At 64.1% G+C, this 55,952-nt stretch carries 51 protein-coding genes, 1 tRNA gene and 2 pseudogenes (2 of these 54 running past the window's edge); 28 read left to right on the forward strand and 26 right to left on the reverse strand.

The genetic code is table 11. The annotated features are described in order from the left end of the window. From ABDJ40_RS06180 to ABDJ40_RS06190, 3 genes are all read left to right on the forward strand, one after another. Window positions 1-438, forward strand: partial view of a TonB-dependent receptor gene (locus ABDJ40_RS06180; RefSeq protein WP_347607583.1) — the end only. Its footprint begins 2,133 nt before the window's first position; 438 of the gene's 2,571 nt are visible here — the last part of the coding sequence; the start codon falls outside the window, past its left edge; it ends in the stop codon at window positions 436-438. Window positions 439-453: 15 nt separating this feature from the next. Beyond that, window positions 454-912 carry a hypothetical protein gene (locus ABDJ40_RS06185; protein WP_347607586.1) on the forward strand — a complete coding sequence of 153 codons (459 nt, stop codon included), beginning with the start codon at window positions 454-456 and terminating at the stop codon, window positions 910-912. Between the two features lie 208 nt (window positions 913-1,120). Next, entirely contained in the window at window positions 1,121-1,471 is a 351-nt protein-coding gene (locus ABDJ40_RS06190; protein WP_347607589.1) for a PspC domain-containing protein, read from the forward strand. Window positions 1,472-1,520: 49 nt separating this feature from the next. Here ABDJ40_RS06190 and ABDJ40_RS06195 read toward each other — a convergent pair whose 3' ends face one another. Both ABDJ40_RS06195 and ABDJ40_RS06200 read right to left on the reverse strand, forming a co-directional pair. Continuing rightward, window positions 1,521-2,432 carry a DMT family transporter gene (locus tag ABDJ40_RS06195; protein ID WP_347607592.1) on the reverse strand — a complete coding sequence of 304 codons (912 nt, stop codon included), beginning with the start codon at window positions 2,430-2,432 and terminating at the stop codon, window positions 1,521-1,523. A gap of 102 nt (window positions 2,433-2,534) precedes the next feature. Next, a complete protein-coding gene (locus ABDJ40_RS06200; protein ID WP_347607595.1) occupies window positions 2,535-3,170 on the reverse strand; it encodes a LysE family transporter in 636 nt (211 codons plus the stop codon). A 164-nt stretch (window positions 3,171-3,334) separates the two neighbouring features. Between ABDJ40_RS06200 and radA the strand changes: the two genes are divergently transcribed. After that, window positions 3,335-4,696 (forward strand): DNA repair protein RadA, encoded by a 1,362-nt coding sequence (radA, locus tag ABDJ40_RS06205; RefSeq protein ID WP_347607598.1) that lies wholly within the window; start codon window positions 3,335-3,337, stop codon window positions 4,694-4,696. A gap of 73 nt (window positions 4,697-4,769) precedes the next feature. Continuing rightward, the gene (locus tag ABDJ40_RS06210) at window positions 4,770-5,210 is read left to right on the forward strand and encodes a hypothetical protein (protein WP_347607601.1); all 441 of its coding nucleotides are present in this window, start codon (window positions 4,770-4,772) and stop codon (window positions 5,208-5,210) included. A gap of 12 nt (window positions 5,211-5,222) precedes the next feature. Here ABDJ40_RS06210 and ABDJ40_RS06215 read toward each other — a convergent pair whose 3' ends face one another. Further along, window positions 5,223-7,124: a diguanylate cyclase domain-containing protein gene (locus ABDJ40_RS06215; RefSeq protein ID WP_347607604.1), complete on the reverse strand. Its 1,902-nt coding sequence runs from the start codon at window positions 7,122-7,124 to the stop codon at window positions 5,223-5,225. 210 nt (window positions 7,125-7,334) lie between these two features. Here ABDJ40_RS06215 and ABDJ40_RS06220 point away from each other — a divergent pair, with 210 nt between their 5' ends. Further along, window positions 7,335-7,739 (forward strand): antibiotic biosynthesis monooxygenase family protein, encoded by a 405-nt coding sequence (locus ABDJ40_RS06220; protein WP_269632497.1) that lies wholly within the window; start codon window positions 7,335-7,337, stop codon window positions 7,737-7,739. Between the two features lie 103 nt (window positions 7,740-7,842). Here the strand turns inward: ABDJ40_RS06220 and ABDJ40_RS06225 are convergent, their stop codons facing one another. Beyond that, entirely contained in the window at window positions 7,843-8,469 is a 627-nt protein-coding gene (locus ABDJ40_RS06225) for a hypothetical protein (protein WP_347607608.1), read from the reverse strand. Further along, a complete protein-coding gene (locus tag ABDJ40_RS06230; protein WP_347607611.1) occupies window positions 8,456-8,998 on the reverse strand; it encodes a hypothetical protein in 543 nt (180 codons plus the stop codon). Before ABDJ40_RS06230 ends, ABDJ40_RS06225 begins: the two co-directional genes overlap by 14 nt. Window positions 8,999-9,151: 153 nt before the next feature. Between ABDJ40_RS06230 and ABDJ40_RS06235 the strand changes: the two genes are divergently transcribed. The 9 genes from ABDJ40_RS06235 to ABDJ40_RS06275 all read left to right on the forward strand — a co-directional run bounded on the left by ABDJ40_RS06235 (window position 9,152) and on the right by ABDJ40_RS06275 (window position 15,608). Continuing rightward, entirely contained in the window at window positions 9,152-9,568 is a 417-nt protein-coding gene (locus ABDJ40_RS06235; protein WP_347607614.1) for a hypothetical protein, read from the forward strand. Window positions 9,569-9,612: 44 nt separating this feature from the next. Beyond that, the gene (locus ABDJ40_RS06240; RefSeq protein ID WP_347607617.1) at window positions 9,613-10,548 is read left to right on the forward strand and encodes a branched-chain amino acid transaminase; all 936 of its coding nucleotides are present in this window, start codon (window positions 9,613-9,615) and stop codon (window positions 10,546-10,548) included. 49 nt (window positions 10,549-10,597) lie between these two features. Then, entirely contained in the window at window positions 10,598-10,804 is a 207-nt protein-coding gene (locus ABDJ40_RS06245) for a zinc-finger domain-containing protein (RefSeq protein WP_347607620.1), read from the forward strand. Window positions 10,805-10,814: 10 nt separating this feature from the next. Beyond that, the gene (locus ABDJ40_RS06250) at window positions 10,815-11,264 is read left to right on the forward strand and encodes a YybH family protein (protein WP_269632503.1); all 450 of its coding nucleotides are present in this window, start codon (window positions 10,815-10,817) and stop codon (window positions 11,262-11,264) included. Then, window positions 11,264-12,277, forward strand: a complete 1,014-nt coding sequence (locus tag ABDJ40_RS06255) for a YheT family hydrolase (protein ID WP_347607623.1) — start codon at window positions 11,264-11,266, stop codon at window positions 12,275-12,277. Before ABDJ40_RS06250 ends, ABDJ40_RS06255 begins: the two co-directional genes overlap by 1 nt. Before the next feature lie 128 nt (window positions 12,278-12,405). Further along, window positions 12,406-13,401: an ABC transporter ATP-binding protein gene (locus ABDJ40_RS06260; protein WP_347607626.1), complete on the forward strand. Its 996-nt coding sequence runs from the start codon at window positions 12,406-12,408 to the stop codon at window positions 13,399-13,401. Beyond that, entirely contained in the window at window positions 13,398-14,159 is a 762-nt protein-coding gene (locus ABDJ40_RS06265) for a hypothetical protein (RefSeq protein WP_347607629.1), read from the forward strand. Before ABDJ40_RS06260 ends, ABDJ40_RS06265 begins: the two co-directional genes overlap by 4 nt. A 49-nt stretch (window positions 14,160-14,208) precedes the next feature. Further along, window positions 14,209-14,757, forward strand: coding sequence for a DUF2946 family protein (locus tag ABDJ40_RS06270; RefSeq protein WP_347607632.1), 549 nt, complete (start codon window positions 14,209-14,211; stop codon window positions 14,755-14,757). Window positions 14,758-14,825: 68 nt separating this feature from the next. Beyond that, the gene (locus ABDJ40_RS06275; RefSeq protein WP_347607635.1) at window positions 14,826-15,608 is read left to right on the forward strand and encodes a hypothetical protein; all 783 of its coding nucleotides are present in this window, start codon (window positions 14,826-14,828) and stop codon (window positions 15,606-15,608) included. Window positions 15,609-15,657: 49 nt separating this feature from the next. On the opposite strand, the gene ABDJ40_RS06280 is transcribed toward ABDJ40_RS06275, so the two are convergent. Next, entirely contained in the window at window positions 15,658-16,203 is a 546-nt protein-coding gene (locus ABDJ40_RS06280; RefSeq protein ID WP_347607638.1) for a c-type cytochrome, read from the reverse strand. A 185-nt stretch (window positions 16,204-16,388) separates the two neighbouring features. On the opposite strand from ABDJ40_RS06280, the gene ABDJ40_RS06285 reads away from it, so the two are divergent. From ABDJ40_RS06285 to ABDJ40_RS06295, 3 genes are all read left to right on the forward strand, one after another. Continuing rightward, window positions 16,389-17,966 (forward strand): DUF1800 domain-containing protein, encoded by a 1,578-nt coding sequence (locus ABDJ40_RS06285; RefSeq protein ID WP_347607641.1) that lies wholly within the window; start codon window positions 16,389-16,391, stop codon window positions 17,964-17,966. Window positions 17,967-17,975: 9 nt separating this feature from the next. Beyond that, a complete protein-coding gene (locus ABDJ40_RS06290) occupies window positions 17,976-19,277 on the forward strand; it encodes a DUF1501 domain-containing protein (RefSeq protein ID WP_347607644.1) in 1,302 nt (433 codons plus the stop codon). Window positions 19,278-19,333: 56 nt separating this feature from the next. Beyond that, window positions 19,334-19,408, forward strand: a tRNA-Arg gene (locus ABDJ40_RS06295). Between the two features lie 274 nt (window positions 19,409-19,682). Here the strand turns inward: ABDJ40_RS06295 and ABDJ40_RS06300 are convergent. Beyond that, on the reverse strand, window positions 19,683-20,708 hold the full coding sequence (locus tag ABDJ40_RS06300; protein WP_347607647.1) for a hypothetical protein: 1,026 nt from the start codon (window positions 20,706-20,708) through the stop codon (window positions 19,683-19,685). Between the two features lie 65 nt (window positions 20,709-20,773). Then, window positions 20,774-27,121: an ATP-binding protein gene (locus ABDJ40_RS06305; RefSeq protein ID WP_347607650.1), complete on the reverse strand. Its 6,348-nt coding sequence runs from the start codon at window positions 27,119-27,121 to the stop codon at window positions 20,774-20,776. 218 nt (window positions 27,122-27,339) lie between these two features. Between ABDJ40_RS06305 and ABDJ40_RS06310 the strand changes: the two genes are divergently transcribed. After that, a protein-coding gene (locus ABDJ40_RS06310; protein ID WP_347607653.1) for an IS3 family transposase occupies window positions 27,340-28,493 on the forward strand; the annotation gives its coding sequence in 2 pieces (ribosomal slippage) (window positions 27,340-27,580 and window positions 27,580-28,493; 1,155 coding nt in all). A 147-nt stretch (window positions 28,494-28,640) separates the two neighbouring features. Here ABDJ40_RS06310 and ABDJ40_RS06315 read toward each other — a convergent pair. Continuing rightward, window positions 28,641-29,590, reverse strand: a pseudogene (locus ABDJ40_RS06315) (IS481 family transposase). Between the two features lie 101 nt (window positions 29,591-29,691). Between ABDJ40_RS06315 and ABDJ40_RS06320 the strand changes: the two are divergent. Together ABDJ40_RS06320 and ABDJ40_RS24735 are read left to right on the forward strand one after the other, a co-directional pair. After that, window positions 29,692-29,955: pseudogene (locus ABDJ40_RS06320) on the forward strand (integrase core domain-containing protein); the annotation flags it as partial. 157 nt (window positions 29,956-30,112) lie between these two features. Then, window positions 30,113-30,319 carry an integrase core domain-containing protein gene (locus tag ABDJ40_RS24735; RefSeq protein ID WP_430765610.1) on the forward strand — a complete coding sequence of 69 codons (207 nt, stop codon included), beginning with the start codon at window positions 30,113-30,115 and terminating at the stop codon, window positions 30,317-30,319. Between the two features lie 65 nt (window positions 30,320-30,384). On the opposite strand, the gene ABDJ40_RS06325 is transcribed toward ABDJ40_RS24735, so the two are convergent. The 7 genes from ABDJ40_RS06325 to ABDJ40_RS06350 all read right to left on the reverse strand — a co-directional run bounded on the left by ABDJ40_RS06325 (window position 30,385) and on the right by ABDJ40_RS06350 (window position 38,043). Then, window positions 30,385-30,801, reverse strand: coding sequence for a hypothetical protein (locus ABDJ40_RS06325; protein ID WP_347607656.1), 417 nt, complete (start codon window positions 30,799-30,801; stop codon window positions 30,385-30,387). 68 nt (window positions 30,802-30,869) lie between these two features. Then, window positions 30,870-31,142, reverse strand: coding sequence for a hypothetical protein (locus ABDJ40_RS06330; protein WP_347607659.1), 273 nt, complete (start codon window positions 31,140-31,142; stop codon window positions 30,870-30,872). A 2-nt stretch (window positions 31,143-31,144) separates the two neighbouring features. After that, window positions 31,145-31,726 (reverse strand): hypothetical protein, encoded by a 582-nt coding sequence (locus ABDJ40_RS06335; protein ID WP_347607662.1) that lies wholly within the window; start codon window positions 31,724-31,726, stop codon window positions 31,145-31,147. An 817-nt stretch (window positions 31,727-32,543) separates the two neighbouring features. Then, window positions 32,544-33,479 carry a TniQ family protein gene (locus tag ABDJ40_RS24740; RefSeq protein ID WP_430765604.1) on the reverse strand — a complete coding sequence of 312 codons (936 nt, stop codon included), beginning with the start codon at window positions 33,477-33,479 and terminating at the stop codon, window positions 32,544-32,546. Further along, on the reverse strand, window positions 33,472-34,674 hold the full coding sequence (locus ABDJ40_RS06340; RefSeq protein ID WP_347607665.1) for an AAA family ATPase: 1,203 nt from the start codon (window positions 34,672-34,674) through the stop codon (window positions 33,472-33,474). Before ABDJ40_RS06340 ends, ABDJ40_RS24740 begins: the two co-directional genes overlap by 8 nt. Then, window positions 34,674-37,421, reverse strand: a complete 2,748-nt coding sequence (locus tag ABDJ40_RS06345) for a Mu transposase C-terminal domain-containing protein (RefSeq protein ID WP_347607668.1) — start codon at window positions 37,419-37,421, stop codon at window positions 34,674-34,676. The genes ABDJ40_RS06340 and ABDJ40_RS06345 overlap by 1 nt, the downstream gene beginning before the upstream one ends. 319 nt (window positions 37,422-37,740) lie before the next feature. Next, window positions 37,741-38,043, reverse strand: a complete 303-nt coding sequence (locus ABDJ40_RS06350) for a hypothetical protein (protein WP_347607671.1) — start codon at window positions 38,041-38,043, stop codon at window positions 37,741-37,743. A gap of 288 nt (window positions 38,044-38,331) precedes the next feature. Between ABDJ40_RS06350 and ABDJ40_RS06355 the strand changes: the two genes are divergently transcribed. Beyond that, entirely contained in the window at window positions 38,332-38,808 is a 477-nt protein-coding gene (locus ABDJ40_RS06355; protein WP_347607674.1) for a hypothetical protein, read from the forward strand. 183 nt (window positions 38,809-38,991) lie between these two features. Then, entirely contained in the window at window positions 38,992-39,174 is a 183-nt protein-coding gene (locus ABDJ40_RS06360; protein ID WP_347608493.1) for a hypothetical protein, read from the forward strand. A gap of 56 nt (window positions 39,175-39,230) precedes the next feature. Here the strand turns inward: ABDJ40_RS06360 and ABDJ40_RS06365 are convergent, their stop codons facing one another. From ABDJ40_RS06365 to ABDJ40_RS06375, 3 genes are all read right to left on the reverse strand, one after another. After that, complete coding sequence (locus tag ABDJ40_RS06365) at window positions 39,231-40,511, reverse strand: three-Cys-motif partner protein TcmP (protein WP_347607677.1); 1,281 nt, start codon at window positions 40,509-40,511, stop codon at window positions 39,231-39,233. A 106-nt stretch (window positions 40,512-40,617) separates the two neighbouring features. Further along, complete coding sequence (locus tag ABDJ40_RS06370; protein ID WP_347607680.1) at window positions 40,618-41,370, reverse strand: DUF5131 family protein; 753 nt, start codon at window positions 41,368-41,370, stop codon at window positions 40,618-40,620. Further along, window positions 41,367-42,002: a LexA family protein gene (locus tag ABDJ40_RS06375; RefSeq protein ID WP_347607683.1), complete on the reverse strand. Its 636-nt coding sequence runs from the start codon at window positions 42,000-42,002 to the stop codon at window positions 41,367-41,369. The genes ABDJ40_RS06370 and ABDJ40_RS06375 overlap by 4 nt, the downstream gene beginning before the upstream one ends. A 225-nt stretch (window positions 42,003-42,227) precedes the next feature. Between ABDJ40_RS06375 and ABDJ40_RS06380 the strand changes: the two genes are divergently transcribed. Continuing rightward, window positions 42,228-42,908: a hypothetical protein gene (locus ABDJ40_RS06380; RefSeq protein ID WP_347607686.1), complete on the forward strand. Its 681-nt coding sequence runs from the start codon at window positions 42,228-42,230 to the stop codon at window positions 42,906-42,908. A 96-nt stretch (window positions 42,909-43,004) separates the two neighbouring features. On the opposite strand, the gene tcmP (ABDJ40_RS06385) is transcribed toward ABDJ40_RS06380, so the two are convergent. From tcmP (ABDJ40_RS06385) to tcmP (ABDJ40_RS06395), 3 genes are all read right to left on the reverse strand, one after another. After that, window positions 43,005-44,201, reverse strand: a complete 1,197-nt coding sequence (tcmP, locus tag ABDJ40_RS06385) for a three-Cys-motif partner protein TcmP (RefSeq protein WP_347607689.1) — start codon at window positions 44,199-44,201, stop codon at window positions 43,005-43,007. A gap of 118 nt (window positions 44,202-44,319) precedes the next feature. Beyond that, window positions 44,320-45,327 (reverse strand): DUF4238 domain-containing protein, encoded by a 1,008-nt coding sequence (locus ABDJ40_RS06390; protein ID WP_347607692.1) that lies wholly within the window; start codon window positions 45,325-45,327, stop codon window positions 44,320-44,322. Window positions 45,328-45,469: 142 nt separating this feature from the next. Next, a complete protein-coding gene (gene tcmP / locus ABDJ40_RS06395; RefSeq protein WP_347607695.1) occupies window positions 45,470-46,387 on the reverse strand; it encodes a three-Cys-motif partner protein TcmP in 918 nt (305 codons plus the stop codon). Between the two features lie 997 nt (window positions 46,388-47,384). Here tcmP (ABDJ40_RS06395) and ABDJ40_RS06400 point away from each other — a divergent pair. Then, window positions 47,385-47,744, forward strand: coding sequence for a helix-turn-helix domain-containing protein (locus ABDJ40_RS06400; protein ID WP_347607698.1), 360 nt, complete (start codon window positions 47,385-47,387; stop codon window positions 47,742-47,744). Window positions 47,745-49,122: 1,378 nt separating this feature from the next. Here the strand turns inward: ABDJ40_RS06400 and ABDJ40_RS06405 are convergent. Continuing rightward, window positions 49,123-49,341, reverse strand: coding sequence for a helix-turn-helix domain-containing protein (locus tag ABDJ40_RS06405; RefSeq protein WP_347607702.1), 219 nt, complete (start codon window positions 49,339-49,341; stop codon window positions 49,123-49,125). Window positions 49,342-49,509: 168 nt separating this feature from the next. Here ABDJ40_RS06405 and ABDJ40_RS06410 point away from each other — a divergent pair, with 168 nt between their 5' ends. Both ABDJ40_RS06410 and ABDJ40_RS06415 read left to right on the forward strand, forming a co-directional pair. Continuing rightward, entirely contained in the window at window positions 49,510-50,163 is a 654-nt protein-coding gene (locus tag ABDJ40_RS06410; RefSeq protein WP_347607705.1) for a hypothetical protein, read from the forward strand. Between the two features lie 17 nt (window positions 50,164-50,180). Next, window positions 50,181-50,423: a hypothetical protein gene (locus tag ABDJ40_RS06415; protein WP_347607708.1), complete on the forward strand. Its 243-nt coding sequence runs from the start codon at window positions 50,181-50,183 to the stop codon at window positions 50,421-50,423. A gap of 143 nt (window positions 50,424-50,566) precedes the next feature. Here the strand turns inward: ABDJ40_RS06415 and ABDJ40_RS06420 are convergent, their stop codons facing one another. Next, window positions 50,567-50,821, reverse strand: coding sequence for a hypothetical protein (locus ABDJ40_RS06420; protein ID WP_347607711.1), 255 nt, complete (start codon window positions 50,819-50,821; stop codon window positions 50,567-50,569). On the opposite strand from ABDJ40_RS06420, the gene ABDJ40_RS06425 reads away from it, so the two are divergent. Beyond that, window positions 50,820-51,446 carry a hypothetical protein gene (locus ABDJ40_RS06425; RefSeq protein WP_347607713.1) on the forward strand — a complete coding sequence of 209 codons (627 nt, stop codon included), beginning with the start codon at window positions 50,820-50,822 and terminating at the stop codon, window positions 51,444-51,446. The genes ABDJ40_RS06420 and ABDJ40_RS06425 overlap by 2 nt on opposite strands. Before the next feature lie 83 nt (window positions 51,447-51,529). Here the strand turns inward: ABDJ40_RS06425 and ABDJ40_RS06430 are convergent, their stop codons facing one another. After that, entirely contained in the window at window positions 51,530-51,817 is a 288-nt protein-coding gene (locus tag ABDJ40_RS06430) for a hypothetical protein (protein ID WP_269632534.1), read from the reverse strand. Between the two features lie 104 nt (window positions 51,818-51,921). Further along, window positions 51,922-55,952, reverse strand: the 3' portion of a protein-coding gene (locus ABDJ40_RS06435) for an RHS repeat-associated core domain-containing protein (protein WP_347607716.1). 811 nt of this gene lie beyond the right edge of the window; only the last 4,031 of its 4,842 coding nucleotides appear in the window; its start codon lies off the right edge, out of view; the stop codon is at window positions 51,922-51,924.

Genomic DNA, 55,952 nt, shown 5'->3' on the forward strand with positions numbered 1-55,952 from the left:
ACCCTGACCGAGCGCCTGAACGTCGGGGCGAAGCTGACCTATCGCAAGATGATCTCGACCATCGATGATTACTGCGACCAGACGCCCTTCAACAAGTACGCCGAGGACCACGGCATCGACGCCAGCCACTGGGGCGGCTTCACCTGCGCGTCCATCAACCCGGGCCGCAGCAACACCTTCCTGGTGAACTACTCGGGCGACGGCAAGACCTTCGTGCCGGTGACCCTCTCGGCCGCCGACATGGGCTTCGCCGACAACCCCGGCCAGCACAAGGCGCCCAGCCGCAGCTACCTCGCCCTGGACTTCTTCGCCGAGCACCCCTTCCGTGACGGCTGGTACGGCAAGATCAACTACACCCTGTCCTACAACAAGGGCAATACCGAAGGCCAGACCCTGTCCGACGTGGGCCAGACCGATGTGTCCGCCACCCAGACCTAGGACCACTCCGGCATCATGGAGCACGCCTACGGCTACCTGCCCAATGACCGTCGCCACCAGATCAAGGCCTTCGGCTTCGTGGAGCTGAATGACCAGTGGCAGGTGGGCGGTAACGTGCTGCTGGCGGCCGGTCGTCCGACCAACTGCCTGGGCGCCTATGCCGGCAGCAATCCGACGGGTGACCAGGGCTACGGCTCGTCCTACCACTACTGCGACGGCAAGCCCTCGCCGCGCGGCACCTTCGGCCGCCTGTCCTGGGACACCCGCTTCGACATGAACGTGGTCTACCGCCCGGCGACCGTCAAGGGCCTGACCCTGCGCATGGACGTGTTCAACCTCCTGAACCGCCAGGTCGCCCAGAACGTGGACGAGACCTACCTGGACGGCGATGCCGTGTCGCCCACCTTCGGTCGCACGCTGAGCTACACCGCCCCCCGTTCGGTGAAGTTCACGCTGTCCTACGACTTCAAGTAAGTCCGGCGCGGGGCCTGCGCCCCGCCGCATGCGACCCCGCGCAGCCCCGCTGCCCGGGGTCTTTTTTTGCCCCGGTCCTGGCCCCTGTCGGCTGCCCCTGCAGTCCAGGGCCGGCGGGCTGCAGACCGTCCAAGAAGGCTTGGCCTGGCGCGCGGAGGGTTTAGGCTAGCGCCTGAGAACACCGGGTTCTCGATCACAAGGAGCACACATGAGCAGCATGAGCAGTGAGCTGGAACGCCTGGCGGAGCTGCATCGCCAGGGTCATCTGAGCGACGAGGAATTCGCGCGCGCCAAGGCCCGCATCCTGCAGGGCGAGGACGCCACCGCACAAGGCGGCGCACCTGGCACCGGCGCCCCCCCCTTCGGCAGCCCGGCCTCCGGCCAGGTCCTGCGGCGCAGCCTCAACGACCGCTGGCTGGGCGGCGTCTGCGGCGGCCTGGGCCGCATGACGAATGTGGAGTCCTGGATCTGGCGCCTGCTCTTCGTGCTGACCAGCCTGTGCGTCGGCGGCGGCCTGGTGGTCTACCTGCTGCTGTGGATCTTCGTGCCGGAAGAATGAGGCGGCGCCAGGAGCGCGGGCGAGGCCAGGCGGCCTCCCCTGCGCTCTCTCACTGCGGCCGCGTGGCCACGTAGATGCTGCCCAGGCACAGGCCCATGCCGGCCAGGGACAGGGCCGTGGGCACCCAGCCCTCCAGCAGGGCGGAGATGGCCAGGGCGATCACCGGGATGACCACGCCCGTCAACGCCGCCCGAGCGGCCCCCTGGCGCTGCGCCAGCTTGAAATACATCACGAAGGCCGCCACCGAGCCGGCCACGGCCAGGTACAGCAGGCTCAGCAGGTAGCTGGGCTGCCAGCTGAAATGCCAGCCGCTGCCATTGATCAGGGAAAGACTGGCCAGGAAGGCAGCGCCATAGCCCATGCTCCAGGCCAGCACCGGCACCAGGGCGAGGCCGCGCCGCGTGAGGGTGAGCGTCAGCACATTGCCCACGCAGGCGCACAGCACGGCCAGCAGTCCCAGGCCCAGGCCCAGGGCGGCGGTGGGCCGGGCGCCCGTCGCCGCGATCTCGGGCCAGAAGATCATCACCACGCCGGCCACGCCACCGCTGGCCGCCAGCAGGAAGCGGCGGCTGACGGTCTGCGCAAAGAAGAGGCGCCCGGAGAAGGCATTGCCGAAGACCATCAGGCAGAAGAGCACGGCCACCAGGCCACTGGGGATGTGGCGCTCGGCCTCATAGACGGACACATAGTTGCCGCTGTACTGCACGATGCCCGTGGCCAGCGTCAGGCCGTGGGCCCCCAGGGGCAGGCGCAGGCTCTCGCCACGCCAGCGGGCCAGGCCGGCCAGCATCAGCGCGGCCAGCGCGAAGCGCCAGGCCACGGAGTTGAGCACCGGCACGCCGCTGTCCAGCTGGTAGAGGATCACATGCCAGGTGCTGGCCCAGATCAGCGTGGGGCCCCAGAAGAGCCAGCGGGAGGACAGGCCCGGGGAGGCCGGGGCCAGGGCGGCGGTGGTGCTCATCGAGGTTCCAGGAAAAAAAAGGACGCGCCGGGCATGGCGCGTCTTCCGGATTTCACGCTGGGTGCGCCCGCAGGGGCGACCCGCTTCTTGCGTCGCCCGGGCTCAGGCGGCGCGCTTGAAGGTGGCCAGCAGGGTGCCGGCCGCAATGAAGAGGCTGCCGAAGACACGGTTCAGCGTCTTGATGTGCTCGGCGCTGCGCAGGGCGGACAGCACCTTGGCCGCCAGGGCCGTGTAGCCCGCCATCACCACCAGGTCGGTGAAGCACAGGGTGGCACCGATCACGGTGTACTGGGCGCTCAGGCTCTGGTGCATGTCCAGGAACTGCGGCACCACGGCAAGCAGGAAGACGGTGCCCTTGGGGTTGACCGCGTTGATGGCCCAGCCGCGCAGCACCAGCTGGCGCAGGCTCACGGCGCGGGCCTCGGAGGGCTCGGTGGCCGCCACCAGGGGCTTGGCAGGCGCGCGCCATTGCTGGACACCCAGGTAGACCAGATAGGCCACGCCCAGCCACTTGACGAGGGCAAAGCCGAAGGACGAGGCCGCGATCAGCGCGCCCAGGCCCGCGCCCACCAGCACGATCTGGGTCAGGATGCCCAGCACCAGGCCGAAAGTGGTGAAGTAGCCGCGGCGGAAGCCATGATTGAGGCCGGAGCTCATGGCGGCGATGGCGCCGGCGCCCGGCGAAAGGCTGATGGCCCAGGAAGCGGCAAAAAAGGCCAGCCAGGTCGAGAATTCCATGTCAAAAGCTCCGGCTTGAGCCGCGCCCTTGAAACAGCGGTGGGCAGCGGCGAACCGTGGTTGTAGCACTTTGTCCGGGTTTTTGCTGAGGGCGAGGGACGCACGGCGGCAAGAAGCCCGCAAAGCGCCGGGAAGCGGGTCCCAGCCACGCCACAATCCCGGCCATGGCCAAGGAAAAAACCGTCTACAGCTGCAGCGAATGCGGCGGCAGCAGCCCCAAGTGGCTGGGCAAGTGCCCGCACTGCGGCGCCTGGAACACCCTGATCGAGACCGTCGCCGAGCCCACGGGCGGCAAGAACCGCTTCCAGGCCCTGGCGCGCAGCCAGCCCGTGGCCACGCTGTCCGAGATCGAGGCCAGCGACTACGAACGCACCCCCACCGGCCAGGAGGAACTGGACCGGGTGCTGGGCGGCGGCATCGTGGCAGGCGGCGTGGTGCTGATCGGCGGGGACCCCGGCATCGGCAAGTCCACCCTGCTGCTGCAGGCGGTGGATGCCCTGAGCCAGCAATGCAAGGTGCTCTACGTGACCGGCGAGGAATCCGGCGCCCAGGTTGCGATGCGGTCAAGGCGTCTGGGGCTTTCGGGCGCCCAGGTGCGGGTGCTGGCCGAGATCAACCTGGAGAAGATCCTGGCCACCCTCGAGACCGAGGCGCCGGCCTTCTGCGTGATCGACTCCATCCAGACGCTCTACTCCGACCAGCTCTCCTCCGCCCCCGGCTCGGTGGCCCAGGTGCGTGAGTGCGCCGCGCAGCTGACCCGCACCGCCAAGGCCGGTGGCTGTGCCATGGTGCTGGTGGGCCACGTCACCAAGGAAGGCGCGCTGGCCGGCCCGCGGGTGCTGGAGCACATCGTGGACACGGTGCTCTATTTCGAGGGAGACACCCACAGCAGCTTCCGCCTGGTGCGGGCCATCAAGAACCGCTTCGGCGCGGTCAACGAGATCGGCGTCTTCGCGATGACCGACAAGGGCCTCAAGGGCGTGGCCAATCCCAGCGCCATCTTCCTCTCCACCCATGGCGAGCCGGTGCCGGGCTCCTGCGTGCTGGTCACGCTGGAGGGCACGCGGCCGCTGCTGGTGGAGCTGCAGGCCCTGGTCGACAGCGGCGGCCCCAGCCCGCGCCGGCTCTCGGTGGGCCTGGACCGCGACCGCCTGGCCATGCTGCTGGCCGTGCTGCACCGGCATGCCGGCGTCTCCACGGGCGACCAGGACGTCTTCGTGAACGCGGTGGGCGGCGTGCGCATCAGCGAGCCCGCGGCTGACCTGGCCGTGCTGCTGGCCATCCAGAGCAGCCTGCGCGGCCGTGCGCTGCCGCGCGGCTTCATCGCCTTCGGCGAGGTGGGGCTGGCCGGCGAGGTGCGGCCGGCGCCGCGCGGGCAGGAGCGTCTCAAGGAGGCGGCCAAGCTGGGCTTCAGCGTCGCTGTGGTACCCAAGGCCAATGCGCCCAAGAAGGACATCGAGGGCCTGACGGTGCACGCAGTGGACCGCATCGAGGACGCCATCGCCGTGCTGCGCGGCCTGGATTGAAACCCGCTGGTCCTCGAGCCCAAGTCTGCTTACGATGCACCGCACGGCCAAGCCGGCCAGCAAGGAGCCCCTCATGACCGACTCTGCCTCCGAGCAGCGCCAGCACACGCGCTTCGACCTGCCCGCCGCCCAGCAGGACGTCGCCACGCTGCCGGGCTGGATCTTCAAGCCCGTGCAGTTCACCCGCGGCCCGGCCGGCCTGGTGCTCAACATCAGCAATGGCGGCCTGCAGGTGCTCACCAGTGCCACCGAGATGCTGGACCACGGCCCCTACGAGGTCGTGCTGCTGCTGGGCCAGCCCGATGCCCATGCGGGCGAGGACGAGCAGGTGTCCTGGTTCAACGGCGTGCTGGAGCGCGCCTGGACCCGGCCCCTGCCCGGCATGGGCCATCTGCATGGCATGCGCTTCCTCTCGGCCAACTCCACCGCCGAGAAGTTCCTGGCCGGGCACCGCGAGGATCTGGCCGCCGGGCACTGGGTGCGCTGCGTGCTGCTGCAGGCCAAGGCGGGCTAGGCACAAGGCGGCTCAGCCGCCGGTGGTGCCCAGCAGCAGGCGGCCTGCGCGCTTGCTGGCATACATGGCGTCGTCAGCGGCCTTCTTGAGGCTGTGCTCGTCCTCGCCATCCTCGGGGTACATGGCCAGACCCACGGAGCAGGTCAGCTCCAGGCTCAGATCGCCCAGCTGCAGGGGCTGGGCGACGAGGTTGTAGATCTTCTCGGCCACATGCCGGGCACTCTCGCGGCTGACCGGGCCGCACAGCAGCACCAGGAACTCGTCTCCGCCGATGCGCCCGACCACATCGGTCTCGCGCACCGCAGCCTTCAGGCGGCGGGCCATGGCCTGCAGCAGCTCGTCGCCCACCGCATGGCCGTGGATGTCATTGACGGGCTTGAAACGGTCCAGGTCGACCAGGATCAGGCCCAGGCTCTCGCGGTAGCGCCGGGCATGGGCCAGGGCCTGCTGCAGGCGCTCGGAGAAATGCGCGCGGTTGGCCAGCTCGGTCAGGGGATCGTGCCGCGCCAGGAAATGGATCTGGGCCTCGGACTGGCGGCGGGCATCGATGTCGGACAGGGTGCCGATCATCCGCAGGGGATCGCCGCCCTCGTCGCGCTCGACGATGCGGCCGCGCGCCAGCAGCCAGCGCCAGCCACCGCCCTCGGCCCGCACGCGGTACTCGACCTCGAAGGTGCCGGGGCCGCCCTGGATGCAGTCGCGCAGGCGCTGCCGCAGCTGGACGTGGTCGTCCGGATGGACCAGGGGCAGCATCTGCACCAGGCGCGGCTCGCCGGCGGCCAGGGACCAGCCCATCAGCGCCTTCCAGCGTGCGGTCGTGACCAGGGCGTCGGCCCGCATGTCCCAGTCCCAGACGCCATCACCCGCCCCCTCCAGGGCAAAGGCCCAGCGCTGCTCGCTCTCGCGCAGCGCCCGCGTCATGCGCTGCGCCAGGGCCTGGGCACGCTCGCGGGAGCCCGCCAGGGCCCAGGCCAGGAGGGCCAGCAGCAGGCTGCCCAGGCCGCCCAGCAGGCCCAGGACGAGGGGCTCGCCCAGGCGGGTCAGGGGTGCGTAGTCGGGCTGGACCAGCAGCTGCAGGGTCCAGGCCTGGCCGCCGCGATGCAGGCGCTCCTCGCGATGGCGCTGGCCCCTGGCCGGCACCGCCGCCGCCGGGTAGATCTGCGGCGGGTCCTGGAGGCCCTCACCGTCGAAGAGCCGCAGGCTCAGGCCGCGCGGCATCTGGGCCTGCAGGGGATCCATCAGGGCGGCCAGCGCCACCGGCGCCAGCACCCAGGACTCGAGGCGACGACCGCCATCCGGGAACGAGCGGAACAGGGGCTGGACCAGCACGAAGCCCAGGCTGCGCCCGAGGCGCCAGCTGCGCAGGTCCAGGGCGGGGCTCAGCGCGACCTGGCCGCTCTCCCAGGCTCGCTGCAGGGCCGGCTGCAGCAGGGCCTCGCGCCAGAGGTCGGGCGGCTGCCCCAGCTGGCCGGGCCCCGGCAGCAGCGGCCCCAGCAGGGCTCGCGGGCTGGCCTTGTCGTCCACCGCGCGGCCCGGCATCCAGCGCACCAGGGCCAGACCCTCCAGGCCCGCGTGCTCCGCCCCCAGTGGCAGGGCCTCCATGAAACGCCCCAGCCGTGCTTCATCCAGGCTCCGCCCGGTGAGGACCGGCTCCTGCGTCTGGGCCAGGGCATGGACGGCGGACAGGACCTGCTGCAGAGCATCGAGGCGGTGGGACAGTCGCTGGCCGGCGGCGTGCAGGGCGGCGTCGAGGTCGCGCTGCAAGGCCTGCTCCGCTTCCTCGCGCTCGTGGGACCACAGGCCCAGGCTCAGCATCAGGCCCAGCAGCAGGATGGCCCAGGGCAGGCCCTGCGCCAGATGCGGCCCCCGGCGCCAGCGCGCACGCCAGCGCAGCAGACGCCGCCGCAGGCTCACGCGGCACCTCGCCGGCGCCGCGACTGCGCGTCCTGATCCCGCCCGCACTGCTCAGCCATGCCTCACCTCCGACGTCGCGCCGCGGGCCGGCGCCCGGGCTCTCGGAATCACGCCCTGACCACCACGCCCTGAGCATGAAGCCCTGAAAGCCGCGTGGAACGGACACGGTCGCACAGAATACGCCTGTCTCCGACACAACCCAAGCTGACGATGATCAAGCCTGCGCAGCCCGATGCCCGCCCCTCTGAGCCCCCGCCCGCTGGCTTTGCCGGGCGCTTTCCAACGCCTTACGTCGCGGTGATCTTCACCAGCCAGCGCAGCGCGCCAGACGCGGCCTATGACGCCATGGCCACGGCCATGGTGGAACTCGCCGCCCGCCAGCCGGGCTATCTGGGCGCCGAGAGCGCGCGGGGCGCCGACGGCCTGGGCATCACCGTCTCGTACTGGACGGACGAAGCCGCCATCGCCGCCTGGCGTGCCGAGCTGCGCCACCAGGCCGCCCGCGACACCGGACGCCTGCGCTGGTACCGTCATTACGAGCTGCGCGTGGCTCGCGTGGAGCGCGCCTACGGCTGGGATGCCGACGAAGGGCCGGCAGACCCGCTGCTGGGCTGAGCAGGCCGCGAAGCGCCGAAAGGCGGCTCGGGCCCAGCGCGGCGCGGCTCCCTGGGGGTCAGGTCGTGCCCCCCGGAGCAGGCCTGCCGGCTCGGGCGTTTGCTCAGTCCTGGCAGCTGAGCGGACCCGCCTCGATGGCGTAGTCCAGCGGCAGGTACCAGCGGGTGCGGGCCAGGCTGTGCAGGTCCAGGGCGTCGATGCGCAGGCCTTCGGTGGCCAGGCAGTAGCGCAGGCGCAGCGCCGGGCCGTCGGCGGGCCAGAGCATCACCAGCTGCTGCGGCCCGAGCGCCTGCACGCGCACCGGTGCGTCGGTCCACAGGCCGATGAAGGGGGTCTTCAGCGCGGCGACATCCAGCTGGGCCAGGGGCTGAACCGCCTGGCCCGGCCCGGTCAGCTCGGCGGGTTCTTCATCGTCGGACGCCAGCAGCGGCACCGAAAGCTCGCCCTGCGCTTGCGACGGCCTTGCGGCCCGGGCCTGCCAGCAGCAGGCGGCCTGCGGGCCGTCCAGTTGCGGCAGGAGGCGCAGGGCGTGGCCGCGCTGGGGCGCCGTGCTGCCCTGTGCCGCCGGGGCAGCGGGCGCATAGCGCAGCCATCCGCCGCTGAGCCGCCCGTCCAGCAGTCCCCATTCGGCACTCCAGGCCGGCAGGGCCAGCCCCAGAGAGAGACCCAGTGCCAGGGCCCCGCGGGCGATGGCGTGGGCCGCCTTGCGGCCATGATCAATGACCATCATCGGACCAGTGCGGCGGATCGGAGGCCAGCTTGTGCACGCCGTAGCCGGCCCCCAGGGTGTGGAGTTGGGCGGCCGTGGTGAGCGTCTGCGCCTGGCCGCTGGCATTGTTGACGCTCTTGTTCAGGTAATGGGTGATGTTCATGTCGATGGCGCGCCCCTCCGTGTGGCGGGAGCTCAGCGCGGGCCGGTAGACGATGCCATAGCCGGTCACCATCTGGGCCGCTGCCTGGCGCGCCTGCTGCAGCTGCGTCTGGCCCTGGGCATTGCGGTGGGTCCAGTCGATGTCCACTCCGTCCATGGCCGGCACGGTGGCCGGGTCGAGCTGCTCCTGGGCGATGCGCCAGGCATAGTGCATCAGGTAAGCCCGCTCGGGCGGCCGCAGCGTGGCCGCGATGCTCACCTGGGCGCCGGCATCCCGAAGTGCGGCGATGAAACGGCTGACCGCAGCGCTGAAATCGGCGCTCAGGTCACCCACGCTGGTGCTGGTCGGGAACTGCTGTACCCATGTCGGGCCACTGACCGTGCTCATGACTCTCCTCCCCGTCTTGTGAGAATCCCTGTCCGCCACTCCGTGGTGGCCTTCAAGGCCTGCCGCGCACTCTAGCGGGTAAGTACGGATGGCACCCATCCACTTTGTGAGCAGAGGTAAACCCACCCCGGCGCCAGGCGCTAGCATCGCGGCATGAATGCATGGATTGGATCGGCCCTGGCCCTGGCGGCCCTGGTCATGGGTGGGGTGCTGATGGGCTGGCAGGGCGTGATCCTGGCCCTGACGGTGATCGTGTTCTGGCTGCTGCTGCAGTTCAGCCGCCTGATGCGGGTGATGCAGGCGGCCAACGGCGCGCCGCTGGGCCGCATCGACAGCGCCGTCATGGTGCAGTCCCGCCTGCACGAGGGCATGAAGCTGGTGGACGTGCTGCCGCTGACCCGCAGCCTGGGCGCCAAGGTCGAGGGCCGCGAGGAGGCCTGGGCCTGGACGGACGCCGGCGGCATCCGCCTGGTGCTGCAGTTCAGCCAGGGCGCGCTGCAGCAATGGGAACTGCTGCGGCCGCCTGAACAGGGCACGCCGGCCGGTGATGCCGGGTCGGGGGCGACATAGAATCCCCGGGTCAACCCTCAAGTCCCCCCGAGCAAGGAGCCCCCATGTCCATGGACGATCGCGACGGCAAGATCTGGATGGATGGCCAGCTGGTCGACTGGCGCGATGCCAAGATCCATGTGCTGAGCCACACCCTGCACTACGGCTGCGGCGCCTTCGAGGGCGTGCGCGCCTACAAGACGCCCCAGGGCACGGCCATCTTCCGCCTGCGCGAGCACACCGAGCGGCTGTTCAACAGCGCCAAGATCCTGCGCATGAAGATCCCCTTCACGCTGGAGCAGGTCGAGGACGCCCAGAAGGCGGTGGTGCGCGAGAACGCGCTCGAGAGCTGCTACCTGCGCCCGCTCACCTGGATCGGCTCCGAGAAGCTGGGCGTCAGCCCCAAGGGCAACCGCATCCACTTGATGGTCGCCGCCTGGTCCTGGGGTGCCTACCTGGGCGAGGAGGGCCTGAAGCGCGGCATCCGCGTCAAGACCAGCTCCTACACGCGCCACCACGTCAACATCACGATGACGCAGGCCAAGGCGGTGTCCAACTACACCAACAGCATCCTGGCCAATATGGAAGCCACGGACGACGGCTACGACGAGGCCCTGCTGCTGGACGCCTCGGGCTTCGTCTCCGAAGGCGCGGGCGAGAACCTCTTCGTGATCAAGAACGGCGTGGTGTACACGCCCGACCTCTCGGCCGGCGCCCTCAACGGCATCACCCGCAACACCATCTTCCACATCTGCCAGGACCTGGGCCTGAAGCTGGTGGAGAAACGCATCACCCGCGACGAGGTCTACATCTGCGACGAGGCCTTCTTCACCGGCACCGCCGCGGAAGTGACGCCTATCCGCGAGCTGGACCGCATCGAGCTGGGCACCGCTGACTATGTGGGTCGGCGCGGGCCCATCACCGAACAGATCCAGTCGGCCTTCTTCGACATCGTCAACGGCCGCAACCCCAAGTACGCGCATTGGCTGAGCCTGGTCTGAGTCCAGGCCCGCTACCAGCCACAAGAAGCAAGAAAGAAGAGAAGTTCCCATGAGCGAAGCCAAATCCGTCGTCGAAGTCCTGGCCAAGGACGTGCAGGGCCCTGGCGTGGTCGCCTGCCCCAATCCCAAGATGCCGCTGTGGAGCAACCACCCGCGCGTCTTCATCGACGTCACGCATGACGAAGGCGGCAAGTGCCCCTACTGCGGCACCGTCTATCGCCTCAAGGATGGCGAGCACCTGCACGCCGCCCACTGAAGGCCGCGCGATGCAACGCCCCAAGGCGCAGACCGCCGCGCTGATGGCCTCTCCCGAGGACATCGAGCAGCAGTTCTACGAAGCCCTGCAGCACGGCGAGCTGGACCGGCTGATGGACATCTGGGCGGACGAGGACGAAGTCTCCTGCGTCCATCCCGGCGGCCCGCGCGTGGTGGGCCTTGCGGCCATCCGCACGGCCTTCGAGACGGTGTTCCAGCAGGGCCCCATCGCCGTCACGCCAGAGCGCGTGCGGCGCCTGCACACGGGCGACACCGCCATCCACCAGGTGCTGGAGCGCGTGCAGGTGGAAGGGGCCGACGGCGTGCAGAGCGCCTGGGTGATCGCCACCAACGTCTACCTCAAGACCTCGCAAGGCTGGCGCATGGTGCTGCACCATGCCAGCCCCGGCACCGGTCACGACATCCAGGAAGTCGTGCAGGAGCCGACCATCCTTCACTGATGGACTTCCGCGCGCCCTGGTGGCAGCCCGGCGGACAGGTCCAGACCATCTGGCCGGCCCTGTTCTCGCGCCGGCATTTCGGCAAGCCCCTGGCCTTCCAGCGTCAGCGTTGGACCACGCCCGACGGCGACTTCATCGACGCCGACTTCCTGCTGGAGCCGCCCCCGACGAGCCGCCATCCCCGCGCCGAGCCGCCTGCGCCGCCTCGCGATGAGGGGACCATGCTGGTGCTCTTCCATGGCCTGGAGGGCAGCTCGCAGAGCCACTACGCCCAGGCCTTCGCCGACGCCGCGCGGCGCCGCGGCTGGCGCTTCGTGATCCCGCATTTCCGTGGCTGCTCGGGCGAGCTGAACCTGGCCCCGCGGGCTTACCACTCAGGTGACTATGCCGAGATCGGCTGGATGCTGGAGCAGGTGCGCCGCCAGCACCACGGGCCGCTGATCGCCGCGGGCGTGTCCCTGGGCGGCAATGCCCTGCTGCGCTGGGCGCAGGAGGCCGGCGAGACGGCCCGCCAGACCGCCAGCGCGGTGGCCTCCATCTGCTCGCCCATCGACCTGGCCGCCTCGGGACGCGCCATCGGCTGCGGCTTCAACCGGCACGTCTACACCCGCATGTTCCTGCGCACCATGGTGCCCAAGGCCCTGCGCAAGCTGCAGCAGCATCCCGGACTCTTCAACGGCCAGGCCCTGCGCGAGGTGCGCGACCTCTACGAGTTCGACAACCTCTTCACCGCGCCCCTGCACGGCTTTCGCAACACCGAGGACTACTGGGCGCGCGCCTCGGCCAAGCCCCAGCTGCCGCGCATCCGCCTGCCGGCCCTGGTGCTCAACGCCCGCAACGACCCCTTCGTGCCGGCGGCCTCCCTGCCCGCCGTGCAGGACGCCGGCCCCTTCGTGACGCTGTGGCAGCCCGAGCATGGGGGCCACGTCGGCTTCCCCGGCGGCCGCTTCCCGGGCCATGTGCTGGCCATGCCGGAGCTGGTCTGCCACTGGCTGGGGCAGCGCCTGGCCTGAGCGCCCGGCCGGCCATTCGCCGGCTGACACGACCATCCATGACGTGCCAGGCGCCATTCGCCCGCTTGCTCATGCACCCATCTCACCTGCCGGCTAGCATGGCGCCGCCGTGAACGAGGAGGGCAGACATGCGCGGGACACCGATCCCACCAGCAGAGGGGACCGCCCCCCTGCTGCAGCTGGAGCAGGCCAGCAAGCAGTACCGGCGTGGCGGCAGCGCCGTACAGGCGTTGCAGGACTTCGAGCTGTCGCTGCAGCCGGGCGAGGTGCTCGGCCTGCTGGGCCCCAATGGGTCGGGCAAGACCACCCTGGTCAAGCTGCTGACCGGCTTGTGCGGTGCCGATCACGGCACGCTGCGCTGGCGCGGCGGCCCCGCCCGCCGCGCGGGCCTGGGCGGCCCCCATCTGCGAGAGATCGGCGTGCTGCTGGAAGGGCGCGGCGCCGCCTATGAGCGGCTCAGCCCCCTGGAGAACGCCCGCTACTTCTGCGAGCTGCGCGAGACCCGCTTCGATCCCGCCCACTTCCGCCACATGGCCGAGGCCCTGGGCCTGGACGATGTGCGCGCGCCCATCCGCCAGCTCTCCACCGGCAACAGGCTCCGGGCCGCCCTGATCGGCGCGCTGATCCACCGGCCCGCGCTCGCCCTGCTGGACGAACCCACCCTGGGCCTGGACCTCGAAGGCGTGGAGCGTCTGCACGCGCTGGTACGCCAGGGCACACAGGAGGGCCAGACCTTTCTGATCAGCTCGCATGACCTGCACTTCATCGAGCGCCTGTGCCCGCGCATCGTCTGCATCCACCAGGGCCGCAAGCGCTTTGACGGCCCGCGCGAGGCCTTCGTCCACCTGCCCCATCCCTACCGCCTGCAGGTCCGCCACGCGGCGCCCTGTCCGGCCTTGCCCGACTGGCTGGCCGGGCGCCGCTGGGAACGCCAGGACGAGGACTGGACCCTGGCACTGAAGGACCCGGCCGAGCTCATGCGCCTGATGGCGCTGTGGTCCGACTGGCTGGCCGCCAGCGAGCAGCTGCAGCTGCGCCGCATCGACCTGCGCGAGCACTACCTGGAGCACCTCGAACAACTGACGGGGGCCCGCACCGCCGCGGCCCCGGAGGCACGGCCATGACCCGCCTGTGGAGACATGCCCTCAACGAGGCCCGGCGCGACCTGTGGCTGGCGCGGCGCTACTGGGTCGAGACCCTGCTGGGCCTGGGCTTCGTGAGCAGCCTTTTCGGCGGCCTGGTCTATGCCGTGCTCAAGGCCAGCGGTCAGAGCCTGGACTCGGGCCGGGCCGATGGCCTGATCGCCGGCTTTGCGCTGTGGCTCTTCGCCAGCGGCGCCGCTCATGCAGCGTCCAAGGAGATCATCGAGGAAACGCGCCAGCGCACCCTGGAGCAGCTCAATCTGGCGCCGCTGAGCCTCGAGGCGCTGATCGCGATCCGCCTGGTGCTGGGCCTGGCCGTGGGCCTGGGGCTGCTGGTGCTGAGCCTGCTGCTCATCGGCCTGCTCACCGACGGGCGGGTGCAGGTCTCGTCCGGGGCGCTGGCCCTGGCCCTGCTGGGCTGCCCCTCGCTGGCAGGCATCGGCTATGCCCTCGCGGGCCTGAGCCTGCTGGTCAAGCGTGGCGAGCTGCTGATGGTGGCTGCCTATCCCCTGGTGATCGCCCTCGTGTCGCTGCCCGCCTACCCGGTCTCCGGGCTGGCCTGGCTGCCCTATGCACTCGCGGCGGCGGGCGCACGGGCGGCGGCCACCGGCAGCCTGCTGTCGGCCGAGGTGTGGGGCTGGGTGGCGCTCAACAGCGGCGCCTGGCTGGCCCTGGGCCTGCTGTGCTTCCGCGCCTGCCTGGCCCGCGCGCGACGGCTGGGGGTGCTCGGACACCTCTGAGGATGGGGACATCGCCTCCGGCCAGGGATGCGGGTCCTACACTGCCGCCATGGATGACATCGTCAAGGCGGCCCTCAAGAAGTGGCCCAACGTGCCTCACTGCTATGACTGGCTGGCCCTGGACGCCCGCGGCGACTGGTACATGCGCGACGAGCGCATCCAGGCGGCCGGCCCCTTCCCCCAGGTCAAGGGCAGCCGCATCACCCATGACAAGCTGCAGGAGTTCATCCACCGCAACTACCTGCCCGACGAGCGCGGCGCCTGGTTCTTCCAGAACGGGCCGCAGCGGGTCTACGTCACCCTGGAACTGACGCCGCACATCTGGCGCCTGCACGGGCAGGCAGACGGCGGCGGCCCCCGCATCTACAGCCACACGGGCCCGGAGGCCACGCTGCTGCACAGTTGGCTGGATGAGCGGGACCGCCTGCTGCTGAGCGCACGCCTGCCCGGGCTGGAGGCGCCGGTGCTGGGCCTGGTGCACAGCCTGGACATGGGCCTGGCCGCTGAGGCCGTGGAGCAATCGGCGTGGGCACCGGCCAGCGCGTCCTTGGAAGCCCTGTGCCGGGAGCACGGCGTGGTGCGGCACCCGCAGCCCTGAGCGGCCGCGCCCTCCGCCCCGATCTCCTCGCGCTAGACTCCGCCGCACCCCCACCTACCGCAGCATCAATGGCCGCCTCACCAGGCTCCAGGACAAGACCCGGATGGCATTGGCTGGCCCTGGCCGGCCTGGTCTGCGCACAGAGCGCCGCGGCGCTGCAGGTCTGCGTGGGCGACGTGGCCGTGCCACCCTTCCTCAGTGGCGACGCCAGGAATCCCGGCATCACCGAACGGCTCATGATGGACGCCGGCCGCCACCTGGGAATGCAGGTGGAACTGCTGCGCTGGCCTGCCCGGCGCTGCTTCGAGCAGATGCGCCTGGGCACCGTGGAAGCCGGCGTGGGCGCCGCCATCCCCGCCAATCAGCAGGAGTTCGATTTCCCGGGCGGCGCCTCCGTCGATCCGCAGCTGCGCATCGCCCGGGCCGCCATCGTGCTGGTCAGGCGCCAGGACCAGGCCATCGGCTGGGACGGCAGGCATCTGGAGCGGCCCGCCAGCGGCCCCCTGCGTGTCGGCGCCCGGGCGGGCTTCCGTGCGGCGGTCGAAGCCATCCGCCGGCTGGGCCTGGAGCTGAGCCCCGGACCCAACCAGTCCCTGCAGGTCCTGCGCATGCTTCAGCTGGGGCGCCTGGACCTGGCCGTCCTGGTGCAGGACGAGGCCGACACCCTGCTGGCCCGGCCCGAGTTCCGCACCCTGGTCCAGATGGACCCACCCCTGCTGGTCAGCGACTTCTACGTCATGACCATCCGCCAGCTGCCCGAGTCGCAACGCCAGCAGGTGCAGCGCTGGTGGGAGCTGATGGCCCAGTGGCGGGAGCTGCCCGCCTACCGGGCCCCCACCGCCAGCCCATGAAAAAAGCCGCCGGTCTCGCGACGGGCGGCTTCTCGGAAAGCGCGGGGCTTCAGTTCGCGGCCGAGGCGGCGGGCGCCGGAGCCTTGGGCTCCTCGAACTTGGCGCCGGCGTTGTTGGCCATGTAGACCACGGCACGGGCGATTTCGACATCGCTGTGCTCGCCACCGCCTTGGGGGCTCATGGCGTTCTTGCCCTTCAGGGCCGAGTTCAGCAGAGCTTCGAGGCCGGTCTTGATGCGCGGGGCCCAGGCGGCGGCATCGCCAAGCTTGGGAGCGCCCATGGCACCGGTGCCATGGCAGGCCGCGCACTGGGCCTGGAAGACCTGCTCACCCGTCTTCAGCGCGCCGGCGCTGGAGGCGTCCTTGAGCTCGATGCTGCCGACCGGCTGGATGCGAGCGGCGATGGCCTGCTCTTCCAGGCCGACGCTGCCTGCGGCCGGCTTGGTGTCCGCCGTGACGTAGTTGGCCAGCAGCACGATCACGAAGATGGGCACGACGAAGGCAAAGAACACGGCCCAGGCCAGTTGCTTGGGGGTCTTGATCGGACCTTCGTGGCTGTCGGCGTGGCCGTGGTCTTGATCCTGGTGTCCGCTCATGAAATCCTCGTTGACGTCGGCAATTTGGAAAATGCTTGGGGCAAGGCCTTATCAGGCGCAAAGCCGCGGGATTATAGGCCGCACCCTTCCGGCACAGAGCTTTACCGGCGCGACAAATGCCGCGAACGCCACAAGCCCATGATGAGAACCCGTATGGTCAGCTTCCACACTTTGTGTCTCCACCCATGAAGTCCCGCCTGTCGGATCCGCGCCGCCGCCATCTGCTGCTGGGCTGCGGCGCCCTGCCCCTGATGGCCGCCCTGCCCCGCCCCGCTCACGCCCAGGCCCTCCCGGGCACCCCTGCTGCGCGCCAGGAGCCCCTCGGCGACGAGGAGCGCGCCCACCACGCCCTCAAGCGCCTCGCCTATGGGCCGCGCCCGCAGGACGTGCAGGACATCCAGCGCCTGGGCGCCGCGCGCTGGCTGGAGGGCTTCCTCCAGGCCCAGTTGCAGCCCCTGCCCCTGCCGCCCGCGCTGGAGCGGCGCCTGGCCGGCCTGGCCACCTGGCAGGAAAGCCAGGGTGAGCTGGGCGAGCGCTTCCGCCGGGCGCAGCAGCTGCAGCGCGAGGCCAAGGCCGCCGGGCCTGCCGCCTCTGCCGCGGACCCCGGCCCTGGCGCCCGCCGCGAACTGGTCCGCCCCGTGCTGCTGGAGGCCCAGTCCCAGCGCCTGTGGCGGGCCCTGGAGAGCCCGGCCCAGCTGCAGGAGCGCCTGGTCGAGTTCTGGTTCAACCATTTCAACGTCTATGCAGGCAAGAACGCGGTGAGCGTCTACGCGGGCGCCTATGAGCGCGAGGCCATACGCCCGCACCTCCTCGGCCGCTTCCGCGACATGCTGGGGGCCACGGCCAAGCACCCGGCCATGCTGATCTACCTGGACAACCACCTCAGCGTCGCCCCCGGCTTCCAGCCCCGGCGCGCCAACGCGCGCAGCCAGGGCCTCAACGAGAACTACGCCCGCGAGCTGATGGAGCTGCACACCCTGGGCGTGGACGGCGGCTACACCCAGGCGGATGTCACCGAGCTGGCCCGCATGCTCACCGGCTGGACCCTGGACCCCCGCGGCCTGGGCCGCAGCCGCGACCTCTTCGTCTTCGACCCCCGCCGCCATGACCATGGCGAGAAGCAGTGGCTGGGCCAGCGCATCCGCGCCAGCAGCCCGCGCGAGGGGCAGGCCGAGGGCGAGCAGGCGCTGGACATCCTCGCCCGCCACCCGTCCACCGCCCGCCACCTGAGTCGCAAACTGGCCCAGTTCTTCGTGGCCGACGAGCCGCCCGCAGCGCTGGTCGAGCGCCTCGCCCAGGTCTTTCTGCGCAGCGACGGCGACCTCCGCCAGTGGACCGAGGCCCTGGTCCAGGCCCCCGAGTTCTGGAGCCCCGCGCAGTGGCAGGCCCAGTTCAAGACGCCCTATCGCTACCTGCTGTCCGCCCTGCGCGCCGTGAATGCGCAGGTGGATGAGCCCGCGCTGCTGCTGCCCCTGCTGTCCCAGGCCGGCCAGCCGCTCTATGGCTGGCAGACGCCCGATGGCTACAAGTCCACCGCTGCCGCCTGGCGCGGTCCCGAGACCCTGACCCAGCGCGTGCAGTTCGCCAGCAGCCTGGCCGAGGGCCGCCTGGGCCGGCGCTGGGGCGCGGACACCCGCCCGCAGGCCCTGTTGGCCACCCTGGGCCCCAGCCTGCAGGCACAGACCCGCGCCGCCTTGCAGGGCGAGTCCCCGAGCGCCCAGGCCGCCCTGCTGCTGGCCAGCCCCGATTTCATGCAGTGCTGAGGTGATGACATGACTCTGCCCCCGACTTTCCCGACCGGCCTGCATCGACGCGATTGGCTGCTGCGCAGCGCGGCCGCCCTGGGCGGCCTGGCCCTGCCCGCGCAGGCGCAGAACGCGGCCGACGGCCGCCGCCGCCTGGTGGTGGTGATGCTGCGCGGCGCCATCGACGGCCTCAACGTCGTCGTGCCCCACGGCGACCCGGCCTATGCGCGCGCCCGGCCGCACCTGGCCATCGCCCGCCCTGGCGAGGACGGCGGCGCCCTGCCCCTGGACCGCCTCTTCGGCCTGCATCCGGCGGCCAGCCCGCTGATGCCTTACTGGCAGCGCGGCCTGATGGGCTTCGTCCATGCCAGCGGCTCGCCCGACCCCACGCGCTCGCACTTCGATGCGCAGGACTACCTGGAATCCGGCACCCCCGGCCGCAAGGGCACGCCAGACGGCTGGATGAACCGCCTGCTGGCCGGCCTGCCCGGGCCGCACAGCGCCAGCCGCGCCTTGAGCCTGGGCAATACGCCGCCCCGCATCTTTGCCGGCAGCGCGCCCGTCGCCTTCCTGGGCACCGGGCCCAAGGCCCTGGATCCCAAGGCCATCGACCAGGCCCGGCTGCAGCGCGGCCTGGCCAAGCTCTACGCCGGGCAGGATGCGCTCTCGCAGGATTACCGCGACGCCACCCAGTCCCGCCAGGACATGCGCCGCAGCCTCGCGCAGGCCCGGCAGCGTCCGGCCGGCATGCAGGACGACGCCCCCAGCCGCGACCCCAGCGCCGACGCCGGCGCCCCGTCCGCCCGCAGCTTCGCGGCCGATGCCCGCCGCCTGGGCGAACTGATCCGCGCTGACGCCCAGACCCAGCTGGCCTTCACCTCGGTAGGTGGCTGGGACACCCACGTCAACCAGGGCGGCGCCAGCGGCCAGCTGGCCGGCCGCCTGAGCGCTCTCTGTGAAGGCCTGGACGCCCTGGCCCAGGGCCTGGGTGACAGCCTGCAGGACACCGTGGTCGTGGTGATGAGCGAATTCGGCCGCACCGTGCACGAGAACGGCACCGGCGGCACCGACCACGGCCGCGGCAATGCCATGTGGTTGCTGGGCGGCCCCCTCCAAGGCGCCGCCGGCGGCCGCGTGCTGGGCGAATGGCCGGGCCTGGAGGACCGCGCCCTGGCCGACGGTCGCGACCTCGCCATCAGCACCGATTTCCGCCACGTCCTGGCCCCGCTGCTGCAGGGCCACCTGGGCCTGGACGACGAGTCCCTGGCCCGCGTCTTCCCCGCGCTGCCGGCCCGCGGCGCACCGGCCCTGAAGCTCTTGCGCAGCTGAAGCGGCCACTGTCATCGGACAGACCCGCAAGCCGGGTTAGAATCCGCAGCTGGCGTGCGACCGTGGTGAAGTGGATATCATGGAGCCCTCCGAAGGCTTCGTCGCAAGTTCGATTCTTGCCGGTCGCGCCATAGTGATGAGATTGTGTTGGGGTTGTGACTTAGCCCATAAGTTGGCCGGGATGGCCAAGGTTAAGTTAATTTCACTCTGGGCCAGGCTTTGCTTAATTGCGGAGGCTTTCTGCAACCCTTCGCAATCACTTGAAGCTCCTAAGAGCCCTACTTAGCGCATTTGCCGTTAGGGTCCGTCCCTGTGGGCTTGGCTCGCTTTGCCTCGGGTCACAGAACTTGATGCATAAGCAAGGCGCCTATGCCTGATCGCCTCGGCACCAGCCCAGAACACTGGCTATCCGTACATCCTGGCATCGAGCGCGTCGACGTCATTCAATGCAGTTAGGTGCGCTAGCTTGTTGCGGCAGTCGGCGAGCCATTCAGCACGAGTGCGAAGTTCGCCCCTTAGCCCTTGCTTTTGGGCCGCAAACGCCAGCCGCCCAATCTCCAGCTCGTCCAACGAGCGCACCTGGATCCCGCCCAGGTCGAACGGGCAGACCAAGTGACGCTCAAGCCCCTTTAGCAGCTCGCGTCTGCGAACCTCAATCATTGGCAGAAGCTCAGCCGCTTGAGCAGTCCACAGACGCCTCCAGAGCTCCCGCTCTGGATCGCCTTTTTCGACCAAAACGAAAGGGTGCGTCATTCTTGCGCCATCCACCTGGTCAGAACCGCCGACCTCCCAGGCTTCATCTTTGAGCATGGCGTTGTTATCCAGCGCAGCTCGTGCTGCCTTCAGGACCGCATCGACGTCGAAGAGGATTGACTCAGGTTGGGCGGCAAGGTATTCGGCAAGGCCCAAATCCCATAGCGCCAGAGCTGAAATCTGGCGGACCATAAGCTTGTGATGTTTAGGCGGCTTGCGGCTGCTCCGCAGAAGTTGGTCCACGTAAATTAGCGTGTCGTACTCGCCGAGCACGTCGATCCATTGCCTCACCTCAAGCGCTGCCCCTGAGAGATGAAGACATTTCTGTGCAACGCCCCGAACGACAACCAAAAACAAAGGTCTGTCGTCGGAAGGCCGTTGTCGGCTCGCCACCTCAAACTCCTTCAGGAACACGCGCCAGACATCCCAGTTCGTCGCGTCTACGCCTTCAATCACTAGGACAGAGCTGCTATCCAGCTGCTGGCACAGGCTCTCGACGCTCCAGCGTATCCAGCTTTCAGGTTCGATGTACATTTGTTCCGTCACCCACAACAGGGGATCCTGCGGTGCAGAAACGACTAGCCGATGCACACGCCAACGCTGTGTAGCCAACAGATCCCAAACTCCTGCCCCGATTTCTGGAGTGCCGCGGCTTGGCGCCGTCACCGCGACGTTCATGCCTTCTCGCAGTAACTGAACCAATCTGTCGAGAAATAGAGCTGGGCCCGGCAGGGCTTGCCACTTCATTGGGCACCACCGCTAAACACACGCCTCACGAAGGGATCTACCACCCAGACAGATCCTGGATTTCGGGTGACGAGGCCCAAAGGCTCAGCCCATAACAACGCACGGGTTACCGTGTCAGCAGCGAGTTCTCCGTACTCGACTAGGTCGCCCTCGGTGACGCCTTCACCCAGTTCAAGCATCGTTCTTAGAACTCTCTCCCCCTCCAGCACCCCGCCCGTCAGCGCCATCCTGTACTGCTGCTGCGTCTTGGGGTCGTCCAACTCAGCCGCCATACGGTGCATGTTTTGGACGAAATCAAGGGAGTGTGCTGCTCCAGCTTTCATCCGCACGGCGGCTTCGAGGAGCCCGCCCCAATTGCCCGTCAGCTCGTAAAGCCGGTCAGCCTCCTCCACCGGAAGCTGAAGCTCTTCAAGCCACTTACGGACAAATCCGCGTGACCAGGGAAGAATTGACAGCCATGGCTCTACCCACTGCGCTTGGTCGGGAACCGGGGCCGCCAAAGTCCAAAGTTGCATGGGGTCGGCCGCAAAAACCACCGATACGAAGCTCGTTGTTGACCTGAGTGCCTTTAGCTTCGCCCTGGCAGCAAGAACCCATTCAGCATCCCAGGGAACCGTTGCTGGCACAAGCATGACTGTCACGCCTTCTCCAACCCGCCTCTGGACCTCCTTATCGAGCTCCTGCGTGAAAGCCGCACGAGTAGTCGACCTGTCGATCTGCACGAAGCGTCCGGTGTCTGACATGCCGGGTTGCTCGCGCAGCCCCGCAAGAAGGTTGTTGAGTCCAGCGGCTTCACTTCCAGCGACCAACAGCACTGAATTGCGCATCTGGACCACTTCATCAAGCTGCCGGTACGTCAATGGGCTGCGAGCTGGATCGTCAACGCGCCTACCGAGAGCTGGTCGAAAGATCGTTGACTCAAACTCGATGCGGGGTTCGCGCTCGGTGCCGAGAGTGTTCTCGATTTCCTGGCGGCTCCCCAGAAGCAAGAGCACATTGGGATTGCGAAGACTGTAGCGGTCGGATCCCTTTGCAGGACTCAAAACACCCAACTGCACCATCTCCTCAAGGAGAGCCAGAAAGTCCCGTTCGGAGGTAGTCTTGAAACCCTCAGGCCACCATGATGTCGCGCAGTCCCTCCAGAGCGTCGGCCAATCGACACCTTCGGCATGATCAAAACCAGGCGCCAGTGCCTCAAGACCGATCGCGTATGCAATGACCTCGTACCGGTCATCAAGCTGCAGCGTTAGGCGGAACTTGGAACGGATTGCATCACGCAGGGGTCTGCCAGCGAAGACTGACTCAATGTCCGCCTCATCAATTCTGAAGCGGGGGCCAACGAAGTCACGGCGCCGCAGCTTGGATTCACGAAGGTGCCTAAGGAGCTGCGTGCAGTAGAGCTGGATCAAACTCGGGTAATAGTTGGTTTGAGCGAGGATGCGCATCACCAGGCTGCGGTCATCAAATTCAAATCCCGCCGCCTCGATAGGACGTGTAATTAGCTCCTCGGCCGCCCTAATCTCGCGCTCATTCATCAATGGGCCAATACGAACCGCCTCATTCAAATGCCCGAGCGGCTGGTTCGACGTGCTCGCCGTCCGCAGAACGTTGTGAAGTCCGGCAAAAACGACTTTGAACCGGCGCTCCGTCTCGTCCATAAGCTGCTTGAGCCTTCGGGTCTCGGCATAAGAGCTGCCATACCTAGCATCTTGTTCGAAGAAATGGTCGGCCTCATCAAGCAGCAGAAGAATCCGTCGACCTGGCTTGGCTTGTATGAACGCCCTTATTGAAGATAGGAATGCATCAATTGACGCGGGCTTTGCGGTATTTACGGGGGGAATATCCAGCCCGTGGATCTTGAGCTCACGCAGCTTGTCCGCGAGGGACAACCAAACATCAACGGCTGGACGGCGCTCTCCGATTCCCTGGGCAAGCAGGTCCACCCAGATTGCATATCGCTCTTCGGCCGGTTCATGAAATGTTTTCTCAGCACGCCGCAACAAAGCGGTCTTGCCCAGCTGGCGGCCTCCATATATGAAGTAACAGCCACCTTGCTCTTTAACCGCATCAAGCTCGGATGTACGGCCATAGAACATCTCAGGCGGCACGAACCCAGCACTCGCATCGTAGGGTTCGCTGTACGTAAACGGAAGCGCCAACGCAAACCAACTCGCCAGGCGTGACCCTCGCTGAGCCAGCAGCGAAAGCAGAATTGCCTCGTCCAGAAGCAGGAATGACCGTTGGCGCTCCTTCGACAGCTTTGCCAAGTCCGGCCAAAAGCGCGGAGGACTGCGCGTCAAGCTCAAAACAATAGTGGCAGTCTGCTGAGTGCTATCGCCAATTCTCTGAAGCAAATCCTCAGGCGATGCACGATCCCCAAGAACGACCACCCGATAGCGGCCTTGCGCCCGAGAGCCGAAATGTGGAACAGGGCATACCTCGCGGTCGTCTATGGTTTCAGTGAACAAGGTCCATCCCTGCCCGGCCTTATCTTGTTCAAGGCTCCGTACTGACACCCCCAGAGCCTCGAGTACCTTTCGCAGACTCTCTCTGTCGAGCTTATGGCGACCAAAGCCGGTAGCCCAGACCTTATAGACCTCCTCAGCCTCGATTCGGGCCTGCTCGTCACCGTCCAACTCGAAGGAGACAGCGCCGATTGAGCCGCCGTTGCGAATGAGTTTGTCGACTTCAGTACGTTCAAGCCTACCGAGGTTGGCGAGCAGCTCGGTCAGCTGGACAGGGTAGAACTCTGAAAAGAGATCAAGTCGCTGCGTCCGCTCAGGCCACGGCGCAGACCCTTGCCTAACGCGCTGTAGAAGCTCATTGAACGTATGGATGTCGGAACGCTTTAGGGGTGCCTCGACCTCACGCGCGTACTCGGGAGACAGCGCCGGCCGCTCCTTGTTGAAGGCTTGACGAGCCTCTTCGACGCGTCGACTCTTCTCTTGCTCGATGCGCGCTTCCACCGCACGAACACGCTTCGTCGCCACATCGAACCGCATCGTGTCCCGCTGCGCCAGCTCGACAGAGCTGAGCTCGCTTTCGCAGGCAGAACGATCCTCATCGCTCAGGTAGCCATAGGCGAGGCCCACTTCTGATGCTCGGCGAGCGCGCTGTATTTCCTTCTGCAGATCCCGAGCCCATAGCTCCTTTGCTCGCTCGATGGACACGACATCACTGGCCGCATCCTCCGGCATCAGCTGAAGCAAGCGCTCTGCACCGCCGAGGTCGCCTCCTTCAATACGCGCTTGAAGCGCAGCAGAGGCGGGCACTGGTGAGGTGCTCCAACTCTCGAGAGCCCGCAGCAGAACGTCACCCTCCGACTCCACAGCCCAGCTGGGAGCTATGGTTGTGCCCGGGACCATCAGCAGGTCACACGCAAGAAGCTCCATGGGCTGCGGCTCTGCAACAAGCACAGCATCACTCTGCTTAAGCATGTTTGCGATGGCCCTGATCTCCCCTGCAAGCACTTTGCTCGCAGCAGCGACTTGGCCCCAGCCATCGCCCTCCCACTCCGCATCGAGCTCCGAGCACACCTGCTCTGCATGGACGTCAAACGCGGCCTTAAGTTGACCAATCAGCCCGCGCAGACGGCCCCCAGACTCAGAGAACAAAGTTGCTGCAGCGAGCCACCCCTTGGCCATGCTGACTGCTTCGCACGTCGCCACCCAGAGGTGCTCAAGTGCGCCAGCCTCAATATCCTGTCCGCGACGCTGAAGCTGACGCCGGTCGGTATCCCGTAAACGGTCGAAGAACGCGTCGTAGTCACTGAGCTCCTCAATGGCAGCACGGACCGCACCACGCTCTTCCACCGCATTCCGTGCGACAGGCGAAATCAGTCTATGAATACATTCTCCTGGCTTGAGCCAATGGAGCCATACCTTAGAAGCTGGGGCGTATCGAAACTTCTTGCTGGGGGCCCGCTCATAGAGCCAGTCAGAGGTGTCCTTTGAAAGCTGGGCTATGTGCTCGCGCTGTGAAGCCTCATCGGCCGCCGACCCCAACACTGTCCGACCGATAGAAAAGCCAGTGAGCGGTTCACTCAGATCCCCAACCTTACGGACCAAGTCGAGAAGTGCGACGTGACGGCCATCCAGGTGCCGGTAGTGCGCTATTGCGGACGCTCCCGTCGCAGGTGCGAGCACCATGGGCCGCAACGTAGCCGCGATAAGGAGCAAGTTCAGGGCTGTGTGCCACTTCGCAGGAGCATCCCCAGGCTCAAACCATGACGCGTCAATGTCAAGGAAGGCTTCGCCGATCGCAACGGCCAACGGGCCGTCGCTTGCGGCCAATCCTGTCGACAATGCAACACTGCGAAGCAATTCCGGGGGCGGCACCCTAAGATTGGGAGACTGATCGTGTAGCGCGCTTGCATACTGAAACGCCAAGGCCGGCTTGCCCATACGCAGCAAGGTCCAAATTGGGCGACACCTGTCCCCAACTTCGTCCGTGAAGTCGCCCTCAACCGTATCGGCATCCATCACCTCCGGCTTACCGAAATCGCCAGCATCCTTAGATGACGAAAGCTGAGCTGATGCATCGACTGAGGCCTGCTGCAACTCTGGTCCATCTGTTGCTACAGACGGCAACGAGGCTGATGCAAAATCTGCTGCAGGCCCATGAACAGCGGAGACTGCCTGCGCGGCCAATTCGACATCTTTCGACTTGCCCAGCTCGATGCTTTCGGGCGTCGACTCGACGGCGAGCTCATTCGCCTCAGCCCCTAAGACAGGCTTTGGCGGTACCGGACGCCCGTCAACAACAGCCGTAGGCGGAAGAGGCGCTACGAGACCGGCTTCGCCTATGGGCCGCCCTTCATCCGCGCGACTCACTTCACCGTCATCAATTTCAGCGAGTCCAAACTCTCGCTCGGCGAGCTTCACGGTGTAGTTGACACCAGGATCAAACGCGGCACCCCTAGGCGAGGCCGCGGCTAGCACTGCCAACATCGCTTCGGTTTCCCGGCGAGCGGCCTGGCTACTCGCTTCCACAGCACTATCCCTGCGCTTGGCCAAACCGATTCGGAGAGCCAGGCTCACATTTGCGCTCTGCTCGGCATCAAGTCGGGCTATGGCACTCTTGGTTTCGGCAACTTGCGCCTGCGCTACCTGCAACTCGATCGCTGCGCTAGCAAATCTACTCAGGGCTTGCTCAGCATCTGCGGCCAAGGCGCCCACTTCCACGTCATTTGCAGCATCCTTAGCGGCAAGGAGCCATCGCGCAAGCACGCCCTCAAGCTCCTCTGTCCCGAACCAGTGAAGGCCTTCCTGCTGCGTGGCGGTGAGCAATCGGTCGCGCAGCGCATCCAGGCCTGCCTCCAGATCTTCTTGAGGAGAAGCAACCTTTTCAGGCATGAGAGGCAACAACTGGGCTGCGCGCTCGCCCAACGCTACAGCCCTCACCAACAACTCCCGGGCCGGCTCATCAGCCCAGCCGTGGTGAATGGCAGCAATTTCCGCGCCTAGATCCGACCACCAATCGCAAACGCTTGTAACGACACTCGCGGAATCTGCTTCTGATTCTTGAATTGGCATCTCAGAAGTCACCGCCTCTTCTGACGATTGCTCATTGAATGCCGAAACGACCTTCTTTCTCGACAGTGTGTCCAAGCCTTCGAATTCGTCTGTCAAGGCGGGGCACACCGACAGCGCTTGGTCAATGAACCAGCGGGTCCATCCGATAGAGGAGAGCGAAAATACGGCATGCCCAACCTGCACACGACGCTGGTCGTCCAATGCCTCCCATCTACGGAGGTCGGCAAGTAGTCGCGGCCAGAGCATGAAGACACCAAGTGGCATGTCCACTTTGCTGTACTTCCAGAACGTCAATAGCTTCTCGCGTATCCGCGGCCACTCCGGACAGTCCTGGCTGAGTGCCTCTGCATCTTCCTTCAAGTCTGGCCAAGCCGCGTCGTAGCCGTTGAGGAGTTGAACGTCGATCGCATCCGAGTAGTGAGAGCACACAAGGCTTCCACTACGTTGTTTCTCCATGGCACATGACCAGAAGCTACCCCAGCGATGGAACGGCCCCACATAGGTTGCCAGGACAACCCAGTCCTTCTTGAAGATTCTCTTGGCGAGCTTTTGAGCTTGCTCAGCACCAGGCCTTGAACTGGGCTTCTTGTGTCGGCGAACCTTCCGATTCAGCCCCGCCTGGCGCGTCATTAGAGCAATGGCCGCGACAGTTTGATCTTCAAGCTGCACGAGGGATTTGGGCAAGCCATCGACTGGCCCGTGCGCGTAGGGGATTTCTTCTGACTGCATGTCTTCGATCAGGCTGCAAGTTTTTGTGCTCGCGACGGCCTTCTCTGAATTTTTCCAGAGCCTCCCAAAGTCTTTTGGCATAGCTAAAGCCAGCCATCCGCACCGTCGCGCTAGTGAAGTGCAAGCTCCATAGACCGGCCACGACAAGCGCCAGCACTATCACCATGATGTGGGCATTATCAAGCGCCGCCAGGTCCACAGTGATAGGTGTCAACCTCAGGCCTCCTACGTGCAGCTTGAATCGCCCCGGATCCAGTAGACACCTTCGAGCCTCAATCTGAGGCCCAATAGGAGGTGCCATGAAGATCAATCAACCCTACCCTGAAGAATTCAAGATCGAGGCGGTCAAGCAGATCACGGAGCGAGGCCACAAGGTGGCCGAGGTGTCATCGCGGATCGGCGTCAGCCAGCACAGCCTGTACAAGTGGATCAAGGTCTATGGCGTGCCCAAGCCGGAACGCCAGGCGCAAGCCTCGCAGGCCGAAGAGCTGCGCCGCCTGAAGGCTGAGCTCAAGCGCGTGACCGAGGAGCGCGACATCCTAAAAAAGGCCGCAGCGTACTTTGCCAAGCAGTCCGGGTGAAGTACGCGTTCATCAAACGCCACGAGCAGCAGCACAGCGTGCGGCGCATGTGCAAGGTGATGCAGGTGCACCCCAGCGGCTACTACGCCTGGAAGGCCGAGCCACAGAGCCCGAGGGCCAAGGACGACCAGCGTCTGACGGGCCTGCTCAAGCAGGCCTGGCTGGAGAGCGGCGGCGTGTACGGCTATCGCAAGTTGACGCTGGACATGCGCGATCTGGGCGAGCGCTGCGGCAAGCATCGCGTGGCGCGGCTGCTCAAGCTCGAAGGGCTGCGCTCGCAGACGGGCTATCGGCGCCGGCCCGGCACGCGCGGCGGCAAGCCTGCCGTGGTTGCGCCAAACCATCTGCAACGCCAGTTCACGACGACCGAGCCGAATCAGTCCTGGGTGACCGACATCACCTACATCCGGACCCACGAGGGCTGGCTGTACTTGGCCGTCGTGGTCGATCTGTTCTCGCGCCAGGTGGTGGGATGGTCCATGGGCAGCCGTATCGACACTAGCCTCGTCTTGGATGCATTGCTGATGGCGTTGTGGCGGCGCCAGCCGCACCAGCCGGTCATGGTGCACTCAGATCAGGGCTGTCAGTTCACGGGGCACGAGTGGCAGACGTTCCTGCGCGATCACAATCTGGTCAGCAGCATGAGCCGGCGCGGCAACTGCCACGACAACGCCGTGGCCGAGAGCTTCTTCCAACTGCTCAAGCGCGAGCGCATCCGTCGGCAAATCTATGCGACCCGCAACGATGCGCGGGCCGATGTCTTCAACTACATCGAGATGTTCTACAACCCCAAGCGGCGTCACGGGACGGCCGGCGGCACTTCACCGGTGGAGTTCGAACGACGCCATTCCCAACGGCTCACGGGTGTCTAGGAAACCCGGGGCGATTCAGCTGACGCTAGTAATCTCACCACAGCGACAGTACTGCTGGGTCAATACATGGACGCCTTGGAAGAGGCATTTGCGCGTCACGGCAAGCCTGAGATCGTCAACAACGATCAGGGCAATCAGTTCGCCGACCTAGCTGTGAAGCGTCAAGAGGTTGTTTCTTGTCGAACTGAGCCTGGAGATGGGCGGCAGACCGCCGATGCCGCTATGCGGACGGTGGCAGTTGTAGTGATGCTGCCATTGGGCCAAGGCCTCAGTGCGCTGGGCCGAGTTCTGATACGTCCAGCCCTAGGCCCATTCGCGCAGAGCCGACTGGATGAAGCGCTCGGCCTTGCCATTGGTCTGGGGCCGCTAAGGCTTGGTGAACGAGTGCTTGATGCCGAGCTCCAGGCAAGCCTGGCGGAATTCGCGTGAGCGGAAGGCCGAGCCGTTGTCGGTGAGCAGCCGTTGCACGCAGACCCCCAGCCTGGCGTAGTAGGCCACGGCATTTCTCAGGAACTGCACCGCCTGCGCCTTCTTCTCGTCCGGATGCATGGCCGTGAAGGCCAGCCGGGCGTGATCGTCGATGGCGACGAACAGCGTCTCCCAGCCCGCGCCATCCACCGAGTCGCGCCGATTGCCTGTGACACGGTGGCTCGGGCGCACGATGCGGCCGAGCTTCTTGGTATCCATGTGCAGCAGCTCGCCTGGCGCCTCGCGCTCGTAGCGCACGACAGGCTGTGCGGGCTCCAGGTCGCTGAGCTTGGATAGCCCGGCTCGTGCCAGCACGCGGCTGACTGTCGAGGCTGACACGCCCACGCTGCGTGCGATGTTGGACTGCAGCATGCGCCTGCGTCGCAGTTCAACGATGAGCAGTGCCTTGGCCGGATCGATGCTGCGCGGCGAGTGCGCCGGACGCGACGAGGCATCGGCCAGCGCTGCCTCACCGCCGGCCAGATAGCGCCCCAGCCACTTCCTGGCGATGGCGCCGTTACGCCGTACGCAGCTGCAGCTTCAGGGGCATTGAGACCGCCTGTGGTCATCTGTTTGACCATCTCGATGCGGCGGGCGTACGTAAGTCGGGCATGCTTATGGCTGTTCATCCGGTGTTGGCTCTGGAGTGGATTGGGTGTTTGGCGACTTCCAGTCTCTCAAACCCAATCCGGATGAACACCGGATACAACCTATTGAAGCTTCACACCTAGCCTTCACCGAGGCGCTCACGACGAGCGGCGAGGTTATCAGCACGAACGGGCGCAGCGCCTGGCACGACAACGTCTTCGTCGAGCGGCTGTGGCGCACGATCAAGTACTTGGAGGTCTACCTGCGGGCCTACTACTCGGTCAGCGACGCCCGGCAGCACTTGAGGCGCTACATCGAGTTCTGCAACGCGCGCCGTTCGCACTCCTCGCTTGGCGCCATGACCCCGGATGAGTCTTACTTCGCGACGCTGCCGGCCATTCAATAGGCAGCTTGACGGACCGCATGCCACTTACCCAACCCCGCCCGATTCCGTGTTCAAACAGATGCGGCCAGCTCCGCGATCCGCCTCGACAACAGGCCGGAGTTGACAGCTGAAGCCATTCGACGAATGGGCTGAGCGGCACGGTGGGACGCTGCTGTTCATCCAACGGCAAGCCCAACCAGAACGCGTTCATAGAACGCTTCAACCGCAGCTTTCGCTAGGAAGTGCGCAACACCGGCTGTTCAGTGCTGTGAGCGAGATCCAGACCGCCGCTGACGATTGGCTCATCGACTACGACGAATACCGGCCGCACGATTCCTTGGGCAGCGCCCCAGCGGTTGTCTTCAAGCCCAGAGTGTTCAACTAGGAAGTCTATGCTTCTGGACTGTCTACTTGTCGGGGGAGCTTATGAGCTAGCTCCTGCGCAGCGATCTACTTTTGCGAGCTTTCATTTTGCCCCGGCCGAGGACCCGTTCCTGGCTGAATGAAAAGCGGGAACGTCAACCCTCGAATTCCAGCACGTAATGCTAGCCCGTACACCTGCTCGCGTGCGTAAGGCAGCAATATAAACGGGGCATTGACTTCAGCCCACCGCGCCAAATTCTCAAATGAGAACTTGGCATAGTCAACGACAAAGTTCCCCTGCAGTTCCACCTCAACAACGAATGCTGGGACGGCAGTCCCGCTCTCTTCCGCAGGCTCGGTTGCGGGGTCTGCAGTCTCAGGCTTAGTTTCAATTCGCAGGCCGATTGAAATGTTCGGATCGTTCCTATCGAATTCTGACCGGCCGAGCTCAATCTTTAAGCCCAGCTCACCTTCATAGTCCCGCGCCGCTTGGGCGTCGTTCACCACCAAATTCAGCCGGTGAACGATAACGTCACGAAGCTGAATCGGATGCAAGTCGCTTAATTTTTGAGTCACGCTGCAAGGTAGAACTGTTCGTCATTCGCTGCAGTCAAGTCATCAAGCTGCAACTCGTCAAAGCGAAGGCGAAGTTGTTGGCCAATGAGAGACTGTGCAAATCCGAATTGGTCATGGGAATTCCAAACGACGGTAAGACTGCAGGCCGCCCGAATAGCTGCAAACACCGTCACCAGAGGGTGATCCGAGACCTCCGCAAGCTTTGCATGGAACTCAGCATCGCTTAACTTGGAGACTTTTTCGAAAACCTTTCTGAAAATCTCTTCCATTTCTATTCTCCAACTAACTCTATATCCTTGATCAGCCCCATAGCATGTTTTCTCACGACAATGCATGGTGCTCGTTTAAGCCAAGACACATACGGCGCCGGAGTTTTCTCTCCCTTTGTCAAGCCAGGAACATCCACATCCAGCTTAATTACACCGTACTGCGCTGCTCGTTCATTTTCAATTTCTTTAATCAAGTACAGGCGGAGCAATTCGATTTCATCTTTGCTGCTCTCGATTTGCCTTTTTTCTGCGGTCTTAATTAGCAGGTTTAAAAAACCCTCTGAATTTGCATCAAAATATTCATCGGTCGGCGCCTCTATTTTTGCTTTCAGAACCGCCAAAGACTTGTCGGCATCACCTTTGTATGAATTGAATTTTGGCGTGGCCGCAAGGCGCCACCAATTTTCCGCCAGTCGTTGAGCAAAAAAAACGTCGTCTTGGAAGGACCAAAAATATACGCCTGCCCCTGCCCTGCCGTCATCACTGGCCTTGAACTGATTGGACTCTAGGATTGCGCTTGCACGTGTTCTTGACGTGCCGTGCGTTCCATTCAGATAGACGGTGGCATTTGCTGCTGATGCCATCAGTTGATAACAGAACTAAATGAACTTCTGTTGCCGCATTGACCGCAAAGCGACAACTCCCCGTAATTCAACGAAACGCTGCAGGTACACGACCTGACAATCGCAGCTGCTTTGCCTTGGCGCCCGGTACCCACTGCCGTTAACGGCACCATAGCACACGCGGCTAACGCTGGAACAAGGAAAGACCTTGCAGGCTGTGCAGCCGGCAACACGCCCCACCCATTTGGGCGAGTGCCGCGAGATAGATGAGGCCTATGGCGCCTGTGTCAGTGTGTCCGCTGACTTCGGCGATCGCGGAGGCCCATTTGATCAAGTCAGGTGACAGCTGACGGCCAAGAGAAGCGTAGTTTGCCAGTGCCTCAACTCTCTTAAGTTCGATGGCTCTCCTATGGGTTGATACTGCCAGCAGGACGCTTCGTGCAGCAGACATTCCGACGCGAGTCTATGAAGACCGTCGCGTCCTGCCAACCTGAACAACCGGAGCACCTCCGACGCCAATCGTGAAAGCCCGCACACTTCTGGGTGTGCCGGCGATTGCCTCATGTCACGTACTGTGAACCTGGCTCCGGACCGAGAACGATGACAGCCTCTGCACCTCGGTCTTTGGCTCTGCTCTCAACGTCGATCCGACAGCCCTTCCAAGGGAACTGCCGCTTCCGTCGAGGTGCTCGGGAAAAGGAATGGAACGCTCCCGCCCGGCCCCATAAGCCGAGCCCCCGGACACGCAGAGCAACGCCAGCAAGCGCAAACCCAGCCGCCTCTCAGGTCTCGGCTGGGTTTGCCACCATGCCGCGCGACGCACGGCATGCTCCGGGGGCTAGTACAGCTCAGGCTCACCCGTAAACCGGCTCCGACATTTCCCAGCCTTCAGCACGTCCAGGATCGGCACCCCCGCCGCCGCTGCGAACTTGATCACTGCTCCAAGACTGATGGCTTGGCGCGTCCGCTCTGGACGCCTACATTGACTGAGATGGACGGAGCTGGTCCGCAGTTGGCGGACCACATCCATCTGGAACTCAAGGCCCGTCCGCACCTTGGCCAGCTCATACGCCCACTCGAGATCCGGCCAACGCGGCTCATTGCCCAGTGCCGGCATGTCGCGCACCAGGTCGGCAAGTAGCTGAGCTAGATGGGCATCTCCAGCAGCCGAACTGGCCTGCCCGTCCTGGCACGCGGCCGCGGCATTCGTTGCGAGCATGAGAGGGGCCCCGCATTGCCGGCAACCCACCGGGGGTGCCCACCCGTCGGGTCCACGCTGCTCTGTACTGGCGCATCGTGGGCACGCGCCTTCGAGCAAGGTGTCATGCCTATGGCACCGCTCGTGAAAGCAGAAGCTCCAGACCAATCGGTGATAGGTCGGACGTCCAGCCTGAATGTCTTCATGCCAACACGCCGAGCACCAGACAGGAGACTTCCTGACGTACCGCCGAAGGGCAATCGTGTGGTCTGCCCAGGGCATCGCCAGCACCGCAACCGAAGGAACCCCTGTCAGCCGGGCCAGGCGCATGCCAGCCAATCCTGGAGCTGTGCCCCAGTACGGCTGCAGGCTGCCATCACTGCTATAGCGTTCCCCTTCCATGCGGGGCAGCGATCGTACGTAGTCCGCCAGCTCGCGCGCGGTGACCCCGTGGACGGCGGCCAATCGGTTGAAATAGCCACTGAGCGACTCGCAGTCGGATGTGCCCACGCCTATCGGCTCGAGGCTGGACAGGATGACTCGCGAAGGGATGGGAGTAGGGCGCAGCTCACGCATGGTCACCTCCGCTCAGGCCACCAGCCACGGGAGGAACGGCATCCCGCGTAGGGCTTCGAACGCCAACCTTGCCAGGCCTCCCTCCCTTGCCGGATCCTTCCTTCGAAGTCTTCGACGAGCTACCAGAGGCTGGGGTGCCCAGCACCATGCTCGCGATGCGGCGGAGCGGGCCAACAGGAGCCGGAGACCCCAGGACCATGGCTTCGATGCGGCGATCCGTGTCGGGTGAAGCGAGATCTTCGCCATCATGGATGTCCTTGACGATGCGCTGGATAGCCAGGCCTGCCAGGCGCGTTCGCCGGAAGTCCTCGATCGTCAGGCGAGACCGTGCCTCCATGCGTGCACGCGACATGGCTCGTGCGCACCAGTCCTTCAAGATGCCGACGCATCCCACCGAGCCGGCATAGAAGAAGTCGAACTCGGCCTCGACATTCGGAAAGACCTCGGCACCGATCCGCGAGAGAAAGGTCTGCACACAGCTGGCAAACGCGTTTCTGTCTTCAGCATCACCGTGGCGGTAGCGCCCGAAGTGAACCACTTCGGTTCGACGTGCCAATTGAGCAGAGACCTGCAGGTGCACGAGCAGCTGGTAGGTGCCAACCAGCACGAGCTTGACCCCACAACTCTGCGCCACGGACTTGAGCACGTCGTACTGGTCCCCAATGCCGCCAGCGCGCGCGCCCATGAGGATGTGCTGCGCTTCATCGATGAACCAGTACTTCAACCGACGTCGCTGCATTTCCCGGCCCAGTCGCAGGCGCAGCGTTGCCGCCGTGAGCGACTCGCCGACACGCTTGTGCTGCTGCTCCCGCGCCTCGGGCGTGGGCCGTCGGTCGTCCACGAACGGATCGCCGAGCGCGAGCAGGGCGTCGTGGTAGAGCACCTTCCAGTCGAATGCACGGAAGCCGCTGGCGACGGCCGTCGTCGAAATGAAAGGTACGAACTCGCGGTCGCACATCATCTGCGACTGTTCAGCCGCCAGCAGGTCCTTCATCAGGCGAGCAGCCAGTGTCGACTTGCCCACACCGGTCGGTCCGACCAGGCAGATGAGCTCATAGCCCACACCATGGTTGAGCAGAAACTTCAGGCGCTCCAGGGCTTCGTGCTGCTGGTCATGCTTGACCACGAGCGAGGCGAAGCTGGCTGCGGGATCGGCGGCCGTAGCCGCCCCATTCAAGTTGAGGCGGTGGCTCATCAGTAGGCCTCCAGCGTTTCAATCTTCATGGACGGCTTGGCGGCCTCGACGCTGGGCTCACAGATGTCAGCGGCAGGCACTTCGGAACTGCCCAGACGCGTCGTGCCTGCAGGTTCGTCCCAGTCCTCCCAATCGGCAGGGTAGACATTGGCCTCCATCAAACGCTTGCGCTCCTCTGCGGCCTGCCGGCGCCGAAGCAGCATGAGTTGATCTGCGTTGACCTCCTTGAGGAACTTGATGAGCGCAGCATCGGTCAGGCGCGTCTTCTCGACCGCAGAGCGGCGGCGGCGCCACTCCGTGCTCGCCTCCAACAGCTCCTTTTCGGTCAGGCCCCAGACCGTTTTGGCATGACGAGTACAGGTCAGTCGAACCCATTCACGGTCGATGTAGGCGAAGGCCACACCCATATTGCCGGGGTCATAGCGGACCTCGACATCCTTGCCAAAGTGAGCCTGTAACCGCGCCGCGTTGTAGTACAGGTAGTTCACCTTGACGCCGTCTGCCTGCACCCGAGCCGTGCCCTTCCTCGGAGAGGGGCAGGTGGCGAGGATGAAGTTCCGGTCGTAGGGAATGACGTGCATCGGGCGGTGACCAGACTGGGCTACGGATGTCTCGAAGCACGCACGCGGGCTCATCAACAGTTCCCGATGCTCCAGGTTGTCGTAGATCTGAAAGAAGTACCTTTCAAGCAAGTCGCACAACTCGGGGAACGTCCAGACTGCGAAATTGTCGGGATCGACTGCATTGGTCATCTGGCGCACGTTCTTGCGCAGCTGCGTGTTGCCCTTCAGAACATGAATAAGGTTCGTGTTCAACGTGCCGAAGGGACGCTCCATCTGTGACCCATAGCGGGGCTTGGCAGCTGGCCTGTAGATGATGGTGACGTGGTAGCGGGCACACAGGGTCTGTGTCCAAACACACTGGAATTCCTTGCCGCCATCGAGCACCAGGCTCTCAGGCAGGCGCCCCCACCGTCGCACACAGTCCCGAATCACCGCCATAACAGAGCGATAGCTCGGCGCCTCATAGCTTAGGGAAAGTGCAACCGCACGCCGGCTGAAGTGGTCGATCGCCAGCGTCGCCCAGATGCGACCTGCCTTTTCGGGGCTGTTGGAGAAGATGGTCTCCAGATCGATGAGCGTGTGGTCTATGTGCACGCGCTGCCATGCCCGGTCTGGCGCCATTGCCAGGGCCAGCTCAGTCGACTCAACGCGCGGCTCAAGGGCGTAGGCGAGCTTGTCACCGCCGCGCGCCCGGGCGACCTGGTAGGCCGGCATCCTGTTCACAAACTTGGTGAACCAAGGATAGCTCGGCGTCGGCAGGCCAAGCTCTTTACACCGGTCGGCCAGGAAGCCCCAGCCGATCTTCAACCGGACGTTGTCCGGGTTCAGCAAGTGTTCGTTCGCGACGTCGAGGGCCAACTGGACCACTGACTTCACCAAGCGTGCTTTTCGATTTCCCGCTTGCGCAGTCCTCGGCAGCAGGCCGATGAAGCCGTTCCCATGCTTCCGCTGTGCGGCCTTGTAGTCCGACACGTACCGTCGCAGGGTGCGGTGTTTTGGATTGGCCCGACAGGCTTGCAGGTAAGGCCGAATCTGCTCCATACGGCGGTTAGCCGTTTCCAGGTCCGTTCGGCTTGCTCTGCGCAGGATGGCGTCGACAGGGCTCTCGACACCTGTGTCCGCCTCTGCCGTATCGAGAGCCTCGAGCTGCCCGCCGTGGGCCAGGTCCCGCAGCGTGGCCAACGGCATCGTCTGGGTACGCCCTTCGCATTCGATCACCGCCCGGCTTGCGCCGACGGAAAGGATCTTCCACGTTTGACCGTCCCACCGCAGCTGCTCTTGCGCGGCGAGTCGGACCAGGTTCACCGGCGGCCCTTGCCGCCGGTCCTTCGACAGCGCACAAGCCAGGTAGGCGTGCAGCGTTGCCGTGTCCCTGTAGAGCCAGCAACCTTCGGTGTCAATAATTCGACACGCCTGCCAGTCGATCGCCACGTCGCCGCAGCCGATGGCACGGTAGATGTGGTCCAAGGTGACCGTCGCTCCGCATTTGTCGAGGACTGATCGGATGGTGGCGCGCGCCAAGCAGCCGAGAATGCTGGTGATCGCCGCCAATGCGTCGTCGTACCCAGGCAGGTCCAGATCTGCGCGCAGGTACTCGCCCAGGAACAGTTGATTGCTCAGCACGAGGGCGTCAAAGTTGGCCTCCGTCCGAACCACATGTGACATGCCCAACTCTTGAGCCGCCCGCTCCGCTGGCGGGCAGATCCAGCGCCCGTCCTGGAGCACGAACAGCTCGGGGTCATCAATCGCCCGCTTCTCGACGGCCGCGAGTCGCTTCCCTTCTAGTAGCCAGATCCCGCTCTTCATGATTACGAGGAAGTCCGGAGTTTGCAGATAGCTCCGCATCCGACCGCCGATGCGGTAAGTCAGTTTGATCGGCGGGGGCTGGTCGACATACAGAAAAACATCAGGGTCTAGCTCAAGCCCGAGGATGATGGGCAACTCGAGCGTGGCGCTTTCGAAGCCGATGGTGACCCCAACCTTTTTGCTTGGGTACCGGCCGCACATGCTGCGCGGCGTGCTTCGTACCAGCCGTGATGGAGCCTCGATGGCCGCCTTGATGTAGGCCCGGCACTCGGGCGAGATGTTGAGCTGGTCCACCAGGTGAGCCCAGATCTCCGCCAGCAGGCCTGGCCTAAAGCTCCGACCGTCGCTGCCCTCGGCATTGGAGTGAACGATATTCATGATTGCCTTTCCACATTGCAAATGCCCGTTGCCGGGCGTGATTGCGCAAAGCGAGCGGCAGCACCGCACCCTCAGCCTGGCCGCCGTGCGTTGCCCAAGGGCAACGACGAAGACCAACTGATGGCAACTGGAAAGGACAGCGGAAGGAAAGGCAGCCCCTGCGGAGCCCATGGGGACGGGCCCCGCTTGCGTGAAGCGAGGTGGGGGGCTAGAGTCTAGGCAACCGGTATCGCAATCGGCGGCGGACTCAAGGGCTCAGACACGACGGGAATCGTGTTTGGGCCCTCTGCCTTTCTGGGGTCTGTCAGCGGGGCTGCTCTTACACCTTGCGCTCCTTTCTCTGGATCACGTGCTGATCCAGGGAATCCAGGTAGTCGACCAAGTCACTGGTGCGAGCGAAGAGACCCTGCCGATGCGGCAGGCGGATGACCTTCAAGCCCAACTGGCCACGCTCAACGCTGCGTTCGAGCGCCTCCGCCGTGCGGAAGCCGAGGAACTGCACGAGCTGGTCGCGGTTCAACAGCGGGCCGTAGATCTTGACGAGCTGACGGCACACCACGTCGCGGGCGGATTCAATTTCCGCCACTGCTGGGCTCGCTTCTGGCTGCGTCTTTTCGTCCATTCCAGCAGTCTGCTGACCGGCGCGCAGACGAGCAAGAAGAATTCGGCAGCGCAAGCTAACTGAGGCAATGCGCACCCCGTAGTTGCACGGTGCAGAGTTTCATTGCGTGCAGTATCAACGTACGAAACTAAACCTCTTCTGTCGGTTAAGCTGAGCTTCCGGTCTGCCAAAAATGGCAGAAACTAAACGTCAAATATTGCCTCTCAGGCCTCTTTCCGGCGAACTGAAAGGTCCCTCCCATCGCGTTGCTGCGGGGCCACACATCGGCACTGGTCGAAACACGTCACCATGAACCTGCTCCTCGCGCACTTGCGGCTGGCGAACCTCATCGAGCGCGAACTCAGCGCAGGGCTCGCGCACGTGCGGTACTCGTTCAGAGATGGGTCCGAGGTGAAGCGGAAGGCACTCACGCCGATTCAAGCTCTGACGCTCGCGCAAATGCTCGAGCACTCAAGGAGCAGGGGAGGCCTGGAGCCCCACCCCATGAGGGCCACGGAGCTCGCCCTTCCGCTTGGCGGTGGCGGGCTGCGCACGACCGTACAGGCGTGCTTGGCACCGCTGATCAAGGCCGGTTTGGTGGAGCAGTTCCCGGACGCTTCAGACAAGCGCCTGGTGGGCTATGGCCTTACCGAAGCAGGGCGCCAGGTCGCCATATGGGCGATCAGCGCAATCGGACGATGCGACAGCAATTTGAGAGGGGCGCTCAGGGACAAGGAGCTGTCGTGGGCGTGGCGGGTGCTCTCAGAGATTTGCTTGGAGGCATAAGCCGCTGCCATGCACTGTCCATGCCGACGCCCACCAACGACTCAAGGGTGTCTAGGACACCGGGGCGATTCAGGTAGGCCGACTTCGCGTTCACCACCGGGACGACCGTCGAAAGTGACCTGCCCCCTCCCAGCCGTACCGAAGCAAAGGTAGTGAAGTCCGTCAAACAGGAGAATGACGGACATGAAGAAGAGCAGATTCACCGAGAAGCAAATCATTGGCTTCCTCAGGCTGGCCGAAGCAGGCATGCCGGTCGACAAATGTGGCCGCATCCAGCCGGCCGGGCTCCTCGTCAGGCTCAAACTATTAGAGATCGGCGACCTGGAGGGCATGAACGGGCGTCTGCCTGCCGCACTTCCAGCATGAGATGCCTGCCGTCACCAGTTCGATCGGCCCAACAAGCCTGGTGAAGGGCTGCTGACTCATGACCCGTTCGCCTTGAACGAGAAACTGAACGCCCCCTGGGACGGCCGCCGCAGAACATGCTCGGGCTTCAGATGCACGCGTGCACTGGACGGCACCCCGTCATCGCCCAGCACTTGCAACTGCTGATGCGCGCTCAACTTGAGCAACGCCGTCTCGACCATATCGCGCGTCGCCGGCGTGGTATTGATCAGCCGCATGAAGAACTGCTCGAAGCTGATGCCGTCGGGAACCTCGCTGAGGAGCCTGGGGATCTGCTCCAGCATGGTGTCTTGGCTGACGGTGGCGGCCACGTCGGAGAAATCGAACCCGGTCTGCAGCTTGCCGGTGTCGTCCAGCTTGCCGATGTAGCCGGTGCTGAACATGTTGAACCCGGCGCCACCGTAGTGCGCGAAGTGGTTGTGATGCTCCCAATGGGTGGCCGCCATCACGTCCCGGGCTTTCCAGTGCTGCGACAGGTGCAGCAGCCAGAAGTCGCCGAAACCCTGCTCGGGCCGAATGAAAAACGGCGTGTGGAACTTCGCCGTCGAGGCCCGCGTCACGTCCTCATACAGGTTGGCTTGCAACGCCACGCGCCACCACGGCGACTTCTTGAGCTCGTCGATCTCCGCCGCGGTCATCCCGCTGCGAATGCCGGTGGCGGCCGTGAACTGGCGCAGGTTCTTCGGATCGAGGAACTTGATCAGCGCATCTACGTAGAACGTCAGGATGACCTCGGCCTTGGCCAGCCTGCTGAAGATGTCGCTCAGGCAGTGCATAGGCACGGCCGAGTAGCCGTACTGGTCTAGAACGAAGAGCGCCCGGCCTGATCTGATGCTGCGAGCCTCGCAACGCTTGATGACGGCATCGCTGTGATCGGCGAACTGGCCATGGACCAGCCGGATCCGCTGGGAGGCCAAGGCTTGGCCATGGTTGCGTTGGATAAGCAGGTTGCGCAGGAATTCCAGCGCCGATGGACAATCGTCGATGCAGATCAACTCAACGTCGATGTCGATGGGCTTGCGACGGTCCTGGCGCGTCATGACCAGGTACTTGGCCTCCTCGATGGCCTCAAGGATAACCAGCGGCGATCCAGGCACTTCCCGGCCGTCCTCGTTGACGTAGAGGCCGCCGCCGCAGAAGCCGTCAACGACGGTCATCCTGATCTGTTCACGCCGCAGGCGCGAGAACAAGGTCAGGAAGTACTTGATGAGATAGTTGCGAAGCAGCGCATGCTTGACTTCGCTATGGCGCTTCAGAAGCGGGGGCGTACTCCCCCAAACCCAGTCGTAATGTGGCATCGCGTGGCGCTGCTGCGCTCTAGTTCTCCCAGATCGCGAATGTGCACGCCCGCTAACGGGGTATCAAGGTATATGTGGCGCGCCGCCGACAGCAGCGTGCTGGAGGTCAGGCGCCCAACTGCACCGCTGCGGCCGGCATCTCGTCCCATGTGCGGCCGTTGAGCTCGCGGCCGTTGGCAGCCTTCGCCCGACGCTTGCCATCGGCACCCCAACCGCCCCATTGCTTGAAGAAGAAGGCAACCTCCTGCTCCTGGCATTGCTCACGCACCGACTCGACCCATTCCATCTTCATGGGCCTGGCCTTCGGGCCGGACTCGCCGCCGACGATGACCCAATGGATGTCCTTGAGGTTCAGCTCGCCGACGTCCGACAGCAAGGGCTCCACCGAAAGGAACCGGATCCGAGCTGGCACGGTGCGCAGATGGTCGATCCGCGGCACGCCGTACTTCTTGTCCTCTACCGAGACACCCAGCCAGGCGTTGTCTGGCACGGTGCGCGTCCGGAAGAAGCGCGCCATGCGCGCGGCACGCTTGGTGAGGATCTGGTAGGTGTGATGAGGGGTCTGCTCGATGACGGCGAAAACCTGCTCGATGTACGTGTCCGGCACGCGGTCGTGGAACAGGTCCGACATCGAGTTGACGAAGTACACCGTCGGCTTCTTGCGCTTGAGCGGGTCGTTCAACCGCTCAGGCAACAGCGTCAGCGCAAAGCCGTTCTCATAGCCGGGCGTGCCCATCGCCTTGAGACGCTTGGCCATGGTTTCGGCATAGCAGTTCTTGCATCCCGGAGACAGCTTGGTGCACCCAACGGTCGGGTTCCACGTCTGCTCCGTCCATTCGATCTTGCTGGTTGTCGTCATCGTGCAGCTCCCTGTGTTGCAAGCTTAGCCCTCGATGAGGGATTCGCTAGATTCCTGATGATCCCCGTCACCACGCCAAGGACATTGAATGTGCGCGTTGGGCGTCGGGGGTTTAGGCCGGCCTGGTGCGGCACAAGACGTGCACCGTGTCGGTCAAACTGCAGTTCCTTGATGGTGTAGTCCCCATCGATCTCGGCGACGACGATGTCGCCCTGTACAGCCTGGCTGGCGGTCTCAACAACCGCAACGTCGCCGCTCAGGATGCCGGCATCGGCCATCGACTCACCCCTGACTTTGACGAACACGGTCTTCGACGGGTGGGCCACGAGCAGCTGATCCAGCGTCTGCGCCTGGACCAGGCCGGTGGTGCTGTGATCCGCGCCGAAGCCGGCGCGCACCTCGTCTTCGCTGATCTCCAACGTGAAGAACTCTGCCCCTGGTGCGAGCCGCCCGCCAGACGACTTGCTGAGATGCCCGCTGTCAATGAGCCGCTGAGCCATCTTGTAGGCGGCGTTCTTGGCCTCGAAGCCCAAGGCCTTCGCGATCACGGCATAGGACGGAAGGCACCCTAGCCGCGCATAGAGATCGCGCAGCACGCGAAGGTGCCTCTGGTCGTTGTTGGGTCTGGCCATGTCGCCACTTTAGTGTACGTTCGTCCACTAATCAAGTAGACGGTTGGTGGACGAGGCTCAGCTGCGGCCCGGCGGGCTCGGGAGTGGCGACGCGGTGTTGTGTCTGGTCGAGCGGTCGGCCAACAGGCCAAGGCCCTCCCCTGGCCTCGGCCGCGCCGAAGCTCGTTGGAGCCGCCTATCATTCGCGCAAGCGCGCCGCTACAGCCGCATTGAGGGAGAGAACAGATGGATGTGTTTCCCGAGCCGAGTGCTGGATGGACCCGACACCGGATGCACCCCTACGTGGCGGCCCGGCCGGGCGAAGCCGGGTTCGTGGATCTTCGGGCGCAGCCTGAGCGCATTCCGGAGGTGCTCGAGGACTATAGACCACATGCTGATCAGCCGGCCGTGCAGACCTTCTTCGAATTCCTGAGGTGGATCAACGGGCCCGAATCGGTGCTTGAGACCTGCGACTGCGCCCTTCGAGGGCCGGAGAAGGTGAAATCACGCAAGGAATCCAGGTTCCTGTGGGTCTTGCATGGACGCGTGATGCTGATGCATCGTGAGCCGGGCGCGAATTGCATCGAAGGTGCCCCCACCGTCTTCATCCAGCATCTGTACGAGCAACTGCACCGGGTTGACGCGCTTGCTCCCCTGCGCGACGTGTGCGCAGGGTTGAACCTGTGCAGCGTGCTGTACAGGGATCGCTGCCTCGCGCAGCCTGCGGCCGACGGGAGCCTTGCCGCGGGGCCATACGACCCGGGACTCGGGCAGCACGTGATGGTGAAGTTCCGGGCACATGGCAATAGCCACATGGAGGTCTGGCAAAAGCTCAACAAGTTCTACGGCTTCCTGTGGACCGCATGCCGTCGCACATCGGACCACTTTCTGCCGTTGGGCGGTTTTCTGCCAGCTGCACCCCAATAGCCAGCTCAGCGTCGATGTCCCGAGAGGGATGGCCCGCGGAACCCTGCCCGGTTCTGGCCTCGCAGACGCCGCCGGGACGGCATGCAGGGGCCATGCCTAGATGGCGACCCAGCCCAGCGTCTCCCCTGCGCGCTCATGATGCAGTGGGCGCTTGTGACGTCGAGCCGCATTGGCCGAACGGTTCACAACCTTTCCGGCCTTGACCAACCTCACCAGCGAAGCTTGCAGGTCACCTTCGAACCAGTCCGTCTTCTCCAGGATGTCGGCGAAGGCTGCGGTATCGATCAGCCGATCGCCGTCGCCGAGGTACTGGCACCAGAACTCGTCGACCTCCGAGGCCGCGGCATGCGTGACGTCAAGATCGGCCATCTCCTCGGCCGAGAACAGTGAGTCCATGCCAGTGTCGGCCGTCTTCTTCCTGTCGCGCTTTTCCGCCCGGACCTGGGACTGCACGCGGTCGGTGCCTTCGGAAATCTCCATGAACTTCACAACGCCGAGAGGGTGCGAGGTCAGGTAGACCAGGTGGTACTTCGCGCGGTCCCGCTCCGGGTTCATGATCCGCGCGTGTGCCGCCCTTGCGGGCCGAGAGTTCGACGCCGGCACGCACTGCTTGAGGCTCTCCCTATAGGTGTGGACGAAGGCATGCTCCCGCTGCTGCGGGTTCATGGCCGTCACATCCAAGTCCTTGCCAAGCACGTTGGCCATCGTGGACTTCATGCCCTGCATCGACATCGCGCGATTGGCATGGTCGTACATCAGGTTAATCAGGAACTCGGATCGCGGCCTACGAATCAGCGGCGCCAGGACGGGCACCGCAATCGGGGTGTATCCCTTCGGGTCGATGAAAAAGAAGGTAAAGGCATCCGGCCCCACCCAGTCGAGGATCTCTTGCCGCAGCGCGACGAAGTCGCCTGGAAAACAGGCCGAGCGGATGCCGCGCGGTGTGTGATCCGCCAGGTAGCCTTTCAGCCGCTGGAAAGACGCCGGATTCTTCTCGATGTACAGCGCCTTGATCTTGACGAAGCGGCGCAGGCTGGCGAGCTTCTGACGGCAGGTATCCAGGGTATTCAGTGAGATCGCGATCGACGTGCTCTTCATGTCCTCGGAAGAGTCGCCCCACGGACCGGCAAAGCAGTCCACATAGCATAGCTCGGCGCTGCCCCCGGATCGGGTGCCCATGCCGATGATCAGGAACAGCTTCTCTAGGTAGTCCTCAAGCAGTCTGTGCTTGATCAGGGCCTGCTCGCGCCCGTCATAGGCCGTTGGAATCAGTGAGCTTTCGGTGTTGTCCATGGGTGTTAGGTCCGTGAAAGCCGTGCCGGGATCAATATTCGAAGAGCCGCAATCTCCGGCCATGGGATCTGGTCCGGACTCTGCAGAACGGAAGATGGCCGCGAGCCCTGCCGAGCATCTAGAACTTTCCAGTCGCCTCGACGTACCGTGGGCCTCGCTGCATCGATGCGTCGCTGGCCACCATCTCCTTGACCAGGGAGAAATCGTCGGTCGCTCCAAAGACGAAGCGCTCGGCGCTGCGCACCTGCAGCGAGTTGAAGTGCACGACGTTGACGGGCTGCAGGCGCAATGGCGTTCCGTTCTCGATCGCGTCGATCGTGGTCGTTGCAACTTCCAGATCGTGCAGTTCGCCGCCATCTAGATTCGACACTTGGCTTTTCGCGCGCAGCCTCTCGACCAACTCACAGCATGCGTCCTGCAAGGTGGGGCACCACAGGCCGAGCGCCAGCGTGGGCGACAACGGAAAGTAGATCTGGATGCCCTCGCACGCGATGCCGAGGTTGCCGCGCAGGCCGCTGTCCCTTTCGTTGGTCGTCGCGAAGGGATGGTCGCCCATGAGGAACGGGTGCTTCCGGTCGGTCTTGAGCAGCACCCAGTCCTTGTCGACCAAAGTCGGCGCGTATTGCGGTATGGCCTGCGTGATGAGCCGGGCCAGCATCGCCTTGTCGGCATTGACACCATCTCCGACCAGAGGATCAGGGTCAAAGAAACCTTCGGGCGCGCCACCCTGCGCCTCAAGCCAGGCCTTCATCCGCGTCATGACGTCGTTGCTTCGCTCAATGACAGCCCGGGTCCTGACCATCTGGACCGCAAGAAAGGACGCCAGGGTGGCGCGTTCCATGGGCTCCTCGAAGTCGAACCTCTCTTCGCGCACTAGGCGCGCCACGAACTCGGCGGCCTTCGACTCAAGGTCGGCCAGCTTTGGCTCGATCGTGACCTGCTCACCGGCAAATTCGAAGTCGTACATGTGGTACTCGGCGGCCACGGCGATGGCGGACTTCTTCGAGGCCGAGAACGCGAACGACGTGCCCGACTGCTTGTCGTAGACGCGCACGTGATCCTTCTTACCGCTGCCGAACTGGCGCAGCAGGAATCTGGGCACATAGTGCTGAAGCTGATTCCCCATGATGGCGTTTGGTCTCCCTGTGGTCTTCCGAATTGTGACCGCCAGCTTCAACCGGCTCCAGCTGGATCGCTTCAACCGCCTATGCCGCGGGACAGCCTTATGACCCTGGGGCAAGGCAACACGTAGGCGCCCGTGGCGAGCGTCACGATGAAAAGAGCTCGAGGTTCTGGCTCCTGGCGATGTCGCCCCAAATACGGTCCGGCAGCGGATGCCGCGAGAAGAACACCAACCGGTAGATCGCCCGCCCCTTACCGTCGGTGATGCGCGGCATCTGCGAGCTGACGGTGAAGCCCAGCGCCTTCACGGCGTTGCACCATTCGTCGAAGAACCACAGCGACAGGTTCTTCTTGGAGATCTTCTGAGGCACGCGGGCTCGCCAGCCTGGCAACGCGTGGTCAAAGCGGTCGCGCGCCGGATTCAGCTCCATGTCAATGTTGCGGGTCAAATCCATCAGGCTGAAGTGCACGGCAAAGTCGACATGCTCCAGCCTAGCCAGCCGCTCGATAATGGAGAACGACAGATATTCGAGGTTGTATGGGTCGATGTAGGCCAGCGCGAGCGCGCCGAACGGCACGGCCTTCGCCATCTGGTCCACCGTCTCTATGGCTGGACCCGCGAACGTCTGCACCTGCGCCCCCCGCGCGATCAGGCGCTGCTCGTTGGCTGCCGCTTTGTCCGGATCAATGTCACCGACCAAGACCTTCGTGAAGGGCGCGCCCGACAGGACGGACTGGCGGTAGGCGATCACCGATCCGCCGTCGCGGGTGATGGTTTCTCCCTTCACCTGGATGCGCCCCGGGCCGCAGAAGGGATCGATCAGCACACGCTGCTTGAAGCGCTTCTGCGCCTCGCGAGTCGCGTTCAAGTACCGACAGAGATAGCGGTGCTTCTCGGACGGCACCCAGTCGCCGACGCCGGCTCCGTCCGGGCCGAGCTCGATGAGCAGATTCGGAAATGGGTCGGGTCCCCAGATATCTACGGCTTCTGCAGACAATTTCTCTCCCTGACAGTTCGATTGAGCGAATAGATTCGCATTCGTGACGATCAATGCCGTCTTCATGAACCTCTCAGACCCCCTAGTATGGAGAGGAACGTCCGATCTATGGCTACCGGCTTTCCCCGTCGCTCCATGGCTGCGGACACCATCGTCAACCGTACCCGCTACGCCGCGATGGGAGCCTGGGGAATGGCGAAGTGACTCCAACCGCCCAACCGACCTTCCCTGTCGTCCACGCAACCTGCGGCACGACGTCGTTGCTGATCTCCAAGCTGCACGCTCGCCGTCGTGCCCGGTCGAGCGCCGCCACTGGTGCACGAACTTGGCGTTGAGGCTAATCGCCACCTGGGCCACGGCGCCGGTCGCCGCGCAGGCAGCGATGACTTGGCGCTTCAGGTCTGCATGGTGGCGCAGGCGACTGGCCGGCTTGGCGTCTGACATGGTGTCCACCTGCCGGGTTGGTGGACACCATCCTGGCCGCCACCGATGGGCATTCAAGACGAGTTGGCCGGACGCATACGCTCCATTCACCGACGCGCTGTCTAGCCAAAGTGCGCTGACAAGGAATCAATGGGAGTTTGAATTCTTCGGACGCGCTGCCCTCTTGGCGGTGAGCTACCGACGAGCCGCGACACCCAGCACAAGGGTCGCCGCAGTCCAAAACCTGAGCTGAGGACTCTCGATCGGTTGGCCCAATGCGAAGCGGGCGAAGTGCTCGCAATTGAAAGCCAGCCAGTCATAGGCAGGGTGTCGACCAGACCGAGCACGGGCCAGAACCGCCCAGTCCGGAAGCGCTGTCCTCGTCGGCTCAGCTCGGACTGGCTTACCTCGGGCGAAGGTCGACAGCGGTTCTTCAACCACCTGATAGCCGAACTGACCAGGGTTGAGTGAGATGACCTGGCGCTCCCAGCCGCAAGTAGGTTCGGTCAGGAGCCCCACATGGCGATAGAGCCCGCGTGACACGGATACCAGGGTGCCCGCGGGCAAAGAGTCAGAGGTTGCGTTCATTGGAAGCATAGGCGTAAAATTCATACTTGCATTAAATGCATATATGAATTCAATGTCAACTCCCCACCTACCCCAGCCCGAAGTTCCGTACTCTGCCTTAGTTGGCCAGGTCATCAAACAGGCTCGTGTGGAGCAAGGCGGCCAGCAGATGGACATGGCTAACCTGCTCGGACTCTCCCAGTCAGCCTATTCCCGGCTGGAAAGCGGTGACACCATGTTTAGCGTGTGGCAGATGCGCGAATGCGCAAAGCTACTCAAGTTGGCACCGTCAGAGGTACTGCGCCGGGTCGAGCACTTGGAAGACCAACTGAGCAAGCAGGACGTACCCATCGTGGAAGCCAAAAAAACAAACCCGGCCGGAGCGTTGGTCGGGATTGCTTTGCTTCTCGCTTTGCTGTCGAGCATGCGGTAGATAGAAGGCCACCAAATAGCACTTCCGCCACAGAGCTACGGCTAGAGGCGGCAAGTCAATGGAGGCCGCCTCTTGTCATTTGCATCCTTAGGGAGTCCACCCCGTCAAGTCAGCGCCATCCAAGCGAACAAGGCGTGTGCGCTTCGCCCGCTGGTCGTAAAAGGCGACATGTGTGGTGGAGCTAGCCAGGATGATCCCGGCCCCTATTGGCTGCCCATCTCGGACGATCTCCGTGCATGTACTGTGCCCCTGTACGGACTGACACCCCTTTTGAATCCTAGCTTCCATTCGGCGTGCCCACGCGTCAGAGTAGCTCTTCCCTATCGCAGGCGCTGCGACGAGGATTAGCGATGCGGAAATCAGCATTGCGTAGAGCCAGACGACAAGACCACCTGACAGCCCCCAGCCCAGGAGGATCTGCCTCAGCCACCAAGGGGTACTTTCAAGGACCCAGGCAAGTTCAACCCGTCGCTGCCTGCCTCGTTTCGCGGCCGCTCTCGCAGTCAACACGATCGACGAGTAAACACCAAGAGTGATGAAGAAGACCGCCGCAAACCACCCGGGCCATGTATTTAGGAGGGACACGAACCGATCGGTGAAGGCAACGTATCCATGAATGAGTCGCTCATTCGAGTCTAAAGGGATGATGCCCGCATCCAAGCCCCAGTGATCCATCCAGTTGCTGTATGCGATGTGCCCAATGAGGTTCAACGCGGCGACAGAAACGCCAAGGAATGCTGCCGCAGCCTTAGCCAATGTGCCCCAAGCGATTTCCGTCGTATCGTTGCCAGGCCGTGCTTCATTGCTCCTCGCAGCGCCTTCAGCAAGAGCGCCCGATGATTCGAGTGACTTCATCTCATCCTCCTCTTTCATTCACTAATGCAGATGGTCTTCACCGACGTGAAACCCTGAGAGGAATTTCTCATGTAGGTAGCTCACTAGATGAGCCACCTACCAAATTTGAAGCTGGAAGCAGGTCTTGCGTTCGGACTAGTCCGCGTCAGTTACATCGAGCAGTAAGGGGCGAATCCCAGTTCTATGGCGAACCGGCAATGGCCATGAGCGTCATGCTCGGTACAAGGTGCAGGAAGGAAGGTCCGATCCACTGATGAATAGGCCGGCGCGACAAATTCACTCAAGCGCATCCTCGACCAGAGCAATGCCTGGACGGTCCCGTGCCGAGAGCCAGTCCCGGTCACCTCAACTCAGGCAAGCCTCTCGCCCGACTTGAAACTTGTCATGCCCGCTTCAGCATTGGACTCAGTGCACGGCCCAAGGATGGGAGAGAGTGACCACCCGCCTCAGATCACTCATGCCATTCGAGCAAGGTAGGACAGGCGAAATTGCCCGTAGCGCATCGGCCAGTTGGAAGTGACAGCTAGCCGAACTTCGGCGGCGTCAGCAACTCTCCAACAGACACCCCAAGCGTCAGAGCAATGCGCTCCACGTTGTCGATCGAGATGTTCCGCGCCTGTCTCTCGACATGCCCGATGAAGGTCCGGTGGAGCCCGCATTCAAGGGCCAGGGCCTCCTGGCTATAGCCTCGTGCCGCCCTCAGGCGAATCATGTTCAGGGCCAGGATCTCCCGGGCGCTCATGAACTTCTTTTCGCTGTTGGCTTTTGCTGACGACACGCCTAGCAGTGTTTATGTCGTCCGCTTTAGAGTCACCCGCGTTTAAGTCTCAATCTAAATAGCGGGATCGGCGTCGGAAGTGATGGGGATCCTCCCTGTCTTTGCCAGATCGACCCCGCCAGGGAGTTCACCTTGACCGCATCGTTGCCCATCGTCCTCTTCTGCTATGCGCTGCTCTGCATTCCGATCCTCAATCTGCTCTTCGGCGCTCTCATTGGTTGGATGCTTGCAATGCGCCTTCTAAGGGAGCGGCGTATCGGCCGGCTGTTGCTTGGGCTGCCTCTGGCTGCCCTTTGGACGCTCTCTGCGTGCGTCCTGCTCGCGGCCTTCACCAGCAGCCGGTCTATGCAATCAGGGCCACTGTCAGAATGGACTTGGGGGGCCGTTTGGATGGTCGTGCACCTCGGCCTGACACATGGAATCTTCGTGTACGCCAACGCCGGTGGGCGCGCAGGCTATGCAAAGCAGCTCGCGCTCGCGAATGCCGTCGGACGAGGCCACTTCACCATAGGCTGCGGTTGCCAAGGCTTGCTGCCTCAGCTCTATGTCGACCCAGCCGCGAAGACCCTCGCATTCGTCGCGGAGAAGTGGTTTCGCATCGAGCCGGCTTCGTTCGTCAGCGCGACGGACATCAGCTACGTCGCCATGAGTGATGGGTCGACGAGGGAAGTGGTGCTTCAGCTTAGAACGAATGACTTCAGCACGCCGCTGATCGCCATCGAGATGACAAGCCTTACGCAAGCCCAGGCGTGGCAGCAGCGGCTGCAGCTGCTTTCCGAGGGGTAGAGCAAAAGGCTTGGCTCATGTATGCCTTCAAGCTCGGAATTCACGCCTCTTTGAACCCCCTCGCAAAGGCGCGCAGCAAGCTGCTCGTTCACGACGGCTTCCCACGTAATTCAGCGAGCGGATCGAGGAATTGCTGGCGCATCGGTGCTGCACGGCAGTGGCTGAAGAGCCGCACGCTGTGGCCGGAGAAAGCTCGGAGCGAGGCCCAGCTGCTGCGGAGTGCAAGCGCCGACGGCACATTGAGTGCCATGAGCTCCTAAACCGGCATGTCGTCCGGCTTCCGTGGCGAGACTTCCGCAGATGCGGGCATTCCGCCATCGTGGCATTCCAGGTCGAGGCGGTCGATCAGCCCACCGGACAAGAAGACGTCGCCGGCCCTCACGTTGCTCGACAGGAACGTAAATCAATCATTAGGGAGAGCAGCTGCCTTCTCGTCGGCGACGACGCGCAACCACTGCCCAAGCAGTTCCTTGACGCAGTGCTGGCAGAGATCGATCTGCACTTGATTGCCATCGCCGAAGACTGACGCGTAGCCCGCCTTGTGATCAACGCTGACGAACTCTTCGAACTCTTTCTCGCCAAGCTCCGACAGCCGTTCGCAACGGTCACACCTGATCTGCTTCACGAAGCTCTGTGGTCGGACGTCTTTGATGCGCATGGTTCACTCCGTTCGCAGCGCCCAACAGCGATTCGAGTCGGGGCCTGCTTTCACATTACCTGAACAGCGTGCAAGATCGCTCGCTGGTGACCTGATGTCAAAGCCAAGCCACCGCCACTGGAACTACCGTGCGATCCGCTTCGAGCACGGGGAGGACTCTCACATTGCCATCCACGAGGTTCACTACCAAGACGGCATGCCGGTGGCCTACTCTGAAACCCCGGCCGTAGTGCTCTGGTCAATTGAAGAGCCTGACGGGGCAGGCCTGGCGATCCTGGATCGTATGCGAGAGGCCCTTGTGAAGCCGGTCCTGCTGGAGTCAGAGTTTCAGGCTTCCCGTCGCGAGTTCGGACTTCTGCCAGGTCGCCAGGTGCCGGAGAACTTTGATGATCCGCTGCCAGAGGAAGTGGTCCAGGCATTCGAAGACCACCACGTGGAACTGCGGGTGCAACGCACTTCCATGGGTACCGAATACGTTGCTCTTGCAGATGTTCCCTCTGAGTATCGCGAGGAGTTCTGGGAGCACCTCGGTTCGGTACGCGGCCGCTTGCTAGTCGATGGCTTCTGTGAGGCTGGCCTTCTTTCCGACTGGCTCGCTTGGAAAACGGTCCCGCTCCGGAACTAGCCCATATGAACCTGATGTGTGTCTTCAGCGCTCAATGTGAAGGCGCCCGCGTATGGCGAGCGTCTTCACATGGCATCAAGTCATTAGTCCGGAACGTACTGATACGCGAGTTGTTTGCAGACGTAGAGCGCGATCAGCCTGGCGGATTTGATCTCCTCGAAGTGCTCCAAGAAGGTCGGCAGCTCCATTGACAGGAAGTAGTCGATATCCCAACGCTGTTCACTCGCTTCGTCCAACGGCAGGTTGTGGACCAAGTTCAAGATCCGTCCCGCGCTAACGAAGTCGCCGTCCTTGATCTGATCGATCGCCTCCGCAGCACAACGCTCAACGATCTTCCTTGTGCTTGAGACCGCTATCGAATCGAGATCCACCAGGACCTTCTGGAGGCATGGCAGAACGTGCTCGTTTGTGCGCCCACCCAGCAGGATGTTCCTGCAGGAGATCAAGCCTTCGGCAATCGGCTGTCTTGTGGTCATCAGTACCCCCCGGGTGTAAAGGTCAAGTCATCAGGCGTCTTGTAAGCACCGAAGGGCAGTTCAACCCTCTTGATCGGAACCTCCGCAACACCTGCACGTGGTGCCGCGAGTGCCCGATGGTGACCATCGAGGATGTACAACTTGCCCTGATGCTCAGTCACGGTGAGCGGCTCTTTGATCCCTTCTGCGCGGATGTTTTTGACGAGCCTATCGAGCTGCTTGTTGCTCATCGTCTTGCCGTGCGTGGCGATCAGTTCTCCAACCCTGACTGTCTCCGCTGCCCCCTTTGCGGCAGGCAAGAAAGCCATAGCAAGCACGAACCCATCGCCTTTACTCGCATGTCCCTCTAAAACGTTGGCCAAGGAGTCAAAGGTGCCCATTGTTCCCTCCCAAGCCATTGAGGGCAGCATCAGGGCAGGCAGGAACAACTTCGCAGTATCAGGGAAACTCGGGAAATCGGCGGCCAAAGCTCGGCCTTCACTGGCCGCAGCACGGAACACCGACCTAGAGGCTCCAGTTGTCGATGTCCCCAATGCGCGGGCATCAGAAGTCCCCCGCATCCTGACACAAGCTTCGGAACATTCAGCGGGCTCACGCCCGTCCGGATCAATCTTGGCGTACGGGTTGTTGTCGACGTAGGTATAGAGCCCGAAGCCCTTGCCCGTATTGGCGTCGGTAACGATGGGATCGACGCTGAGGAATCTGCCGACGATGGGATCGTAATACCGCTGCTGCATGTACACGAGCTCAGTCTCCGCATCCTGCACATGCCCCGTGTAGCCCATCAGGCTGGTCGCCGGCCCGGGCTTGGTGCCGGCCGCCACATAGCCGTAGGGCTCGTAGCGCGTGCGGTTCAGCAACGTGCCCGTGGGCCCGGTATGGGCTACCGGGCTGCCCAGGGCGTCGGTGTGCACGTACTGCGTGCCGCTGGCGCTGTTGACCTCGGCAATCGCCTTGCCGGCCAGGTAGACGTAGGCCGTGGTGCTGGCCGGGCGTGAGCCGCCGCTGCTGGTGCTCCACAGCAGCTGGCCGGCCTGGCTGTAGAGCGAGAGGCGCGTGCTGCCGTCGCCGCCTCCGCTGACCTGGATGCGCCGGCCCAGGCCGTCGTACACATAGCTCCCGCCAGGCACCGCGGACTGCAGGCGGTTGCCCTGGTCGAAGAAGTACTGCTGGGCGCCCTTGCGCCTGATGTTCCCGTACGGGTCGTAGTCGTAGAGCTGCTGCGTGCCGTTGACGTCCACCCGGTTCAGCCGGTTCGTGCCGTCCAGGTAGTTCAGCGTAACGTTGCGGCTGCCCACATTGGCGGTCTTGAGGTTGTCCGCCGCGTCGTAGGTGTAGGCCGCAGTGCCCCAGACGCCAGGGGCGCTGACGGTCTTGAGGCGGTCCAGGTCGTCATAGACCATGCTGCGGCTGAAGACGTTCTCCTGCCGGTCACTGATGCTGTTGACGTTGCCGTTGGCGTCGTAGACATAGACGTCATTGAGCACGCCCGCATCTTGCTTGCTTTCCGGCAGACCGCGCAGGTTCAGCCCCTGCGTGTGCTGGATGCCGTTGCCGAAGCGGAAGCTGTTGACCGCCCCGTTGGGATGGAAGCTCAGGCCCGTGGCGAAGCTGCCCACCTGGCTGGGCTCGCCCAGGGCATTAGGCACATAGCTGACACCTGGGCCGCCGGTGGGGTAGCTCAGGCTGGCCAGGTGGCCGTTGGGGCTGTAGCCCCAGCTGAAGATCCAGCTCTGGCCGCCGTAGCTGAGTGTCTCAGTGCTGATCAGGCGCAGGCTGTTGTAGACATAGCTCCAGGTGCTGCCGTTGCTGCTCACGGTCTTGAGCTTGCCGTCAGGCCAGTATTCGCGCGTGATGCCCGGGCTGGTGTCCCCGTAGCTCGTGCTCTTGAGCCGGTTCATGGGGTCGTAGCCGTAGCTGATCTTGGCTGTGCTGGCGACGGCCGCCGTGTCGCAGCTGCCCGTGCCCGTCAGGGGCTGACCGGGTGCGCGCCACAAGACGTTGCCCGCGGCGTCGTAGTCCTGGACCGTCGCATTGATCTCGGGCTCCACGGTCTTGCACAGGCGCTGGCCGGCGTCGTACACATAGCGGCGCGTCACCCCGCCCCGGCTGATGGCCGTGGGCTTGCCAAGGGCATCCCGTTCGATGCGCACGCTCACCCCCTCCGGCGCATCCAAGCCAGCCAGCTGCGCCTCTTCCGGCTTGTCCAGCGCCCAGAAGGTTTGCGTCGTACTCTTGCCCCGTGGATTGCTCAGCACCGTCTTGAAGCCATCCTGGTAGTCCCAGCTGGAGACCAGCACGCCCAGCTCGCTGTCCGCCTCCGTGCGCTTGAGTCGGCCCAGCGCGTCGTAACTCATGCGCTTGCCCGGGCTGGTGATGCTGACGCTGGTGGCGTCGCGCTGCGCATAGCTCTCAAACGCCAGCTGCCCTGCCGCGTCATAGCTCTTGACCAACACCTTGCGCGTGCTCGCCTCCTGGCTTGCGTCGAAGGTCCTGACCATCACCGGGCGCCAGAAACCGTCGTAGTAGGTGACCGTGCGGGCATCGCCCTGGCTGATAGTCTGGCGCCAATGACCGGCCGCCAGGCCGTACTCCGGGCTGCCGACCGGCTCGAAGACCAGGCTCGTTGCCGTCCAGCCGCTGGGCGGTGTGATGCTGGACAGGCGGCCGGCCGCGTCGTAGCCGTAGTCCGTGCTGGCTCCGGTGGGGTCGGTGTGCCGGGTGATCAGACCCAGATCATTGACCGACGCTGACTCGCTGCTGCCATCGGCATAGCGGACGGTTCGGGGCACGCCGCGCTTGTAGCTATCGTAAGAGGTGCGATGGCCGGCGCCGTCCTCGTGCCAGGCCAGCGTGCCGTCAGCGTTGTAGCCCTGCTGCCTCTGAAGGACCCCATACCTGCTGACCGTCTTGAGCTGCCCAAATTCATTGAACTCGTTCCCGACAGCAAGCCAGCTGCCTATCTGCAACTTGCTCAGCTGCCCCAATACCCAAAGGAAACGTTTGTCTTCATAGCTGATCGTTTCTGTCTGGCTCCCAGCCGGCCCTGTCTTCACGACAGTCGTCGGCCTAGCCCATTCGTCAAACGCCGTGGCTTCCCAAGTGAACGTTCTCCCTTGCTGGGTTACTACTTTTTTGTCCAGTGGGAAATGCCGCAGCGACATAGCACCGTCCCCACGAATGTTGTAGGGCCCGTTGGCCACCTTGCTTGGATAGGGGCCGGCGTCCGGGCTGCGGTATCGATAGTCAGTGACGCGCAGCGCTGCACTACCGTCCCAACCTTCCTCCGATTTCAGCAGCAGACCTTCGTTAACCGACCAGCGTGTGCCAAAGGTCAGGCGTGTTTTTGCTCCAGACGGGAACGTCTGAATCACCGTCTTGCTTCCTGCACAGGCGGGACATAATTCATTTGACCCTACGGCTGCGGGGTATTCATATTGCCAAATCAATGGCTTCAAAAGGCCTGCGGCCGTAATTTTCTTTTGTGTTAGTGATTTTACGCCAATATAGACGGATGGATAGATCGATGTGAACATCGACGTATTCAAAAATGGCTTGCACTGGGTCACGTCCGTGCGCGCGTGTTCGGTGTCGGTGAGTGTGAACTCGGCTACAGCGCCAGAGGGGTGCGTCATCGTCTTCTTATACGCCCCCCCGATCCCGTAGAAATGACTCGAACAATCCGACGGGGCCGACAATGAGACCACACCGACCTGAAGGTTGTCGCCTCCAAATGTCCAGGCCGTGGCGTCAGGCAGTACAACTCTTGACAGCAGCGGCGCGGCACCGGATATCCCACTGTATTCATAGCTCCATGTCCGCATGCCATCGGAGACAGTAGAGATGAGGTTCGTATTGGGGTGATAGCTTATGCGTAGACTACGCTGGTCACTGGCATCAATCGACAACAGCCTCCATGGGGCGTTTTTGTCATACGAATACGTCACCGCATTTCCGTGGCGATCCTTTATTTTCGTCGGAAGAATCAATACCTCGCTACGGGGCATGAATAGAACATTTACGTTCGCTG

Source organism: Roseateles flavus, from assembly GCF_039872765.1.
Lineage (GTDB): Bacteria > Pseudomonadota > Gammaproteobacteria > Burkholderiales > Burkholderiaceae_C > Roseateles_B > Roseateles_B flavus.

Excerpts from the sequence above, each read along its gene's own strand:
- ABDJ40_RS06360 (WP_347608493.1), top strand. The coding sequence starts at position 38,992 with ATGAAGAAGAGCAGATTCACCGAGAAGCAAATCATTGGCTTCCTCAGG.
- ABDJ40_RS06425 (WP_347607713.1), top strand. The coding sequence starts at position 50,820 with ATGGTTCACTCCGTTCGCAGCGCCCAACAGCGATTCGAGTCGGGGCCT.
- ABDJ40_RS06280 (WP_347607638.1), bottom strand. The coding sequence starts at position 16,203 with ATGAGCGGACACCAGGATCAAGACCACGGCCACGCCGACAGCCACGAA.
- ABDJ40_RS06210 (WP_347607601.1), top strand. The coding sequence starts at position 4,770 with ATGACCGACTCTGCCTCCGAGCAGCGCCAGCACACGCGCTTCGACCTG.
- ABDJ40_RS06375 (WP_347607683.1), bottom strand. The coding sequence starts at position 42,002 with ATGGCCAGACCCAACAACGACCAGAGGCACCTTCGCGTGCTGCGCGAT.
- ABDJ40_RS06195 (WP_347607592.1), bottom strand. The coding sequence starts at position 2,432 with ATGAGCACCACCGCCGCCCTGGCCCCGGCCTCCCCGGGCCTGTCCTCC.
- ABDJ40_RS06235 (WP_347607614.1), top strand. The coding sequence starts at position 9,152 with ATGAATGCATGGATTGGATCGGCCCTGGCCCTGGCGGCCCTGGTCATG.
- ABDJ40_RS06355 (WP_347607674.1), top strand. The coding sequence starts at position 38,332 with ATGAACCTGCTCCTCGCGCACTTGCGGCTGGCGAACCTCATCGAGCGC.
- ABDJ40_RS06365 (WP_347607677.1), bottom strand. The coding sequence starts at position 40,511 with ATGCCACATTACGACTGGGTTTGGGGGAGTACGCCCCCGCTTCTGAAG.
- ABDJ40_RS06370 (WP_347607680.1), bottom strand. The coding sequence starts at position 41,370 with ATGACGACAACCAGCAAGATCGAATGGACGGAGCAGACGTGGAACCCG.
- ABDJ40_RS06300 (WP_347607647.1), bottom strand. The coding sequence starts at position 20,708 with ATGAACGTCGCGGTGACGGCGCCAAGCCGCGGCACTCCAGAAATCGGG.
- ABDJ40_RS06345 (WP_347607668.1), bottom strand. The coding sequence starts at position 37,421 with ATGAATATCGTTCACTCCAATGCCGAGGGCAGCGACGGTCGGAGCTTT.
- ABDJ40_RS06305 (WP_347607650.1), bottom strand. The coding sequence starts at position 27,121 with ATGCCAAAAGACTTTGGGAGGCTCTGGAAAAATTCAGAGAAGGCCGTC.
- ABDJ40_RS06220 (WP_269632497.1), top strand. The coding sequence starts at position 7,335 with ATGATCAAGCCTGCGCAGCCCGATGCCCGCCCCTCTGAGCCCCCGCCC.
- ABDJ40_RS06340 (WP_347607665.1), bottom strand. The coding sequence starts at position 34,674 with ATGAGCCACCGCCTCAACTTGAATGGGGCGGCTACGGCCGCCGATCCC.
- ABDJ40_RS06185 (WP_347607586.1), top strand. The coding sequence starts at position 454 with ATGGAGCACGCCTACGGCTACCTGCCCAATGACCGTCGCCACCAGATC.
- ABDJ40_RS06290 (WP_347607644.1), top strand. The coding sequence starts at position 17,976 with ATGACTCTGCCCCCGACTTTCCCGACCGGCCTGCATCGACGCGATTGG.
- ABDJ40_RS06255 (WP_347607623.1), top strand. The coding sequence starts at position 11,264 with ATGGACTTCCGCGCGCCCTGGTGGCAGCCCGGCGGACAGGTCCAGACC.
- ABDJ40_RS06285 (WP_347607641.1), top strand. The coding sequence starts at position 16,389 with ATGAAGTCCCGCCTGTCGGATCCGCGCCGCCGCCATCTGCTGCTGGGC.
- ABDJ40_RS06260 (WP_347607626.1), top strand. The coding sequence starts at position 12,406 with ATGCGCGGGACACCGATCCCACCAGCAGAGGGGACCGCCCCCCTGCTG.
- tcmP (WP_347607695.1), bottom strand. The coding sequence starts at position 46,387 with ATGAAGACGGCATTGATCGTCACGAATGCGAATCTATTCGCTCAATCG.
- ABDJ40_RS06230 (WP_347607611.1), bottom strand. The coding sequence starts at position 8,998 with ATGAGCACGGTCAGTGGCCCGACATGGGTACAGCAGTTCCCGACCAGC.
- ABDJ40_RS06335 (WP_347607662.1), bottom strand. The coding sequence starts at position 31,726 with ATGGCATCAGCAGCAAATGCCACCGTCTATCTGAATGGAACGCACGGC.
- ABDJ40_RS06415 (WP_347607708.1), top strand. The coding sequence starts at position 50,181 with ATGTATGCCTTCAAGCTCGGAATTCACGCCTCTTTGAACCCCCTCGCA.
- ABDJ40_RS06330 (WP_347607659.1), bottom strand. The coding sequence starts at position 31,142 with ATGGAAGAGATTTTCAGAAAGGTTTTCGAAAAAGTCTCCAAGTTAAGC.
- ABDJ40_RS06405 (WP_347607702.1), bottom strand. The coding sequence starts at position 49,341 with ATGAGCGCCCGGGAGATCCTGGCCCTGAACATGATTCGCCTGAGGGCG.
- ABDJ40_RS06380 (WP_347607686.1), top strand. The coding sequence starts at position 42,228 with ATGGATGTGTTTCCCGAGCCGAGTGCTGGATGGACCCGACACCGGATG.
- ABDJ40_RS06190 (WP_347607589.1), top strand. The coding sequence starts at position 1,121 with ATGAGCAGCATGAGCAGTGAGCTGGAACGCCTGGCGGAGCTGCATCGC.
- tcmP (WP_347607689.1), bottom strand. The coding sequence starts at position 44,201 with ATGGACAACACCGAAAGCTCACTGATTCCAACGGCCTATGACGGGCGC.
- ABDJ40_RS06200 (WP_347607595.1), bottom strand. The coding sequence starts at position 3,170 with ATGGAATTCTCGACCTGGCTGGCCTTTTTTGCCGCTTCCTGGGCCATC.
- radA (WP_347607598.1), top strand. The coding sequence starts at position 3,335 with ATGGCCAAGGAAAAAACCGTCTACAGCTGCAGCGAATGCGGCGGCAGC.
- ABDJ40_RS06350 (WP_347607671.1), bottom strand. The coding sequence starts at position 38,043 with ATGGACGAAAAGACGCAGCCAGAAGCGAGCCCAGCAGTGGCGGAAATT.
- ABDJ40_RS06390 (WP_347607692.1), bottom strand. The coding sequence starts at position 45,327 with ATGGGGAATCAGCTTCAGCACTATGTGCCCAGATTCCTGCTGCGCCAG.
- ABDJ40_RS06225 (WP_347607608.1), bottom strand. The coding sequence starts at position 8,469 with ATGATGGTCATTGATCATGGCCGCAAGGCGGCCCACGCCATCGCCCGC.
- ABDJ40_RS06240 (WP_347607617.1), top strand. The coding sequence starts at position 9,613 with ATGTCCATGGACGATCGCGACGGCAAGATCTGGATGGATGGCCAGCTG.
- ABDJ40_RS06250 (WP_269632503.1), top strand. The coding sequence starts at position 10,815 with ATGCAACGCCCCAAGGCGCAGACCGCCGCGCTGATGGCCTCTCCCGAG.
- ABDJ40_RS06420 (WP_347607711.1), bottom strand. The coding sequence starts at position 50,821 with ATGCGCATCAAAGACGTCCGACCACAGAGCTTCGTGAAGCAGATCAGG.
- ABDJ40_RS06400 (WP_347607698.1), top strand. The coding sequence starts at position 47,385 with ATGTCAACTCCCCACCTACCCCAGCCCGAAGTTCCGTACTCTGCCTTA.
- ABDJ40_RS06245 (WP_347607620.1), top strand. The coding sequence starts at position 10,598 with ATGAGCGAAGCCAAATCCGTCGTCGAAGTCCTGGCCAAGGACGTGCAG.
- ABDJ40_RS06270 (WP_347607632.1), top strand. The coding sequence starts at position 14,209 with ATGGATGACATCGTCAAGGCGGCCCTCAAGAAGTGGCCCAACGTGCCT.
- ABDJ40_RS06275 (WP_347607635.1), top strand. The coding sequence starts at position 14,826 with ATGGCCGCCTCACCAGGCTCCAGGACAAGACCCGGATGGCATTGGCTG.
- ABDJ40_RS06265 (WP_347607629.1), top strand. The coding sequence starts at position 13,398 with ATGACCCGCCTGTGGAGACATGCCCTCAACGAGGCCCGGCGCGACCTG.
- ABDJ40_RS24740 (WP_430765604.1), bottom strand. The coding sequence starts at position 33,479 with ATGCGTGAGCTGCGCCCTACTCCCATCCCTTCGCGAGTCATCCTGTCC.